This window comes from Devosia sp. Leaf420 (assembly GCF_001425445.1).
In the GTDB taxonomy this organism is placed as follows: Bacteria; Pseudomonadota; Alphaproteobacteria; order Rhizobiales; family Devosiaceae; genus Devosia.
The window spans coordinates 57,672-115,342 of the sequence record NZ_LMQU01000015.1 but is presented as its reverse complement, the minus strand read 5'-3'; the positions used below and the strand labels follow the sequence as shown (position 1 = coordinate 115,342).

Annotated in this window: 45 protein-coding genes, 1 pseudogene and 1 riboswitch (1 of these 47 only partly in view); of the genes and pseudogenes, 20 read left to right on the top strand and 26 right to left on the bottom strand. The window is 61.1% G+C overall.

Going from position 1 to position 57,671, the window contains the following annotated elements:
- On the top strand, positions 1-267 hold the final stretch of the coding sequence (locus ASG47_RS19385; protein WP_061911886.1) for an ABC transporter ATP-binding protein. The gene continues 747 nt to the left of window position 1, outside the view; only the last 267 of its 1,014 coding nucleotides appear in the window; the start codon falls outside the window, past its left edge; the stop codon is at positions 265-267.
- Here ASG47_RS19385 and ASG47_RS19380 read toward each other — a convergent pair.
- The 9 genes from ASG47_RS19380 to ASG47_RS19345 form a co-directional block, all read right to left on the bottom strand.
- The gene (locus ASG47_RS19380) at positions 264-947 is read right to left on the bottom strand and encodes a response regulator (protein WP_061911885.1); all 684 of its coding nucleotides are present in this window, start codon (positions 945-947) and stop codon (positions 264-266) included. The genes ASG47_RS19385 and ASG47_RS19380 overlap by 4 nt on opposite strands.
- Positions 944-3,604 carry a sensor histidine kinase gene (locus ASG47_RS19375; protein WP_061911884.1) on the bottom strand — a complete coding sequence of 887 codons (2,661 nt, stop codon included), beginning with the start codon at positions 3,602-3,604 and terminating at the stop codon, positions 944-946. The genes ASG47_RS19380 and ASG47_RS19375 overlap by 4 nt, the downstream gene beginning before the upstream one ends.
- A gap of 1 nt (position 3,605) precedes the next feature.
- Positions 3,606-4,172 (bottom strand): potassium-transporting ATPase subunit KdpC, encoded by a 567-nt coding sequence (gene kdpC, locus ASG47_RS19370; RefSeq protein WP_061911883.1) that lies wholly within the window; start codon positions 4,170-4,172, stop codon positions 3,606-3,608.
- Between the two features lie 9 nt (positions 4,173-4,181).
- Positions 4,182-6,239, bottom strand: coding sequence for a potassium-transporting ATPase subunit KdpB (gene kdpB / locus ASG47_RS19365; protein WP_061911882.1), 2,058 nt, complete (start codon positions 6,237-6,239; stop codon positions 4,182-4,184).
- Between the two features lie 11 nt (positions 6,240-6,250).
- On the bottom strand, positions 6,251-7,960 hold the full coding sequence (gene kdpA / locus ASG47_RS19360; RefSeq protein WP_061911881.1) for a potassium-transporting ATPase subunit KdpA: 1,710 nt from the start codon (positions 7,958-7,960) through the stop codon (positions 6,251-6,253).
- 18 nt (positions 7,961-7,978) lie between these two features.
- The gene (gene kdpF / locus ASG47_RS20900) at positions 7,979-8,092 is read right to left on the bottom strand and encodes a K(+)-transporting ATPase subunit F (RefSeq protein ID WP_162236055.1); all 114 of its coding nucleotides are present in this window, start codon (positions 8,090-8,092) and stop codon (positions 7,979-7,981) included.
- A 186-nt stretch (positions 8,093-8,278) separates the two neighbouring features.
- Positions 8,279-11,356, bottom strand: coding sequence for an efflux RND transporter permease subunit (locus ASG47_RS19355; RefSeq protein ID WP_061911880.1), 3,078 nt, complete (start codon positions 11,354-11,356; stop codon positions 8,279-8,281).
- Positions 11,357-12,430 carry an efflux RND transporter periplasmic adaptor subunit gene (locus ASG47_RS19350; protein ID WP_061911879.1) on the bottom strand — a complete coding sequence of 358 codons (1,074 nt, stop codon included), beginning with the start codon at positions 12,428-12,430 and terminating at the stop codon, positions 11,357-11,359.
- Positions 12,427-13,458 (bottom strand): efflux RND transporter periplasmic adaptor subunit, encoded by a 1,032-nt coding sequence (locus tag ASG47_RS19345; protein WP_061911878.1) that lies wholly within the window; start codon positions 13,456-13,458, stop codon positions 12,427-12,429. The genes ASG47_RS19350 and ASG47_RS19345 overlap by 4 nt, the downstream gene beginning before the upstream one ends.
- Positions 13,459-13,610: 152 nt before the next feature.
- Here ASG47_RS19345 and ASG47_RS19340 point away from each other — a divergent pair, with 152 nt between their 5' ends.
- Positions 13,611-14,177 carry a TetR/AcrR family transcriptional regulator gene (locus tag ASG47_RS19340; protein ID WP_061911877.1) on the top strand — a complete coding sequence of 189 codons (567 nt, stop codon included), beginning with the start codon at positions 13,611-13,613 and terminating at the stop codon, positions 14,175-14,177.
- A gap of 5 nt (positions 14,178-14,182) precedes the next feature.
- On the opposite strand, the gene ASG47_RS19335 is transcribed toward ASG47_RS19340, so the two are convergent.
- Genes ASG47_RS19335 through ASG47_RS19325 form a run of 3 tightly spaced genes read right to left on the bottom strand, consistent with a single transcriptional unit; the run spans position 14,183 to position 18,577 of the window.
- Positions 14,183-14,578, bottom strand: a complete 396-nt coding sequence (locus tag ASG47_RS19335) for a response regulator (protein ID WP_061911876.1) — start codon at positions 14,576-14,578, stop codon at positions 14,183-14,185.
- Positions 14,571-18,008, bottom strand: a complete 3,438-nt coding sequence (locus ASG47_RS19330; protein WP_244487142.1) for a chemotaxis protein CheB — start codon at positions 18,006-18,008, stop codon at positions 14,571-14,573. The genes ASG47_RS19335 and ASG47_RS19330 overlap by 8 nt, the downstream gene beginning before the upstream one ends.
- Positions 18,005-18,577, bottom strand: coding sequence for a PAS domain-containing protein (locus ASG47_RS19325; protein ID WP_061911875.1), 573 nt, complete (start codon positions 18,575-18,577; stop codon positions 18,005-18,007). Before ASG47_RS19325 ends, ASG47_RS19330 begins: the two co-directional genes overlap by 4 nt.
- A 413-nt stretch (positions 18,578-18,990) precedes the next feature.
- Between ASG47_RS19325 and treY the strand changes: the two genes are divergently transcribed.
- Positions 18,991-21,630, top strand: a complete 2,640-nt coding sequence (gene treY / locus ASG47_RS19320; RefSeq protein WP_061911874.1) for a malto-oligosyltrehalose synthase — start codon at positions 18,991-18,993, stop codon at positions 21,628-21,630.
- Between the two features lie 4 nt (positions 21,631-21,634).
- Here the strand turns inward: treY and ASG47_RS19315 are convergent, their stop codons facing one another.
- Together ASG47_RS19315 and ASG47_RS19310 are read right to left on the bottom strand one after the other, a co-directional pair.
- Positions 21,635-22,462, bottom strand: a complete 828-nt coding sequence (locus ASG47_RS19315) for a metallophosphoesterase family protein (protein ID WP_061911873.1) — start codon at positions 22,460-22,462, stop codon at positions 21,635-21,637.
- The gene (locus ASG47_RS19310; protein ID WP_061911872.1) at positions 22,459-23,391 is read right to left on the bottom strand and encodes a diacylglycerol/lipid kinase family protein; all 933 of its coding nucleotides are present in this window, start codon (positions 23,389-23,391) and stop codon (positions 22,459-22,461) included. The genes ASG47_RS19315 and ASG47_RS19310 overlap by 4 nt, the downstream gene beginning before the upstream one ends.
- A 78-nt stretch (positions 23,392-23,469) precedes the next feature.
- On the opposite strand from ASG47_RS19310, the gene ASG47_RS19305 reads away from it, so the two are divergent.
- The 8 genes and pseudogenes from ASG47_RS19305 to metH all read left to right on the top strand — a co-directional run.
- Positions 23,470-24,204 carry a phosphatase PAP2 family protein gene (locus tag ASG47_RS19305; RefSeq protein ID WP_061911871.1) on the top strand — a complete coding sequence of 245 codons (735 nt, stop codon included), beginning with the start codon at positions 23,470-23,472 and terminating at the stop codon, positions 24,202-24,204.
- 104 nt (positions 24,205-24,308) lie between these two features.
- Positions 24,309-25,061: a Crp/Fnr family transcriptional regulator gene (locus tag ASG47_RS19300; RefSeq protein WP_061911870.1), complete on the top strand. Its 753-nt coding sequence runs from the start codon at positions 24,309-24,311 to the stop codon at positions 25,059-25,061.
- 64 nt (positions 25,062-25,125) lie between these two features.
- On the top strand, positions 25,126-25,356 hold the full coding sequence (locus ASG47_RS19295) for a DUF6894 family protein (protein ID WP_061911869.1): 231 nt from the start codon (positions 25,126-25,128) through the stop codon (positions 25,354-25,356).
- Positions 25,357-25,533: 177 nt separating this feature from the next.
- On the top strand, positions 25,534-26,550 hold the full coding sequence (locus ASG47_RS19290; protein WP_200940977.1) for an iron ABC transporter permease: 1,017 nt from the start codon (positions 25,534-25,536) through the stop codon (positions 26,548-26,550).
- Positions 26,547-27,554 (top strand): ABC transporter ATP-binding protein, encoded by a 1,008-nt coding sequence (locus ASG47_RS19285; RefSeq protein ID WP_061911868.1) that lies wholly within the window; start codon positions 26,547-26,549, stop codon positions 27,552-27,554. The genes ASG47_RS19290 and ASG47_RS19285 overlap by 4 nt, the downstream gene beginning before the upstream one ends.
- On the top strand, positions 27,551-28,741 hold the full coding sequence (locus ASG47_RS19280; protein WP_061911867.1) for an ABC transporter substrate-binding protein: 1,191 nt from the start codon (positions 27,551-27,553) through the stop codon (positions 28,739-28,741). The genes ASG47_RS19285 and ASG47_RS19280 overlap by 4 nt, the downstream gene beginning before the upstream one ends.
- Positions 28,742-28,805: 64 nt before the next feature.
- Positions 28,806-28,998: riboswitch (cobalamin riboswitch) on the top strand.
- Positions 28,999-29,178: 180 nt separating this feature from the next.
- The gene (locus ASG47_RS19275) at positions 29,179-31,077 is read left to right on the top strand and encodes a TonB-dependent receptor plug domain-containing protein (protein WP_061911866.1); all 1,899 of its coding nucleotides are present in this window, start codon (positions 29,179-29,181) and stop codon (positions 31,075-31,077) included.
- 133 nt (positions 31,078-31,210) lie between these two features.
- Positions 31,211-34,905, top strand: a pseudogene (gene metH, locus ASG47_RS19265) (methionine synthase); the annotation flags it as partial.
- Here the strand turns inward: metH and ASG47_RS19260 are convergent.
- Genes ASG47_RS19260 through ASG47_RS19240 form a run of 5 tightly spaced genes read right to left on the bottom strand, consistent with a single transcriptional unit; the run spans position 34,886 to position 39,665 of the window.
- Positions 34,886-35,464 (bottom strand): cob(I)yrinic acid a,c-diamide adenosyltransferase, encoded by a 579-nt coding sequence (locus tag ASG47_RS19260; RefSeq protein WP_244483988.1) that lies wholly within the window; start codon positions 35,462-35,464, stop codon positions 34,886-34,888. The pseudogene metH and the gene ASG47_RS19260 overlap by 20 nt on opposite strands.
- A 26-nt stretch (positions 35,465-35,490) precedes the next feature.
- Positions 35,491-36,627, bottom strand: a complete 1,137-nt coding sequence (locus ASG47_RS19255) for an iron-containing alcohol dehydrogenase (RefSeq protein ID WP_061911863.1) — start codon at positions 36,625-36,627, stop codon at positions 35,491-35,493.
- Positions 36,620-37,549, bottom strand: coding sequence for a dihydrodipicolinate synthase family protein (locus ASG47_RS19250; RefSeq protein WP_061911862.1), 930 nt, complete (start codon positions 37,547-37,549; stop codon positions 36,620-36,622). Before ASG47_RS19250 ends, ASG47_RS19255 begins: the two co-directional genes overlap by 8 nt.
- On the bottom strand, positions 37,546-38,496 hold the full coding sequence (gene pdxA, locus ASG47_RS19245) for a 4-hydroxythreonine-4-phosphate dehydrogenase PdxA (RefSeq protein WP_061911861.1): 951 nt from the start codon (positions 38,494-38,496) through the stop codon (positions 37,546-37,548). Before pdxA ends, ASG47_RS19250 begins: the two co-directional genes overlap by 4 nt.
- Complete coding sequence (locus ASG47_RS19240; protein ID WP_061911943.1) at positions 38,493-39,665, bottom strand: sialidase family protein; 1,173 nt, start codon at positions 39,663-39,665, stop codon at positions 38,493-38,495. The genes pdxA and ASG47_RS19240 overlap by 4 nt, the downstream gene beginning before the upstream one ends.
- 301 nt (positions 39,666-39,966) lie before the next feature.
- Between ASG47_RS19240 and ASG47_RS19235 the strand changes: the two genes are divergently transcribed.
- From ASG47_RS19235 to ASG47_RS19205, 7 genes are all read left to right on the top strand, one after another.
- Positions 39,967-41,469, top strand: coding sequence for an ABC transporter substrate-binding protein (locus ASG47_RS19235; protein WP_061911942.1), 1,503 nt, complete (start codon positions 39,967-39,969; stop codon positions 41,467-41,469).
- 76 nt (positions 41,470-41,545) lie between these two features.
- Positions 41,546-42,460, top strand: coding sequence for an ABC transporter permease (locus ASG47_RS19230; protein ID WP_061911941.1), 915 nt, complete (start codon positions 41,546-41,548; stop codon positions 42,458-42,460).
- A 9-nt stretch (positions 42,461-42,469) separates the two neighbouring features.
- Entirely contained in the window at positions 42,470-43,390 is a 921-nt protein-coding gene (locus ASG47_RS19225) for an ABC transporter permease (RefSeq protein WP_061911860.1), read from the top strand.
- The gene (locus ASG47_RS19220; RefSeq protein ID WP_061911859.1) at positions 43,383-44,996 is read left to right on the top strand and encodes an ABC transporter ATP-binding protein; all 1,614 of its coding nucleotides are present in this window, start codon (positions 43,383-43,385) and stop codon (positions 44,994-44,996) included. Before ASG47_RS19225 ends, ASG47_RS19220 begins: the two co-directional genes overlap by 8 nt.
- Positions 44,989-46,032, top strand: coding sequence for a four-carbon acid sugar kinase family protein (locus ASG47_RS19215; RefSeq protein ID WP_061911858.1), 1,044 nt, complete (start codon positions 44,989-44,991; stop codon positions 46,030-46,032). The genes ASG47_RS19220 and ASG47_RS19215 overlap by 8 nt, the downstream gene beginning before the upstream one ends.
- Positions 46,022-46,720: a FadR/GntR family transcriptional regulator gene (locus ASG47_RS19210; protein ID WP_061911857.1), complete on the top strand. Its 699-nt coding sequence runs from the start codon at positions 46,022-46,024 to the stop codon at positions 46,718-46,720. Before ASG47_RS19215 ends, ASG47_RS19210 begins: the two co-directional genes overlap by 11 nt.
- 123 nt (positions 46,721-46,843) lie before the next feature.
- Positions 46,844-47,527, top strand: a complete 684-nt coding sequence (locus tag ASG47_RS19205) for a L,D-transpeptidase (protein ID WP_410494103.1) — start codon at positions 46,844-46,846, stop codon at positions 47,525-47,527.
- 34 nt (positions 47,528-47,561) lie between these two features.
- Here ASG47_RS19205 and ASG47_RS19200 read toward each other — a convergent pair whose 3' ends face one another.
- The 5 genes from ASG47_RS19200 to ASG47_RS19180 all read right to left on the bottom strand — a co-directional run bounded on the left by ASG47_RS19200 (position 47,562) and on the right by ASG47_RS19180 (position 54,682).
- On the bottom strand, positions 47,562-49,556 hold the full coding sequence (locus ASG47_RS19200; RefSeq protein WP_061911855.1) for a CocE/NonD family hydrolase: 1,995 nt from the start codon (positions 49,554-49,556) through the stop codon (positions 47,562-47,564).
- A gap of 182 nt (positions 49,557-49,738) precedes the next feature.
- Positions 49,739-51,343, bottom strand: a complete 1,605-nt coding sequence (locus ASG47_RS19195) for an ABC transporter ATP-binding protein (protein WP_061911854.1) — start codon at positions 51,341-51,343, stop codon at positions 49,739-49,741.
- The gene (locus tag ASG47_RS19190) at positions 51,340-52,167 is read right to left on the bottom strand and encodes an ABC transporter permease (RefSeq protein ID WP_061911853.1); all 828 of its coding nucleotides are present in this window, start codon (positions 52,165-52,167) and stop codon (positions 51,340-51,342) included. The genes ASG47_RS19195 and ASG47_RS19190 overlap by 4 nt, the downstream gene beginning before the upstream one ends.
- On the bottom strand, positions 52,164-53,111 hold the full coding sequence (locus ASG47_RS19185; RefSeq protein ID WP_061911852.1) for an ABC transporter permease: 948 nt from the start codon (positions 53,109-53,111) through the stop codon (positions 52,164-52,166). The genes ASG47_RS19190 and ASG47_RS19185 overlap by 4 nt, the downstream gene beginning before the upstream one ends.
- Positions 53,111-54,682, bottom strand: coding sequence for an ABC transporter substrate-binding protein (locus ASG47_RS19180; RefSeq protein ID WP_061911851.1), 1,572 nt, complete (start codon positions 54,680-54,682; stop codon positions 53,111-53,113). The genes ASG47_RS19185 and ASG47_RS19180 overlap by 1 nt, the downstream gene beginning before the upstream one ends.
- Positions 54,683-54,949: 267 nt before the next feature.
- On the opposite strand from ASG47_RS19180, the gene ASG47_RS19175 reads away from it, so the two are divergent.
- A complete protein-coding gene (locus tag ASG47_RS19175; RefSeq protein WP_061911940.1) occupies positions 54,950-55,264 on the top strand; it encodes a CBU_0592 family membrane protein in 315 nt (104 codons plus the stop codon).
- Here ASG47_RS19175 and ASG47_RS19170 read toward each other — a convergent pair.
- Entirely contained in the window at positions 55,261-56,151 is an 891-nt protein-coding gene (locus ASG47_RS19170) for a LysR substrate-binding domain-containing protein (RefSeq protein ID WP_061911850.1), read from the bottom strand. The genes ASG47_RS19175 and ASG47_RS19170 overlap by 4 nt on opposite strands.
- A 75-nt stretch (positions 56,152-56,226) precedes the next feature.
- Entirely contained in the window at positions 56,227-56,808 is a 582-nt protein-coding gene (locus ASG47_RS19165; RefSeq protein ID WP_061911849.1) for a TetR/AcrR family transcriptional regulator, read from the bottom strand.
- Positions 56,809-56,906: 98 nt separating this feature from the next.
- On the opposite strand from ASG47_RS19165, the gene ASG47_RS19160 reads away from it, so the two are divergent.
- The gene (locus ASG47_RS19160; protein WP_061911848.1) at positions 56,907-57,632 is read left to right on the top strand and encodes an SDR family oxidoreductase; all 726 of its coding nucleotides are present in this window, start codon (positions 56,907-56,909) and stop codon (positions 57,630-57,632) included.
- Positions 57,633-57,671 lie beyond the last annotated feature (39 nt).

Here is a 57,671-nt window from a genome sequence, read left to right as displayed (position 1 = left end):
CACACGCCTCTGGGCATGATCGCGGTCAACCATCCGGATCAGGGGCGTGCCGAGATTCTCGTGCGGCCAGAACATATAGTTTTGGGTCCCGACGGCGCGAAGGGTGTCATTACGCACCGCGCCTATCGTGGCGCGCAGTGGCGGCTTGAGATCAAGCCGGATGCGGATGTCCCTTCGATAATCGTCGATGTGCCCGCGACGGTGGAGCACCAGCCGGGTGACGTGGTTTTCCTGCAGGTCGCAGGAAAAGGTCACGTCTTCGCCTAGGCCTCCGAGGCCTCGCGCAGACGATAACCGACGCCGGTTTCGTTTTCGATGAGGCCCGTTCCGGCGCCAAGTTTTGCCCGCAACTGGCCGACGAGCACCCGCAGATATTGCGCATCGTCCTTGTGAGCGGGTCCCCAGAGCCGTTGCAACGCCATGGCATGGGTCACGACGCGCCCGGCGTTATCGGCCAACAGCACGAAGAGATCGTATTCCTTGGGCGTCAGGTGGATGGTGTCCCCTGCCCGGTGCACGAGCCGCTTGTCGCGATCGAGGACGATATCGCCGAAGGCTTGCGGCTTATGCGGTATCGTTGCGGGTTCGCGATGCCGGAGAGCGACCCGGAGGCGTGCGAGAAATTCGCCGATGCCGAACGGCTTTTCGATATAGTCGTCCGCTCCCGCGTCGAGCGCAGCGATCTTCTCGGCCTCCTGATCGCGGGCCGACAACACGATGATCGGCACGGTCGAAAAGGCGCGCACCGTCTGAATGACTTCCTTGCCATCCCCATCGGGAAGGCCTAGGTCGAGGACGATCAAGGCAGGCGAGCGTGTTGCGGCTAGGCGCTTTGCAGCGGCGACGGTTTCTGCGCTTTCGACTTCGAAATCGGTCGCTTCGAGTGCTGCGCGCAAGAAGCGCTGGATCTGGGGTTCATCATCGACAACGAGGATACGCGGCTTCACGAGGCTGCTCGCTCGCTGCGCGGCAGGCGGATGACAAAACGCGTGCCGCGGCGACGTATGGCAGGGCTTTCAGCCTTGATCGTTCCGCCCATGGCCATGATGAGCCCGCGCGCAATGGCAAGGCCAAGGCCCGTGCCCGCGGCGCGCCCATCGCCCTTGGTGCGGCGATAAAATTTTTCAAAGATGCGTTCCAGATCCGCCTCCGGGATGCCTTTGCCTTCGTCGGTCACGGCGAGCACAACTTCGCGGCCCTCGCCACGGGCATAGACCGAAATCGTCCCATCGCCACCATATTTGCGCGCATTATCGAGAAGATTGAAGAGAACCTGTTCCAAAAGCGGAGCATCGGCGGCGGCGGCGGGCAGATCATCGGCGAGACTGACGTCGAAATCGACGCCGGGATGAATGCGCCGGGCGCGGGACACTGCGGAGGCGATGACATCGCGAAGGTCGATGGGATCGCGACGCGCCTTGATCATTCCCGCTTCGATGCGGGTCATCTCGAAGAGATTGGCGACAAAGCGCGTCAAGCGCCCGGCTTCCTCTTCAATTGAGAGCAACAGATCGGAACGTGTTTCGACAGGCATTCTATCGCCGAGTTCGCGAAGGCTTGTAACGGCTCCGGTGATGCTGGCGAGCGGGGTCTTGAGATCATGCGAGAGCGAAGAGAGGAGCGCCGCTTGCACCTTTTCGCTTTCGCGGGCGACGGTCGCGCGGGCACTCTCGCGGGAAAGCCGGGCACGATCGAGCGCGATCGCGGATTGTTCAAGGAGCGCATCGAGCGTGCGTTGTTCGCTCTCGCGTGGAGCGCCATCCTCGTGCCGCATGGCAAAGCCGGCGACGGCGAGCACCCGTTGCCCGGCCATGACGGGCCGCAGGAGATAGGGCACTTGCGGCAGGGTGCCCGTGAGAAAGCCGGCAGGCTCGCGCTTGTCGAGCGCCCAGCGCGCCGCGATCATCGCGGTGGCATCAAACGTTTGGTCGGGTGGCCAAGCGGAAATGACATCGAGTTCGCCAGTTTCATCTGGCGCAAGGACGATGACGCCACGACCGAGCGCCGTGTGGAAATGGCTCGCCATGGTGTCGAGCACCTGATCACGGCCAAAGGTTCCAGTCATTTTCCGCGCGAAATCGAGAAGCGCTTGCGCCTGTCGGGCCTGTTGGGCGGTGCGGTCGACGCTGAGCCGCAGGCTCGCCGCGAGTTGGCCCGCCGCCAGCGCCACGGCGACGAAAATGGCAAGTGAGAGCAATTCTTCGGGTCGCGCGACGGTGAGGCGGCCCGTCGGATCGATGAAGAAAACATTGTAGGCGAAAAACGAAAGGAGCGACGCGATCAGCGCCGAGAGGCGACCCGCGACGACCGCCGAGATCAGCACCGCCGCAAGGTACAGCATCGAAAGGTTTTGAAGGGCCACCAGCGCGGACACGCCAAGCCCCAGAAGCGTCGTCGCACCCACCGCGAGGATCGGCACGCCGAGGGTCAACGCCCATTCGGGTGGCGTCTTGCGCCGAGAGAGACTGATCCGGCCTTTGTCCTTTCGCGTCGCCACAACATGAACGCTGATTTCTCCGCCGCGTGCGAGGAGCGCATCAGGAAGGGAGCGACGCCAGAAGGGCGCCTTGCTGCTACGGCCGATGACGATCTGAGTGATATTTTCGCGCCGGGCAATCCTGAGGATGGCGTCAACAAAATCGCGCGCACTTTCGCGGCGGGTTTCTGCGCCGAGACGCTCCGCCAGGCGCAGCGTTGCTTCAAGCGTGTCATTGGCGGCGCCACTCGGTGGCAGGCTATGCGGGCGGAAGACCGATAGCACGATCCACCGGGCATTGAGACCCGAGGCGAGCCGGCTGGCTTCACGCACCACCGTGTCGGACATGCCATCGGGCCCGACGCAGACAAGCAGCCGCTCACCTGTCGCCCAGGGGCCTTCGATGGCACTCTGGCGGAGGAAATCGATCATCTGATCGTCCACCCGATCGGCGGCACGTCGGAGACTGAGCTCGCGTAGCGCCGTAAGCGTCGATGGTTTGAAAAACCCATCGAGCGCCCGACCGGCATTGTCGGGCAGATAGATCTTTCCCGCCTTGAGGCGCTCGATCAGCTCGGCCGGTGGCAGATCGACGAGAATAACCTCATCGGCCCCCTTGAGGACGATATCGGGCACGGTCTCGCGCACGGGAACGCCCGCGATGCGGCCGACGAGTTCGGAGAGGCTTTCGAGGTGCTGGATGTTGAGCGCGGTCCAGACGTCGATCCCCGCGGCGATCAATTCTGCGATATCCTGGTAGCGCTTGGGATGCCGGGCGCCGTCGGGATTGGTGTGGGCGAGTTCATCGACGATCAGCAATTGCGGATGGCGCTTGAGGGCGGCGTCGATATCGAATTCACCATAGGCACCCTGCGCGTCCCGGCGCGGCAGGGTTTCGAGACCTTCAGCGAGGGCGCTGGTCTCCGAGCGGCCATGTGTTTCGACCAGCCCCACGACCACATCGACGCCGCGCTCCTTCAGCGCCTGAGCGCGTTCGAGCATGGCAAAGGTTTTGCCGACGCCCGGCGCCATGCCGAGAAAAATCGTAAGCTTGCCGCGCTTTTCACGCGCGGCAAGCTGCAAAAGAGCGTCCGGATCGGGCCGGTTCTGCTCGCTGCCTTGGCCCATTTTACCTCGCCTCGGGCGCCAATTCGTCGAGCGCCAGATTGAGGGCGAGAACGTTGACACGCGGTTCGCCGAATATACCCAAAACCGGCAATTGCGTCATGCTGGCAATGAGCTCTTCAAGACGCCCCGCTTCAATCCCGCGCGCCTGCGCCACCCGCGCCACCTGCATCTGTGCATTGGCCGGCGTGATATCGGGATCAAGGCCCGAAGCCGAGGTTGTGACGGCATCGGCAGGAATATTTTGGCCCCCCAGTTGCTGGCTTGCCTCAGCAACGCGGTCCACCAGCCGCTTGTCGGTCGGACCATAGTTGGACCCGCTCGATGCCGCAGCATTGTAGGGATCGGGACCAGTGGCCGATGGGCGCGGCCAGAAATAGGTCGGGCCGGTAAAATTCTGGCCGATCAGGGTCGAGCCGATGACGGTGCCATCGCGTTCGATGCGGCTGCCATTGGCCTGGTAGGGCAAAGCGGCCTGGCTGACCCCGGTAATGGCAAGCGGATAAGCGACGCCAAGAAGGAGGGTCAGCGTGACGGTCAGTACGAGGGCCGGGCGAATATGGTTGAGCATGGCAAACTCCTAGATAATGCCAAGGCCGGTGACGATCATGTCAACGAGCTTGATGCCGACGAAAGGCGCGACGAGACCGCCAAGGCCGTAGATCAGCAGATTACGCGAGAGCAGCGCGGCGGCGCCGACCGGGCGATATTTGACGCCGCGGAGAGCCAGCGGGATCAGGGCGACGATGATCAAGGCATTGAAGATGACGGCCGAGAGAATGGCCGATTGCGGCGAAGCGAGGCCCATGATGTTGAGCGCAGCAAGGCCGGGATAGGTCGCGACGAACAGCGCCGGGATGATGGCAAAATATTTCGCGACATCGTTGGCAATCGAGAACGTCGTCAGCGCCCCGCGCGTCATGAGGATTTGCTTCCCGATCTCGACGATCTCGATGAGCTTTGTGGGGCTAGAATCAAGATCGACCATGTTGCCGGCTTCGCGAGCGGCTTGCGTGCCCGACTGCATGGCAACACCGACATCTGCTTGGGCGAGGGCGGGCGCGTCATTGGTGCCATCGCCGCACATGGCGATCAACCGGCCGCCGGTCTGCTCCTTGCGGATGAAGTCGAGCTTCTGCTCGGGCGTCGCTTCGGCGAGGAAGTCGTCGACGCCAGCCTCAGAGGCGATGGCGGCGGCGGTGATGGGGTTATCGCCGGTGACCATGACCGTGCGGATGCCCATGGCGCGCAGCGCGGCGAAGCGCTCCTTGATGCCGGGCTTGACAACGTCCTTGAGATGGACGACGCCGAGCAGGCGATCGGCTTCGGCCACGGCCAGCGGCGTGCCGCCGGAACGGGCGATGGATTCAACCGCTTTGATGAACTCGGCACCGGCTTGATCGCGATCGAGACCCACGAAGCGGAGCACGGCGTCGACTGAACCCTTGCGGATGCGACGGCCTTCGACATCCACGCCCGAGAGGCGGGTCTGGGCGGAGAAGGGGATGAACGTCGTTGCTATAGCGGCGTGTGGGGGTTCGGTCACGCGATACTCGTCGCGGGCGAGAGCGACAATGGAGCGGCCTTCGGCTGTTTCGTCGGCGAGGCTTGAGAGCAGAACGGCTTCGGCCAGCGCCTTGTCGCTGACGCCACCGACCGGAATGAATTCCGAAGCCATGCGATTGCCGAAGGTGATGGTGCCGGTCTTGTCGAGGAGCAGCGTATCAACGTCGCCTGCAGCTTCCACGGCACGGCCCGAAGTGGCGATGACGTTGAAGCGGATCAGCCGATCCATGCCGGCAATGCCGATGGCCGAGAGTAGCCCGCCGATCGTGGTCGGGATCAGCGTCACGAGCAGCGCCGCCAGCACGACCGCCGAAAGATCGGTGCCGGAATAGGCGGCCAGGCCATAGAGCGTGACGACGGCAATCAGAAAGATCAGCGTCAGGCCCGACAGCAGGATCGAGAGGGCGATCTCGTTCGGCGTCTTCTGCCGCTTCGCACCTTCGATGAGGCCGATCATGCGATCGACGAAGCTTTCGCCGGGACGCGTCGTGATCCGGATTTTGAGCCAATCCGAGATCACCTGCGTGCCGCCGGTCACAGCCGACCGGTCACCGCCGGCTTCGCGGATCACGGGTGCTGATTCACCGGTAATGGCGCTTTCATTGACCGAGGCGACGCCTTCAATGACTTCGCCATCGCCTGGGATGAGGTCGTTGACCTCGACGATGACGACATCGCCGATCTTGAGGGCCGTCGATGGAATGACTTCGCTGGAACGGTCGCCGGGCTTGTCGGGGAAAAGCAGCTTTTTGGCGAAGAGATCGGTCTTCGCGCGGCGCAGACTTTCGGCCTGTGCCTTGCCGCGCCCTTCGGCGACGGCCTCGGCAAAGGTGGCGAATAGTACGGTGAACCAGAGCCAGAGCGCGATCTGGCCGGAAAAACCAGCGGTCGTGCTGCTGGTCAGAAGGTCCTGGATGAAGATGACCGTCACCACCACGGCGACAATCTCGGTGACAAAAATCACCGGATTGCGCACGAGCTGGCGCGGGTCGAGCTTTATCACGGCATCGTGCAGGGCCGGCACCAGGATGGCGGGGCTGAAGACAGATATGGATTTTGTCGTCGTGGACATTTGCGTTGGTCCTAAAAGCTTTGGCCGGCGAGCATGGCGAAGTGCTCGGCGATGGGGCCAAGAGCGAGAGCGGGGAAGAACTGCAGCCCGCCCATGATGAGGATGATGCCGATGATGAGGCCGACAAACAGCGGCCGGTCGGTCGGGAAAGTGCCCGAGGAGGCCGGAACGCGTGGCTTGGCGGCGAGCGATCCGGCAATGGCCAGAACCGGCACGATATAGGCGAAGCGGCCAAGCATCATGGCAATGCCGAGGGTCGTATTGTACCAGGGTGTATTGCCGGTGAGACCGCCGAAGGCCGAGCCATTATTGCCCGCAGCCGAGGTGAAGGCATAAAGGATTTCGCTGAGGCCATGCGGTCCAGGCGTCAGGATCGGGCTGACCCCGAATTCGGCGACGGCCGAAATGGCGGTGAACCCAAGGATCACGAAGGGCAGGATGAGAATGGCCAGCATGGCCAGCTTCATTTCCCGCGCCTCGATCTTCTTACCCATGAATTCCGGCGTACGGCCAACCATCAAGCCCGCGACGAAAACCGCGAGGATGGCAAAGACCAGCATGCCATAAAGCCCCGAACCCACACCGCCCGGCAAAACTTCGCCAAGTTGCATCAGGAACATTGGCACGAGCCCACCGAGCGGGGTGAGCGAAGAATGCATGGCATTGACGCCGCCATCGGAAAGACCCGTGGTGACCGCGGCATAAAGCGCGTTCATGGACTGGCCGAAGCGGACTTCCTTGCCCTCAAAATTGCCCATGGCGACATCGAGACCGGCGCCGTGCAGCAGCGGATTGCCCGCCGTTTCGGCCCAAAAGACGACGCCCGTGCCGACGACGAGCATGATGATTGTCACCGAAATCAGCGCCCAACCCTGGCGGCGATTGCCGACCATCTGGCCAAATGAATAGACCAGTGCCAGCGAGATCGAGAGCATGGCAATGATATTGAGATAGTTCGAGAAAGCGTTGGGGTTCTCGAACGGATGAGCAGCATTGACGTTGAAGAAGCCGCCGCCATTGGTGCCAAGTTGCTTGATGGCTTCCTGGCTCGCTACAGGCCCGGTCGCAATCGTCTGCTGCGCGCCTTCAAGCGTCGTTGCGACGAAATTGGCATCGAGATTTTGCGGTAGGCCCAGGGCAACAAAGGCCAGCGCCACGATGATGGCGAGGGGGAGCAGCACATAGAGCGTGGCGCGGGTCATATCGACCCAAAAGTTGCCCAGCGCCGAGGTTTTCGAGCGGATGAAGGCCCGCGTAACAGCCATGGCAACGGCGATACCAGTCGCAGCCGACAGGAAATTCTGCACCGTCAGCCCAGCCATCTGACTGAAATTGCTCAGCGTGCTTTCGCCGGCATAGTTCTGCCAGTTGGTATTGGTCACGAAACTGACCGCGGTGTTGAAGGCGAGGTCTGGCGCGACGGGCCCGAAGCCCTGCGGATTGAAAGGCAGCACGCCCTGCAGACGCAAGATGGCAAAGAGCGCCAGCAGACCCGCAAGGCTGAAGGCGAGCACCGAAAAGGTGTAGCTGAGACAGCCCTGTTCGTCTTCGCGCCGAACGCCGGCCAGTTTGTAGAAACCGGTTTCGACCGGCGACAGGACCGGCGAGAGCCATGTGCGCTCGCCCGAAAAAACGCGCGCCATATAGAGCCCGAGCGGCTTGGCAAGCAAAAGCGTTGCAATCAGCACAAGGCCGATCTGCACCCATCCGATGATGGTCATTTGAAAACTCCGATCCGGTCAGAACCGCTCGGGACGCAGCAGCGTCACCAGAAGATAGATGGCAAGCACCAGCGCGACGAGGAATGAGACAAGCAACATGGCAGGGCTAAAGCCGATCGAGCGCCAACGCATAGCCCGCGAGAGCGGCGAGCATGGCGGCACCAAGAAAGATGAAGAGAATATCGAGCATGGACAGAACTCCGACTGGAGCCTCTCCATTGCATCCGCGGCGCCTCAAGCTTCCATATGGATTGGATGGCGGCGGTATAAAGATTGCATAAAAGCGAAGGCCCGCATCATGTGCGGGCCTTCTCAAGATCACGCCTGGACTGGCGCGACGTCTTCGCGCGGCGGCTCTGGTTCGGGCTTGATCCTGAACCAGGTGACATAGAGTGCCGGCAGGAAAACCAGCGTCAGCATAGTGCCGACGAGGATGCCGCCGATCATGGCAAAGGCCATGGGGCTCCAGAACACTTCGGTTGCGATCGGGATCAGCCCAAGGCTTGCGGCCAACGCGGTGAGAAGGATCGGGCGGACGCGATGCTCGGTGGCTTCCACCACCGCTTTCCAGGCTGCCATGCCTTCGCTCCGCAAATGCTCGATCTGGACGATCAGGATAACCGAATTGCGCACGAGAATGCCGATCAGCGCCAGAATGCCGAGAATGGCGACAAAGCCAAGCGGCTTGCCCGACGGCAGCAGCGCAGCGACGACACCGATCAAAGCAAGCGGCGCCACGGCGACGACGAGGAAGAGCCGCGAAAAGCTCTGCAATTGCAGCATCAACACGGTCGCCATGACGAAGAGCATGAGGGGAACGACAGCGATGATCGGTGCCGTGGATTCGGCGCTGCTCTCGACTGTGCCGCCTACGGCAATCGAATAGCCGGCGGGCAGCGTCTCGCTGAAAGCATCGACTGCAGGCTTCAGACCGGCAGCAACGGTTGCCGGCTGGAGATGGCCGAGCACGTCGGCACTGACGGTGAGCGTCGGGACGCGATTGCGCCGGACGATCATCGGATGCTCCTGAGTATAGGAAAGCGTTGCGACCGACGAGAGCGGAATGGCACGGCCGTCACCCGTCGAGAGCTGCAGGTTCTGCAGCGTTTCGAGCGAGTCGCGTTCGGCCGCTTCCGCCCGGCCTACAACCGTGACGAGGTAAATGCTATCGCGGATCTGGGTGATCGGTTGGCCGCTCGAAATACCGTTGAGACCATTGGCGATATCGGCATTGGTGATGCCTAATTGCCGCGCCTTGTCCTGAAGCACATCAACTTCGACGACCCGCATGGTCTCCATCCAATCATAGCGAACGAGCCCGAGATTAGGATTTTCGCTGATCTTGGCCGAGAGCTGCTGGGAAAGCGTGCGGACGGTTTCGATATCGGGACCACTGACGCGGTACTGGATCGGGCGGGATACCGGTGGGCCAAGCGAGAGCGTGCCGACATAGGTATCGGTGCCGGGGAAAGTCGTGCGGAGATAGGCTTCGATCTCCTCCTTCACCTGATCGCGGACCTCGATGCTCTTGGTGACGATCACGGTCTGGCCCAGCGAGGGCCGGCCGGCGGGAACGTCGAGCGTCAGGACGAAGCGCGGCGCGCCCTCCCCGACATGGCTCGAGAAGTGGTCGATATTGGCATTGCCGATCAGCGCTTCGCTCTCGAACTTGGCGATCTGCGCCTGGGTTTCGGCGATCGACGCATTCTGCGGCAGGTGCCAATCGACGATCAGTTCGGGCCGGTCCGAGGACGGGAAGAATTGCTGCTGCACATGGGTGAGCCCATAGACCGAGACACCGAAGAGCGCGACGGTGAAGGCTATGGTCAGCCATTTGAGCCGCATGGCGCCTTCGATGAGATTGGAAAAGCCCGTCATCAGGCGGCCCTTGCCATGCCCCTTGTGCTTCATCTGCTTGGGCAGAATGGTGACACCAAGCAGAGGCGTAAACAGCACTGCAACGACCCAGGACACGATCAGCGAAATCGCGAGGACCACGAAGAGGGTATAGGTGAATTCACCGGCTTGGCTCGGATTGAGGCCGATCGGGATAAAGCCCGCGACGGTCACGAGCGTCCCGGTCAGCATCGGGAAGGCGGTCGAGGTATAGACGGCCGTCGCCGCGTTGCGGAGGCTCTCTCCCGCTTCGAGCTTTGAGACCATCATCTCGACCGCAATCATCGCGTCGTCGACGAGGAGGCCCAGCGCAATGATCAGCGCACCAAGCGAAACACGCTGGAGCGAGATGCCGAGATAGGACATCGCGAGGAAGGTGATCGCCAAGACGAGCGGGATCGATAGGGCCACAACCATGCCCGCTCGGAGGCCAAGGCTGACAAAGCTGACGATCAGGACGATGGCGACGGCTTCAAAGAGCGCCTTGGTGAAGCCGTTGACGGCTTCTTCGACCACATGCGGCTGGTCGGAAACGCGATGGATTTCGACGCCATAGGGCAGTTCCGCGACGATCCGGTCAACCTCATGTTCGAGGCCTTCGCCGAATTCGAGCAAATTGCCCCCTGCCCTCATGCCGATGGCGAGGCCGATAGCCGGCTGGCCATTATAGCGGAACAGCGCGGTCGGGGGATCGGTGTAGCCCCGGCTGATGGTGGCTACGTCAACGAGGCGGAAGAAGCGCTCGCCGAGCCGGAGATTGATGTTCTTGAGGCTCTCGTCGGAGGTAAACTGCCCACCGACGCGAACAACGACGCGCTGTGACCCGGCCTGAACGACGCCGGACGAGGTGATCGCGTTTTGATCTTGCAGCGTCGCGATAACCTCGGCCTCGCTGATGCCGAGGGCGGCAAGCTGGCGGGTCGAAAATTCGAGGAAGACCTTTTCATCCTGCGCGCCGACGAGTTCGACGCTGCCGGCTTCGGGGAGCGTCAGAATTTTCGAGCGGGCGTCTTCGACATAATCGCGCAATTGGCGCTGGGTCAGCCCATCGCCGGTGAACGCGAAGATATTGCCATAGACGTCGCCAAACCGGTCGTTGAAGAACGGGCCCTGCACGCCTTGGGGGAAGGTGTAGGCGATGTCGCCAATCATCGAGCGCACTTCTTCCCACACCGAACGGACGGTAGCGGCAGGGGTCTCATTGCGCAGCGTGACATAGACTGTCGTCTTGCCGGCAACTGTCACCGAGCGGCTATAATCGAGCGTCTGCAAATCCTGGAGTTCGCGCTCGATCCGTTCGGTGACCTGATCGGTCACTTCCTCGGCCGACGCGCCCGGCCATTGGGCAACGATGACCATGGTGCGGATTGTGAAGGCCGGATCTTCCTCGCGGCCGAGATGGAGATAGGAAAAGACGCCGGCGACCAGAGCTACGGCCATGAAATACCAGACGAGCGAGCGATGCTGGAGCGCCCAATCGGAGAGGTTAAAGCCCTTCATTTACTTGCTCTCCTGCTCGAGCTTGATCTTCTGGCCATCGGCAAGGCTATTGACCCCGGCAATGACGACCCGCTCCCCTGACTCCAAGCCGGATTGGATAGTCACGAAGCCGTTGGCGGCCGGCGCAACGGTGACGTTGCGTTGGCTGACGGTCGCATCAGTTTCGTTGACGACGAAAATGCTGGTCGCGCCATCGACGGTCTTGATGGCCACCTGGGGGAGTTCGATCGCCCCGCTCACGCCACCTTGCGGAACAGCGCTTGCGGTGGTGCCGAGCCAGAAATCCTGCGATGGATTTTCAAGGCCGATGCGGAGGCGCCAAGTGCGGGTCACGGGATCGGCCTGCGGCGCGATTTCGCGCAGTGTCCCATCGGCAGCGACATCGGCTGCGAGCTGCGGCACGACCGTGAACCGATCGCCCAGCGAGAGGCCCTGCACCACTTCTTCGGGCACATCGATGACGAGATCGCGATCCTGCGGCTGGGCAATGGTGACCACGGCCTGGCCGGCAGCGACAACCGCGCCGGGCTCGGCACCAATGGCGGTCACGACGCCGTCGATCGAGGCTTTGAGGCCAGTATAGGCCAATTGCTCCTCGGCCTGTTTGACGCGGGATTGGGCCTGGACGAGACCAGCACGGGCGGCTTCCGTCTGTTGCTCGGATTCTTCAAGATTGGACGTCGAAATGACATCACTCTGGTTGAGCGTGCGCAGCCGGCCTTCGCTGGCGGCGGCATTGTCATATTGCGCCTGAGCGGTCTGGAGATTGGCGCGCGCCGTTTCGAGCGAAAGATCGTAGGTGGTGGCGTCGAGCGTTGCGATGGGGTCGCCGATGCTGACGGTATCGCCGACTTCGGCTGTGCGGGTCACGAGCGTGCCCCCAACACGGAAGGATTGGTCCACCGAGACTTGCGGCTCGATGACCCCGACAAAGCCAGCGACCGCGGCGCTGTTGGGCCCGGCGACAATGGAGAGCACCGGGCGGATCGGCGCTTCTGGTGGCGCCTCGGAACTGCAGGCAGCCAAGGTGCTGGCGAGCACCAGGGTAAGGGCGATGGAATAAAACTTGTTCATGCGCCGAGGTCCTGAACATCGACTTTTTGCTGGGGTGAAAGGAATTGCGTGCCGGAGACGACGACGCGATCACCGGGCTCGAGGCCGCTGCTGATCACCACATCGTCGGTGCCGTAGGATTCGATTTCGACGGGCTTGAGCGCGACGATGTTCTGCGCGTCCACCACCCAGACCTGTGCCACCTCGCCCGTCTGCCAAAGGGCGCTCGCGGGGAGATCGATGCGGGTTTCCGCAGGCCAGGACAGCACCGCCGTTACCGCTGATCCCAAAGGCATTTTCGAGCCGTCGTCGAGCGTCACCTTGACCTGAACCGTGCCGGTCGCATCGAGTGAGGGAGCTACTTCTGTTACCGTTCCGGTCGTCGAGATCGCAGGATTGGAGACCAGCGACACCTGCACCGGCCTCGACCTGTCCCAACGCGCAATCGCAGTTTCCTGCACATTGAGCGCCGCCTTGCGCGGGCCGTTTTCAGCGATGACGTAAACCGGGGAGCCGGCCTGGACCACCTCGTCGATCTCGTACAGTCGACGGATGATGACGCCATCGGCCGGTGCCTTGAGTTCGGTATAGCCGGCGCTTTCCTGCGCCAGATCAAGCTGGGCCTGGGCGCTGTCACGGGAATTGCTGGCGGTTTCCAATGCGGTCTGCGCACCATCGAAGGCGCTCTTCGTGGTCAGCCCTTGGTCGAACAGCGATTTCTGACGATCGAGCGTCGCGTTGGCCTGCTTCAGCCGCACTTCGGCGGCCTGAAGGCCGGCAGCGGCCGCTTCGACGTCCGCTTCCTGCTCCTGCGAGGAGAGGCGCGCGAGAACCTGGCCTTTGGTCACAGCCTCGCCGATCTTGGCGCCAAGCTCGGTCAGTTGCCCCGCGGTCAAAAACGCGACCGGCGTCTCGGCACGCGATTGAACGGCTCCGGTGATCTTGAGCGACTTGGCAACATCGGAAAGTGCAACAGACTGAACCTGCACCAGCGCCAGCGGCTTTTCCGGCGGGGTGGCGCTGGAAAAGCACGCGGAAAGGGACGCCATGACCGCGACTACCGTGGCGGATCGAAGGATTGATGATGAACGGGACCGCATATGCGAGCTCTCCGACTGGCTGCGGCCATACTGCCGCCTATTTGACAGATGTAAAATTACGGCATAGATTTACGATTGTAAAGTAGGTTATGCAAGGACCCATGGACGCTCGTCTCGAACGATCCCGCGGCGCCATTTTAGACGCTGTCATTGAACTGCTGGACGCAGGACCTCTGTCCGGCCTCTCTATTACGCAGGTCGCAACAAAAGCTGCCGTCACGCGCCCCACATTCTACCAGCATTTTCCAGATCTCGCCGCCGCAGCGCGCGCGGCTGCCTTCATGCGCCTTGATGAGGCTCTGGCGCATTCAGAGGAAAATGAGGAATTGGCGGGCGAGGCGCTACGGGCGCATATCGAAAAGGCGGCGCTGGAAATTTTCGCCTATCTCGCACAACACCGCACTTTCTTTGTGCGGGTCATGGAAGAGGCCGGAAATGCGAGCTTTTTCGATGACCTGGTTTCGCTGACGGGAACGCGCCTCGTGCCCAGCCATATCGCACCTTCGGAAGCGAGCCCGGTCTACGCCCAGACAGTGAACCGCTTCTTTGCGGGCGGACTAAGCTGGCTCGCCATCAACTGGCTCAGAACCGAACCTGTGGAGCCAGCAGAAAAACTGGCTCAACGGATTGCGACACTGGTTTCAACGCTCAGTTTTGAGGGGCGCTAACGCGATCAAGTGGCGCGGACGGCCTGCAACTCGTCTAGACTGCCACGCACGCGATCGATGGCCTGCTCGACAGCTTGGGCAAGCATTTGCGGCAAAGCCGGCTTGTCGCAAAACGAGGCATCAGGATAGCGCGACGAGAGTTGGTCGTGGCTGGCATGGCCGGAGTGAAAAACAATCGGGACGCCCGCCTCTGCCAGCACATCTGCGGCAGGCAGGACTTCCCCGTCTTCAAGACGCACGTCGAGAACCGCGCATAGCGGCAAATTGTTCTCGAGATAACGAAGGGTATTGCGAACGCTGGAGAACGGACCGTCTACATCCCAGCCCGCTTCACGCAGAGTGTCTTCAACGTCCATCGCTGTAAGAAGCTCATCTTCGACCAGCAAGATCTTGTTATTCATCTAACTCAATTACCGAAGTCGGCACGCTTAACTCGTGTTTCAGGCGATTGTCATCCACTGTGGTGATCAGTTCGCCCGCCAATTGTCGCGCCGAGGTCTCCATAAGGATCGTTCCGAAACCGGAACTCTCAATGTGCGGTACAGCGGTCACCCGCTGCTCTGTCCATTCTAGGGACAGCCGGTGGTCATGAACAGACCATTCCACCAAAAGGTTCCCCGGCTCGGGCCCGAGGACGCCATATTTGACGGAATTGGTGGCCCATTCGTGGATGATGAGGGCAAAGGACGAGATGGCCGATGCCTTGACCTCCAGCACTGGCCCTGACGAATGGATCTGCGCATGCCCCTCATAGGGGGCAAGCGTCGCCAGAATGAGGTCCTTGATATTGGCCGACTGCTCGCCCTGCGCGCTGGTCGACAGGGAGTGGGCCCGGCCAAGCGCGGCGATACGCGAGCCGATGTCCTCGGCCATGTCGCCAACCTTCTCGTACCGGCGCGACGCGATGCGGATCATCCCCGCGATGAGCGCGAAGAGGTTTTTTACGCGGTGGTTCATTTCGCGCAGCATCACGTCGCGCGTTTCGGCCAATTGGTGCTCCGGCGTGACGTCGATGGTGACACCAATCAGGCGACGTTCACCATTATCATCGATCAGGCGGCCAAAGGCGCGGACCCAGCGAAGACCAGCGGTCGCCGATTGAAGACGGAAGGTCGCTTCGAAATCACCGCGGCCGAGCGAGGCGTCGTGGAGCTTTTCCTTCACCACCCTGCGGTCGGCGGGGAAAACGTAGTTGATCAGGTCATCGACCGCGCCATCGCGCTCATAGATGCCGAAATTCGCCAATTCGAAATTGTCTAGAATAGCTCGCCCCGTTAGCGGGCTATATTCCCAGACGCCAATTCCGGCGGTGCGGACCGCCATATCAAGGCGCTCACGGCCCTGCTCGAGCTCGCGCTCCATGGAGAGGAGATCTGTCAGTTCGGTGAGAACCAGCATGGCCCCATCGATCTCATTGGATGCGAGGCGATAGGGGCGGATCTTGAGCGCGAAGGTCCGACGACCGTCCTGGCTTAGCACGCGACGTTGGATGGACTCGCCCGTTTCCGCGACACGCTGAGCATCGTCCAAGTAGTCGGGCGAGGCCAGACGGCTTGCGACTTCGGAGAGCGAACGGCCACGGTCGCCGGCTTGCAGCGGGAAGACTGTCGTTGCGGCATTGGTGAAACTACGGACCCGCAGGTCACGATCGAGAACGATAACGGCGAGATCGGTTGAATCCAGGAAATTTCGGAGGTCGGCGTTGACGACGGAAATCTGATCGACCTTGGTCTTGAGCTCGTCGTTGACGGTCGAGAGCTCTTCATTGGTCGATTGAAGCTCCTCGTTCATCGACATCATTTCTTCGTTGGAGCTCTTGAGCTCCTCATTGGCCGTTTCGAGCTCTTCCACGGCGGAGCGGAGCCGATGACGGGTCAGACGCAGTTCGCTCTCGATGGCTTCGAGATGTTCATCGCCATCGCTTTCAGCCAGCGTGTCGCCATCGGTAAACATGGCAAAGGGCGCGGATTCCTGGAACACGAAGAGGAAGGTGCCATCAGCCAATGGATCGCAAACGACCTCAGCTGTCACCGTGCCGAAGTCGGACTGCACCTTGACGTCGCGGCTGACGACACGGCGCTTGGCTTCTTTGGCCTGGCGCAGCAGCGGAGTAATGGTGTTGCGAAGACCGGGACGTGCCAAAGACGTCGCGCTCGCCGTATCCATCGGGGTGACGGGAAAATCGAAGAAGCGGCCTAACCGGCCATAGGCAGCAACGATTAGCCCTTCGCCATCGACAACAAGGCTTGCTGGAACATAGCGCTCCATCAGCCGCGATTTGGCGAGGCCACCTTCCTTGACCACCCGTGTCACTTCGCTTGTGTCACGATCTGCACGACGCGGAGCGGCCTCACCGCGTCCGCCAGGCAGCTCCATGGGATAGCTCGGTGACGCGTTCGAGCGCTTGAAGATGCGTGCCTGGGCGTTGACGGCTGGGAAGAGATTGTCGAAGCGGCCGACGGTCTCGGACGGACCAAGCACCAGAAAACCACCGGGCTTCAATGCATAGTGCAGCAGCGGCAGGACCGACTGCTGCAGCTTGTCGTTGAAATAGATCAGCAGGTTTCGGCACGACACGAGATCGATGCGCGAGAATGGCGGATCCTTGACGACGCTATGATTGGAAAAGCGAATGAGATCGCGAATGTGCGAGGCGATCGTAAAGTGGTCTTTGTGGGGGACCGTGTATTTTTCGCGCAATCGAGCCGGAATGTCCGCCATGGCCGAATTGGGATAGGAGCCATCCCGCGCGATCTGAAGCATTTGCTCGTCGATATCGGTGGCGATGATCTGCACCGTCAACGGCCGGTTGAGGGTTTCCGCAGCCTCGGCAAAGAGCATGGCATAGGAATAGGCTTCTTCGCCCGACGAGCATCCCGGGATCCAGACCCTGATACCATCCTCGTCGGCATCGGCTGAGACAAGGGGCTTGATAGCCTCTTCGGCAACCTGCCGGAAAATGGCCTCATCGCGGAAAAAGCGCGTAACATTGATCAGAAGGTCGCGGAACAATGCCTCGCATTCGGCGCGGTCGGTGCGCGTCCGATCAAGATAATCCCGGCCTTTGGCTATGCCGAGGACATGCATGCGCCGTTCGACGCGACGCACGAGGGTCGAACGCTTGTAACCGGAAAAATCGTGTCCGACAGCAGTCCTCAAGACGCGGCAGAGTTCATCGACATGATCGGCGACAACTTCGGCCTGATCGTGTTTGTCGACTTTATGGCGATTGAAGAAAGACTGGAGCCGGCCAACGATCTCGGCGGGTGCGGCAACGAAATCGACCAGGCCCGTTCCCACGGCCGAAAGCGGCATGCCATCATATTTCGCGGTGCCGGGCTCCTGGACAACACTGATGCCGCCATGCTCCTTGATGGCGCGCAGACCCGTGGTGCCGTCGGCACCCGTGCCTGAGAGGATGACGCAGGCCGCGTTGGTCGTCTGGTCGAGCGCAAGCGAAATGAAGAAGTCATCGATCGGCCGCCGAAGGCCACGCGGCTGCTCGAAATCGGTCAGGGTCAGGTGACCATCCATAATGGCAAGGCCGTGGCCTGGCGGAATGATGTAGACCGTATCTGCCTCGACCTTTTCACCGCCCTCGCATTGCTTGACGATCAGCTCGGTGTGCCGATCGATCAACTGAGCCATCATGCTTTCGTGGTTGGGGTCGAGATGCTGCACCACGACAAAGCACATGCCCGGTGATGTGCCTGCTGCTGCAAACATGTCGCGGAGCGCTTCCAACCCGCCCGCTGATGCACCGATGCCGATAACCGGCACAGTGGCGTCTTCCTCGATGTCTGTCGTCACCGCCGGTTGGTTGAGGGTCACGAGTTGGACGCCTCCAACTGGGAAAGGATCATCTTGGCCTGAGCGATCATGGCGGCGGAATTGGCGATGGTTGCGAGCGAACCTTCGATGATCATGCCGCTTTCCTGCAGCACGGGTGAGAGACCCGAAATGGCTTGCGACAATTGCAGATCATAGCTGTCGAGCATGGAGAGATGCGACCGGCTCACATCGAACTGCGAGGCAAATATGTAGCGCGTCGTTCCGCTCGGTCCCTTGAGTTTTGACATGAAAAGCAAATTGACAAAGGGCTTGTCGTCCTTGGTGAAGTTGACGATGGGTGTACGCACCGTCTGGACGTCTGGTTCAGAGAGGAAACGGTGGATGTCGGTCAACGCGTCGACATTTTCGGATTTACCCCGCGACCGCGACACCTGAAGGAAGCGGCAATTCTGCCCGACGACTTCGTCGCTGCCATAGCCCGTCAGATCACAGAAAGCCGTATTGACCATGACCAGACGATGGTCGTCGTTGACATCGGCGAGAGCCAGGGCGACCCGGGCGCTGCTGATATAATTGGCCAATTCCGGAGTGATCTGCTGATCTGCCACGAGAGTCTCCAATGTTGGATCATGGACCGGGCCAGATCGAGTAAGACGGTTCTGCCAGAGAATGCACATCAAGGGCCAGAGGTTCTTATCCCTTTGCCCGACACGTGTCGCGAGAAACGACGGATTGGGGCAGGAATTGCGGACCACCCGAGGCAATGAACTTCGGGCGGATAGATTTTGTCCAAACAAATTAAGGCGATAACCGGTCCGTCCGCTCAGTTATCAGGATTATTAGTGCGGCGCCGATGGGCTTTCCGAGACGCGCTGCCCCTCCCATGCACATGACCGGAACCCGGCTCCTTCGATTGCCATTGTCGTATGCTGCCTGTCGCAGCCTGTCGTTTATGCGCATGACGCTCTTGCGGACGAGACTTCTCGCTTCCGTAGGCACATGCGTTAGCCAAGGTTTTGCAATGCCTGTTTACGCCTCTGACCGGGACGAGCGTCCCGTCCCCCGCGCCAGCTATCGTCTGCAGCTTAACAAGGATTTTGGATTTTCAGACGCCGAGAAACTGGCGCCGTACCTTGGCCGGCTAGGCATCAGCCACGCCTATCTCTCGCCAATTCTCAAAGCGCGGCCCGGCAGCATGCATGGCTATGACACGGTCGACCATACGCTCGTCAACCCAGAACTCGGCACGCTCGACGGCCTCAGGCAAATGGCGGCGGCGTTTCGGCGCGAGGGAATTGGCATCATCCTCGATATCGTGCCCAACCACATGGGCATTGGCGGGGCGGAAAACCCCTATTGGCTCAACGTGCTCGAATGGGGGCGCGATAGCCGCTATGCCTATTGGTTCGACATAAACTGGGCGCCGTCTGAACCATCGCTGCAGGATAAGGTTCTCATGCCATTCCTCGGCTCTGCGCTGGGCGAGGCAATTGAAACGGGACGCATGTCCCTCAAGTTTGATGATGCCACAGGTAGCTTTGCGATCTGGGCTGAAGACACGCACAAATTGCCGATCGACCCACGGCACTACGGGGAAATCCTCAAACATGCAGGCGACATAGACGAGGCCCTGCTCTCCGGCTGGGGCGTCGATCAGGATGTCGCAGCACAGCTCAAGACGCGGTTGGCAGAGGCTCGCGCCCCGGGCATCGAGATGGCAGTTCAGCACTTCAACAGCGAAGCGGGGCGGCAGGATCTCGCGGAGCTGATCGCCAAGCAGAACTGGCGCGCGGCGCGCTACTCCGTCGGTGCGGACGAAATCAATTATCGTCGCTTCTTCATCGTCTCCGATCTCGCGGCGATCCGTATCGAGCGGCAGGAGGTCTTCGACCATGCCCACAAGCTGATATTCCAGCTTGTCGAAGAGGGCTTGGTCGAGGGCTTGCGCATCGACCATATCGATGGCCTCTACGACCCCAAGCAATATACGTTGCGGCTGCGGCAAGCTTGCCCACGACCGATCTATCTCGTCGTCGAAAAAATCCTCGCGCCCGGCGAGGCCCTGCGGGCGGATTGGGATATCGACGGCACAACGGGCTATGAATTTGCCAATGTGACGGCTCAATTGCTCGTCGACCCAGCGGCAGAAAAAACGCTGACCGAATTTTATCGCGATTTTACCGGCGAAACGGGCACGCTCGACGCGCTGGAGCGGGAAGCCAAGCTCGAAATCATCGACTATGAAATGTCGGCCGAGCTTGACGCCCTGACGACCCGGCTTACTGCGATTGCTGGAAGCCACTGGACATCGGCAGACCTGACGCGCAACGGCATCCGTAACGCTCTGCGGCATTTCCTGTCCTGCCTTTCGGTCTATCGGACCTATGTCGACGGCGACACGACGGCGAGCGACCGAAATTATATCGAAGAGGCGCTGGCCGAAGCGCAGACGATGGCCCCGACGCTGGATGGGGCCCTGTTTGATTTCCTCAGGGATGTCGCGCTCCTCAATATCGAGGGAGACGACGTGCTCGAAACCGCGATGCGCCTGCAGCAATTTACCGGCCCGGCCATGGCCAAGGGTCTCGAGGATACGGCGCTCTATCGCTACAATCGCCTCATTGCCTTGTCGGATGTTGGCGAGCGGCCGGACCAGTTCTCGGCCAGTCCCGATCAGTTCCACGCATTCAACCGCGATCGCGCCGCAAATTTCCCCGGCGGCATGCTGACGAGTTCGAGCCACGACACCAAGCGCGGTGAAGATGTCCGCGCCCGGATCGCCGCGCTGTCGCTGCTACCGGATGAATGGATAGCAAAGGTCACCGAATGGCGCGCCCATTTCGGCGAGGATATCGACGCCAACGACCTTTATTATTTCTTCCAGCAATTGCTTGGCGCCTGGCCGGCGGAATTTGCGCGCTCCGGCGCGATCGACCCAGACAAACTGGAAACATTCCGCGAGCGCACAAGAGACGCCATGACCAAGGCTGTTCGCGAAGCGCGGCGGCATACGACTTGGACGGCAAACTCGGAGGACTACGAAGGCGCACTGATGGCGGTGGTCGATCAGACACTTGATCCAGATGGCGAGTTCCTGGCCGATTTCCGCGCCTTTGCGGACGAGATTGGGCCGCTTGGCGCGCGGAACAGCATCATCGCCGCGACGCTAAAGCTGACCGTGCCGGGCATGCCCGACATCTATCAAGGCGCCGAGCTCTATGAGCAGAGCATGGTCGACCCTGACAACCGTCGCCCAGTCGATTTTGCCGAGCGCACGGCACTGCTGAACGCGCTGCCCAATGATCTCAGCGAGACCATGGCCGATTGGACCAGCGGCAAGACCAAGCTTGGCGTGATCAGCCGGCTCTTGGCTCTTCGCAAGGAGATCCCAAACCTCTTTGCCAAGGGCCGTTACGAGCCGATCGCTTTCGACGAGGAAAATTCGCGCGCGGTCGGCTTCCTGCGGCGCGATGGCGATGCGACCATTCTGGTTCTGGCGTGGCTGGGGCTGCCGGAAGATACACCGGATCTAAAGGTGCAATTGCCAAGCGAGCTGGCGGCGGCAGACTGGACGAATGTATTCACTAGCCGCGAGGTCGACAGTGGTTCGCTCGACGAAATCCTGGGCGAGATGCCAGCCGCAGTGTTGCGGCTGGCCTGAGGGGTCAGACAGGTTCGGTGGCGCGGTCGCGGGTATGCCATTCCCCATCACGCCACTCGCGCACCGTCACGGTGATCAGCTCATTGCTGATGTCGATGAGGTTATAGGCATTGGGCTCACCACGGAGGCGCGTGGAGATCGCCGAGGACGCCTGGGCAATCAGGATCGGCGCAACGACAGACTTGCTGAGGCCCATCGGCTGTCCCTCGCGCTTCTTGTCGGTCTGTTCGTGTTTGCGCACGTAAGACAGATGAAAGTGACCCGACAGAACAAGGCGTACGCCGAGGCTCGCAAACGTTTCGAGCGCATCGTCCGCCCGCTTAACCCGCTTGGTCTTCTGGATCATCGGCTCAGTGGGAAAGAGCAAAGGATGATGGGCGACAATGACGCGCACCGCATTGGGCGAAGCCTTGGCAAAACGTTCATCTAGATCCTCGAGCTGGCCGCGCGAGATGGATCCATGCCCCCAGTTCCATTCGAGCCGTGCCCGACGTGACGTGCGCATGCCGACAATGGCAACGCCGTCCATTTCGAGAAACGGCTCGAGATCTGGCGAGATGTACTTTTTGTAGAACCCATAGGGATTGAAGAAACGACGCAGGATGTTGACGGCCGGCACGTCGTGATTGCCGGGAACGGCAAAGACAGGGGCGGTCAGCTTGTCAAGAAACTCACGCGCTTGCTCGAACTCTTCCTTGGTGCCGATCTGCGTGAAATCGCCGCTCGCCACGATCAGGTCGGGCTTCTGGGCGTTTATATCATCGGCAAATCCCTCTGCAAGCTTGGGATCGTGATGGCCGAAATGCAGGTCGGAGATATGCAGTATCTTCATGCGGCTTCCACATTAGGCTGGGTGGCGACTTCGGTCGGGACGATGACTGAAAGCGCCCGCGGTCGGATCGAGAAATTGAGCGGGCTCTGCAGCGCCTGGACTTCGCCGTCCAGCATGACTTTGACGAGCCCTTTTTTGGTCGTGATGACGACGCCATTGATGCTTTCCATCGACAGCGCCTCATCGCTACGCCAGCGACCCAGCAGCATATTGGTCGAAAGGCGGAAAAAATCGCCGGCATTGAGGTGCCGAAGGACATAAAGCGTCAGCACGCCGCGATCGAGACTGCCACGCGAGAAGAATTGCCCAAGCCCCTCGTCGTAGGAATTACTGGCCACCGCGATCGCCTGCACACGCTCAAGCCGCCGCTCGCCTTCGAGCGGCTCGATGGCTATGGCAAGGCGCTTGGCACGCGAGAGGCGACGGAAGAAATAGCGCACGAAGCCGATCTTGGCTGAGAATGTCTGCTTGCCGCGGATATGCTCGCGCCCGGCAGCAAGTCCGGGAATAAGCCCAATGACAACCTTGTGGAGAAAGATCTGACCATTGACCTCGCCGACATCGATGCGGTGCTCGACGCCAGTGGCCAACGCCGCAATCGCCGCAGGCAAGTTCAGCGGAACATGAAGATCCTTGGCGAGCGCATTGACTGTGCCAAGCGGAAGGATAGCCAGAGATTTTTCAGACCCAACAAGGGCGGACGCGACGGCCGTAATCGTACCATCGCCACCGGCGGCGACAATGACGGACGCATCACTTGCCATGGCATCGGCAAGCCGAGACGTGAATGTCACGTCGGTTCGTGCATCGACGGTTGCATGCAATTCGTGCGAGGCGAAGAGATCCTTGATGGACTCGGCAGAAACTCCCGTTGCGATGGCAGTTCCGGCATTGGCATTAAAAAGAACATAATAAGTTTTCTTGGTCACGGTGCCTGGCCCCGGTAAGACATTGGCATGGGAACGTGCGGGCAGCCCATGCGTTGCCAATGGCGCCGAAGGAAATCCATGTTCGACACACTCAGCCGTTCAAAGCACTACCGCCGCGTCCATAGCTTCGTGACCAAGGAAGCCAAACTCCTGACCGGGATAGCCCTGGTTTCGGGACTGATTCTGGCATTCCTCAAAATTGCCGACGAGATGATCGAAGGCGAAATGGAAGCCTTCGATCATGCTATCCTGATGGTCTTCCGCGACCCGACCAATGTTGATCAAATCATAGGACCGGCATGGGTCCATGAGATGGTGCGGGACCTCACCGCGCTCGGAAGCTTTGCCATCCTCGGGCTTATGGTGCTTGGTGTTTGCAGTTACCTCCTCCTCGCGCGCATGCGTGCAGAAGCACTGATGATCGTCGTCTCCGTGCTCGGTGGAACGCTTCTGAGTACTTTTCTTAAGATGTCGTATAACCGCCCGCGGCCGGACCTTGTCGCGATGTCGACCCAGTTCACCGCCAGTTTCCCCAGTGGACATGCCATGCTTTCTGCAGTGACGTTCTTGACGATCGGCGCTCTGCTCGCGCGGCTTGCACCAACGCGACCCCTGCGCATTTTCAGCATCAGCGCCGCGATCGTCCTGACCGTTATTGTGGGCATCAGCCGGCTCTACATGGGTGTGCACTATCCCAGCGACGTGCTTGCCGGCTGGTGTCTTGGTGCGGCGTGGGCGCTGTTTTGCGTCATGTGCGCCACCATCTTGCAGCGGCGCGGAACCATTCAGCAAGGCTTGCCTGAAGACGCTTGAGACTTGCCCTCGTAGGAAACAATCAAGATGATGCGCTCATTGCACTTGAGGCCGACTCGCCGTTTGCGCGTTTAGGTCCATGGTGACGGGAAAACCAGAAAGCTATGAACAGCGCTATTGACCCCTTGCTCCACCGTCTTGAGACGATCGGCACACTCACCGATGCCGACCGCGAGGAGCTGCGCCGCCTACCATTACGCGAGAGCGATCTCGCCAAGGGGAGCGAAATCGTCGCTGATGGCGAGGTGTCTTCGAGCTGCTGTCTTGTGGTGAGTGGCTACCTCTGCCGATCTAAAACGCTCCCGAACGGCAATCGCCAAATCTTTTCGCTACACACCGCGGGCGACATTCCTGACCTTCACAGTCTCCATCTAAACATGATGGATCACAGTCTGAGCGCGATCAGCGATTGCCGTATAGCGCGCATCCCGCATGACGCGGTCTATGAGGCACTTGACCGATCCCCAACGCTGAATGCCCTACTTTGGCGCGACACGTTGATCGATTCAGCGGCGTTTCGCGCTTGGATGCTCATGCTTGGCCAAGCCGAGGCGGTTTCGCGCATGGCGCACTTCTTCTGCGAGCTGTTTACTCGTGCCGCCATGGCTGGGCTGACCGAGAATAACACCTTTGCCCTGCCCCTGACGCAGGCCGACCTCGGCGATATATTGGGAATCTCGATGGTGCACGCCAATAGGACCCTTCAGGACCTGCGTGGACGGGGCGTGATGGATTTCGATCAGCAGATCGTCTCTATTCTGCGTTGGCAAGAGCTGCGCAAACTTGGGCAGTTTGACCCCTCCTATCTGCACTATCTCGACGGCCGAGTCGGCCGGGATAATCCAGCAAAACTCTAGCCAAGGATTTTTGAAGGAACCCAAGCCACTAGAGTGCGCTTCTCACTGCCGAGGAGTTCGCTCGATGCCACGGTTTTACTTCGATTTCGCGTCCAACGATGATGTCAGTGTCGACACGATCGGCCAGGAGCTGGAAAACGAAGATATGGCGCATAAGGAAGCAGTGAAGGCACTAGCCGAGATCGCTGCCGAGGAAATTCCAAGGGATGGCGAATTGGTCCTGACCGTCACCGTTACAGATGCCGAACGGCAAACCTTGTTCACGGCTCAAATGACATTTCGGCCGACGATTTAGTCCATCGCGCTGTGCCTGACGAACTTATCCGCACAAAATTGCAGCCAAGCCCTCGGCCCCTCTGCTAGAACTCGCCGCTGTCGATGTGACGTCTTGTGAGACCCGGTTTTGGCTTCGGAACGCAGCACTATTCTTGGCGATCTGGGTCACTCCGCTCGGCTCCGCCACAGGTTTCTATTGGCCGTAATATCAGTCCTCTTGCTGATCGCGTTCATTTTGGCGATCTGCCTCGGCTCCACTTCCATACCGCTCCAGTCAGTAGTCTCAGTTCTGACCGGGCAGACAAGCACCGCCGCGGGTGACGCAGACATCATCCTCTCCATACGCCTGCCCCGCGCCTTGACGGCAGGCCTTGCCGGAGCCGCGCTGAGCGTTGCCGGGCTCCAGATGCAGACGATGATGCGCAATCCACTGGCCGATCCCTTCGTTCTCGGCATTACCTCGGGCGCAAGCCTTGGCGTCGCGCTCGTAGTGCTCGCCTCAGGCAGCGCCATCGGCGTGTTCTTGACGGGCGGCTTGGGCATCGGGAGCGGCTTTGCGCTCGTCATTGCGGCCACGCTGGGCGGCTTGCTGGTTTTGCTGCCGACGCTGGCTGTTGCATCGCGCCTCCAAAACCCAACCACTGTTCTGGTTTTTGGTTTGATGACGGGCTACGCCGTTTCCGCCTTTGTGACGCTCCTCGTCGCGGGGGCGGCGCCGGATCAATTAGCGCGTTGGGTAGCCTGGGGGTTTGGATCGTTCAGCGCGGTGACCTGGACGCAATTACAGGTGCTAGCGCCGGTGGTCATCATCGGCCTCCTGATTGCGTGCCTCAGCATCAAACAACTCAACGCTCTGCTCCTCGGAGAGACCTACGCGCAATCAATGGGGTTGAACACCAAGGCGATGCATCTTGTGACCATGGGGACAGCGTCCATGCTCGCCGGCGCGGTGACCGCTTTTTGCGGACCAATCGGCTTTCTCGGCGTGGCAGTGCCCCACATCGCACGCTCTCTGCTCAAATCCTCCGACCACCGCGTTCTGGTACCAGCCTCGATCATGCTTGGCGCTCTCCTCGCCCTTCTCGCGCAATTGATTTCGCTGCTGCCCAGCCAATTCGGCGTCTTGCCACTCAATGCAGTGACGGCGCTGATCGGCGCGCCGGTCGTCGTTCTCGTGATCCTCCGCGCCCGAAACGGGGGCTTTGTCGGATGACGGCGCTGCTTGAGGCAAGGGATCTCGCGGTCGGCTATGGCCGTCGGCGCGACAAGCGCACGGTTCTGACCGGGCTCAACCTGACCGTCCAACCTAGCGAGATGGTTTGTCTATTGGGCCCCAACGGAGTGGGAAAATCGACACTGATGCGGACCCTGGCGCGGGCCCTGCGGCCGCTCTCCGGAACCGTTGCTATCGCGGGCAGTGATACCGCCCGAATGTCACCTGCCGAGCTGGCCCGGCACGTTGGGGTCGTGCTCACAGAGCGCATCAACATCGGCGCCATGCCCGCTTTTCGGCTGGTCGAGCTTGGCCGATACCCACACGTGAATTGGGCAGGACAGTTGGGCGAGGCGGATCGAGAGATTGTACGGGAGGCCATTGTCTCCGTCGGTGCAGCGCATCTGGCGCATCGCGATATCAGCGAGTTGTCAGACGGCGAACGCCAGCGCTTCATGATCGCGCGGGCTCTCGCACAAAAGCCATCCGTTCTGTTGCTCGATGAACCATCGGCATTTCTTGACGTTTCAGGACGTGTCGAGATGGTCGCCATGCTCCGCCATTTGGCGCGCGATCAAAATATTGCGGTCATTCTCTCAAGCCATGATCTGGACCTGTCGCTGCGCACCGCCGACACGATCTGGCTGATCGATGGCAAGCGCCACCTCCACATCGGTGCGCCGGAAGACCTGCTTGCCGATGACACATTTGCGGCGGTGTTTTCGGGGCCAAACGTTACCTTTTCGGTAACCGATCGAAGCTTCAGGATCAGAACGCATCCTCGCGGTCGCGCCTTCGTTTCCGGTTTTGCAGGCCGAGTAGATTTTGCGCGTTCAGTTCTCGAACGGGAGGGATTTGCGCCCTCAGATTCGCCCATGGCCGAGTTGCTGGTGACCGTTGGCGAACACGGGTGGACGGCCAACGGAAACGGCACGCAGGCGGAGGGGCAAAGCTTTGCAGACCTCGCCCGCTTTGCCCGGCGAACGGGAGAAGGCGTCCAGTGATTTCCTATCGAGTTTTTATCGGCCTTCTCCTAGCCCTCTTCAGCGTGTCGCCATCGGTGGCGGCGCCGGCGCTCGACGCGAAGGGCTGCGCCACCGCTTACGAGGCGGGGCAGGACTATTTTGCAGCCAAGTCGAGCATCGAATTCTCGGACAATTTCTCCGTCACGTATTTTGGGAATTACAAAATCGTCACCGTCGACCGGCCCTATCTGGGCGGCCAACCCGAGCACTATGTGCTGGTGCAATGTGGCACGCCGAGCCCGGACCTCGGACCCGACATGGCCAGCGCGCCGCGGATTGCCGTGCCGGTTCAGTCGTTGTTTTCCGGCAGCACGGCACAGGCCCCCGCCCTTGTTGCCGTCGGCGGATTGAAGGCGCTGACCGGAGTGGCCCGGCGAGATTTCATCGCGACGCCGGAAGTGATTGCGCAGATGGCAACGGCCCAGGTGATCGAATACGAAACCTCTGGTGTCGTCGATATCGAGGCCGTGGTCGCGGCGCGGCCCGACGTGTTCATGGCGGGCGGGGGTGGCGAGGCCGAAATCCAGCGGCTCGCAGCGGCAGGCATTGCCGTCGTCAACTTTGCCGATTGGCAGGACACATCGCCGCTCGGCCGAGCCGAATGGGTCAAGTTCATCGGGCTTTTCTTCAATGCCGAGGCCAAGGCCGAAGAGAGCTTTGCAGAGGTCGCAAAGCGATATGCAGCAGCGGAGGCATTGGTCTCAGGAGTTGCGGAAGACGATAAGCCGTTTGTCCTTAGCGGACAGGCGTTCGGTGGCGTGTTCTTTGCGGCGGGCGGCAAGTCATTCATTGCGCAGCTCATTGCCGATGCAGGCGGACGCTATATCTTTGCTGATAATACCAGCACCGGTAGCTTCGAAATCCATGACCTCGAACAGCTGGTGACCCGCGCGCGGGAGGCAAGTGTCTGGATCCAGGCGGCAATGACCTATCGCAGCCTTGCCGATATCGCGGCAGAAAATCCCCGCCTCGCCGCGCTGCCCGCGGCCCAGGCAGGAGAGGTATGGATACCCGATGCATTGAAGGGGCCGAATGGCGGCGTGCAGTTCTACGAACTGGGCACCATGCGCCCCGATCTGGTGCTGCTGGATCTGATCTCGATCCTCTATCCAGAAAAACTGCCGGGCTACCAGCGCGTGTTCAATCGCGCGATCACGATCGATTAAGGCGACACTGTGGATAGCCCCTCGCGAACGGTCTTACGCCGTTGACTTGAATTAAGGCTTTGTTCATTTTCGGCCCGTCCATGGTCCTCGCAAGGGGATAATAGGGAAGCCGGTCAAGGAGCGATCCCCAGTCCGACGCTGCCCCCGCAACTGTAAGCGGAGACGACGTTTCAGTGTCCACTGGCTTTTGGGCTGGGAAGGCGAAACGTCGGCTTGATCCGCGAGCCAGGAGACCTGCCATGGAAGCGGAATCCATTTCAGGCTGATCGGGCGGATCGGGCGGAGGACAAGACAGACGATGAGCGATCGTCCCCCGATGCCGTCGCGCCGCTAATCCGGCCGCACGCCCCACCTCATTTCAATCTCTGTGCGCCTCATGCGCGGGAAGCATTCACGCTTCCGCCTGAGCCGTCGCGCCACCTCGAAAGCCACGCCCTATGCGTTTCAAGTCGCTCACCTCGTCCATCGCCCTGCTGACTGCCACTCTGGCGATAGCCCTTCCCGTTACGGCTCAGGAAACGATCCTCCCCAAGCTCGTCATCAATGCCGGTGGCCTGACCCCGTTTGAAGAGAATGAAATCGGGCGGTCCTATACCGTGATCGATGGGGATCAGATTGCATTGAGCGGCACGCCCTATATCGCGGACGTGCTGCGTCAGGTGCCCGGATTTGCGGTGTCTCGCACGGGCTCCTTCGGCAACAAGACGCAGATCCGCGTCCGTGGCGCCGAAGCCAATCATGTACTCGTGCTGATCGATGGCGTGCCGGTCAGCGAAAACTCGGACGGTGAATTCGACTTTGCGCGTTTGGCGATGACCAATGTCGAACGCATCGAAATTCTGCGCGGTCCGCAAAGCGCCTTCTGGGGCGCCAATGCCATGGCAGGCGTTATCAATATCGTGACCAAATCGGTATCCGAGGACGGTTTGCACGGCACTCTGGCGGGTGAAACGGGCACAGACGGCACGAAGATGACCAGCGGGTCGCTGGCCTATGGCCAGAACAATTTCGACATTTCTGGTTCGCTGACCATGCGGCACACCGACGGCTTCAATATCTCCTCGTTTGGCACCGAGCTCGACGGAGCCAATCACATCGATGCCAATGGTCGATTTGCCGCCGATATCACGCCGCAGCTTACCCTTGATGGCAGCATCCGTTATGCGCGCATCGATGCGGACGCTGATGGCCAGGATTTTTCCGGGATCGTTCAGGACACCCCGGACACCGCCACCATCAAGGAGCTTTCGGGCGCTCTTGGTCTTGGCTGGGTGAGCGAAGATGGCCTTTGGTTTCAAAATGCCCGCGTGAGCGCCGGGACGATCGAGCGCGGCGCCAACGATCAGTTTGGTGCGTCGCTCAATACCAACGATCGCTACAAGGCGTCCTATCAGGTCGGCCGCAACTTCGACACGCCCGATTTCCTCGACAGCACGCATACCGTTACGCTCGGCTATGACGTCGTCTACGAAACCTTCCAGCAACTCGTGCCGACCAAGCTCGATGTGCAGAAGCGCGTTACCAATTCGCTCGCCGGGGAATATCGCGGCACATATTTCGATCAGGTTTTCCTGACTGCAGCCCTGCGCCACGATTTCAACGAAGGCTTTGCCGACGTCACCACCTATAGCCTCAGCGGCGCATGGCAGGTTCCGGATACCGGAACGCGCCTCCACGCTTCGCTCGGGACCGGTTCGACCAATCCGACCTTCTACGAGCAGTTCGGCTTCAATCCCGCCCTGTTCATTCCCAATCCCGGTCTGGTGCCGGAATCGAGTTTTGGCTGGGATATTGGGGTCGAGCAGAGCCTGCTTGACGGTGTGGTGGTTCTCGACGCGACCTATTTCAACCAGACTCTCGAAAACCAGATCCAGACGCAGGGTTTTGCACCCAGCACGGTCGTCAATCTGCTCGGCACCAGCACTCGCCAAGGCGTCGAGCTATCCGCACGCGTCAACATCGTCGAAGGTCTGACGGCTGGGGTGACCTACACCTATCTCGACGCTCGCCAGCCGAATGGTGCACGAGAGATCCGTCGTCCTGAGCACTCTGGCGCGATCGACATCGCCTATACGCTGCCGGAAATTCCGTTGACGCTGCATAGCGAGGTGGTTTTGAGCGGCCCGAACCTCGATACCGATTTTTCTCAGTTCCCAGCCGTCAACGTGACGCTTCCGGCCTACACCGTTGTCAACGCGGGGCTCAACTACAAGATCAATGATCAGGTAGAGGTCTATGGCCGCGTGCAGAACCTATTTGACACCAAGTACCAGGAGGTTCTGGGCTACAACACGCAGGGCCGGACTTTCTATGCGGGCGCCAAGGCAAGCTTCTAAGGCGACTGCGCCTTCACATCTGCCGGCATGAGCACCACATCGGGCTTGGCTTTCTTTTCCGAAAAACCCTCGGTAAAAGGCCAGGAAAGACGAGGTCATCATGCCGGCAAACCCATCCCCCAGCCGTAAGCTCCTGGAAAAATTGGCGCGTGAGCGCATCCTTGTTCTGGATGGCGCCATGGGCACGCAAATCCAAGGATTGGGGCTTTCCGAGGATGACTTCGTGGGCCACGGGTCTGGCCACGCCTGCCGGCATCACTCCGAACATCCGCAGAAGGGCAATAACGACCTGCTCATTCTGACCCAGCCCGAAGCGATCGAAGAGATCCACTTCAAATACGCCATGGCTGGTGCCGATATCGTCGAAACCAACACGTTCTCAGCCACGACGATTGCGCAGGCCGATTACGGCATGGAATCGGCGGTGCACGATCTAAATGTGGAGGGTGCGCGTGTCGTGCGCCGCGCGCTTGATCGCGCGACCGCTATCGACGGCAAGCCGCGCTTTGTGGCCGGCGCCGTTGGACCAACCAACCGCACGGCATCAATCAGCCCCGATGTAAACAATCCCGGCTTTCGCGCGGTGACGTTCGAAGACCTGCGCAAGGCCTATTCGCAGCAGGTCAACGGCCTCATCGCGGGCGGCGCAGACGTCATCCTGATCGAAACGATCTTCGATACACTCAATGCCAAGGCGGCGATCTTTGCCTGCATGGAAGCTTTCGAAGCGACCGGCGTGGCGCTGCCGATGATGATCTCGGGTACGATTACCGATGCCTCGGGGCGGACGCTGACCGGGCAGACGCCGACTGCCTTCTGGCATTCGGTCAAACATTCGCGCCCCTTCACCATCGGGCTAAACTGTGCGCTAGGAGCCGAGGCAATGCGCCCGCACATGACCGAAATTTCGGGCGTCGCCGACACCTTTACCTGCGCCTACCCCAATGCCGGCCTGCCTAACGCCTTCGGCCAATATGATGAAGGCCCAGAGGACACCGCCAAACAGGTGGGCGAGTTCGCGCGCGAAGGCATTGTCAATGTGGTGGGCGGCTGCTGTGGTACGACGCCGGACCATATCCGCGCCATCGCTGATGCCGTTGCAGGCGTTGCGCCGAGGGTCGTCCATTGAGCCGCTATCTCCGCCTTTCCGGCCTCGAGCCTTTCGTCCTCACGCCCGATATTCCCTTCGTCAATATCGGCGAGCGGACCAATGTCACGGGCAGTGCGCGCTTTCGCAAGCTGATCACGGCGCGGGATTATACGGCGGCGCTCGCTGTGGCGCGCGATCAGGTCGAGAATGGCGCGCAGGTCATCGACATCAACATGGACGAGGGGCTGATCGACTCCAAGGCCGCCATGGTCGAGTTCCTCAACCTCATCGCTTCGGAGCCGGAAATCGCCCGCGTTCCGGTGATGATCGACTCTTCCAAATGGGAGGTGATCGAGGCGGGCCTCCAATGCGTGCAGGGCAAGCCGATCGTCAATTCCATCTCGCTCAAGGAAGGCGAAGAGCAGTTCCGGCACTATGCTGGTCTCTGCATGGCCTATGGTGCCGCCGTCGTCGTCATGGCCTTTGACGAACAGGGCCAAGCCGATACCTATCAGCGCAAGATCGACATTTGCGCGCGTGCCTATAAAATCCTAGTCGAAGAAATGGGCTTTCCGCCCGAAGACATCATCTTCGACCCCAATGTTTTCGCCGTTGCCACCGGCATCGAAGAGCACGACAATTACGGCGTCGACTTCATCGAGGCGACGGCCTGGATCCGCCAGAACCTGCCCTATGCCCATATTTCGGGCGGCGTTTCCAATCTCTCATTCAGCTTCCGCGGCAATGAGCCGGTGCGCGAAGCGATGCATGCCGTGTTCCTTTACCACGCCATCAAGGCGGGCATGGACATGGGCATCGTCAATGCCGGGCAGCTTGCCGTCTATGACCAGATCGACCCGGAACTGCGCGAAGCGTGCGAGGATGTCGTCCTCAACCGCAAGCCGAAAACCGGCGGTACGGCGACCGAGCGAATGCTTGAAATTGCCGATCGCTTCAAGGGCGGCGCGCGTGAAGAAAAGGTCCGTGACCTTGCCTGGCGCGAATGGCCTATCGACAAGCGGATCGAGCATGCGCTCGTCAATGGCATCACCGAATTCATTGAGGCCGATACCGAAGAAGCGCGCCAGAATGCCGAGCGCCCGCTGCATGTGATCGAAGGCCCGTTGATGGCCGGCATGAACGTCGTCGGCGACCTCTTTGGCGCGGGGAAAATGTTCCTGCCGCAGGTGGTGAAATCGGCCCGCGTGATGAAGCAGGCCGTGGCGGTGCTCCTCCCCTATATGGAAGAGGAAAAAGCCCTGACCGGCGGCGATCAGCGGCAATCGGCCGGCAAGATTCTGATGGCGACGGTCAAGGGCGACGTCCACGATATCGGCAAGAACATCGTCGGCGTCGTGCTCGCCTGCAACAATTACGAGATCGTCGACCTCGGCGTCATGGTGCCGCCGCAGAAGATTTTGGAAACGGCGCGGGCAGAGAAGGTCGATGTTATCGGTCTCTCGGGTCTTATCACGCCTTCGCTCGATGAAATGGTGCATCTTGCCTCGGAAATGGAGCGCGAGGGTTTTGATATTCCGCTGCTGATCGGCGGCGCCACGACGTCGCGCGTGCACACAGCTGTGAAAATCGCGCCACGCTATACGAAGGGCCAGGCCATTTATGTGACCGATGCCAGCCGCGCCGTGGGTGTGGTTGGCCAGTTGCTCTCTGAGACGATGAAGCCGGATTATGTCGCCGGCATTCGCGCCGAATATGTCGAGGTTGCTGAAAAGCACGAGCGCGCGGAATTGGCCAAGCAGCGCCTGCCGCTGACCTCGGCGCGCGCCAACCATTTCAAGATCGACTGGACCGACTACAAGGTCAACGCGCCTCAGTTTTTCGGCACGCGGGTCATCGAGGATTGGGATCTCGCCGAGATTGCGCGGTACATTGATTGGACGCCGTTCTTCCAGACCTGGGAACTGAAGGGCGTCTATCCGCGCATTCTCGATGATGAAAAGCAAGGCGAAGTGGCGCGTCAGCTGTTCGCCGATGCGCAGGATATGCTCAAGCGCATCATCGCCGAAAACTGGTTTAAGCCGCGGGCGGTTGTTGGCTTCTGGCCCGCCAATGCCGTCGGCGACGACATCAAACTTTTTGCCGACAAGGACCGCAATGCGGAACTCGCGACGCTCTATACGCTGCGACAGCAGACCTCGAAGCGCGGCGATAGCCCCAATGTGGCGCTGGCCGATTTCGTCGCACCGATCGGCACCCATGACTATCTCGGCGGTTTCGTCGTTACGGCGGGTCCCGAAGAAAACGAGATTGCCGAACGCTTCAAAAGAGCAAACGACGATTTCGGGTCGATCATGGTCAAGGCCCTGGCCGATCGTTATGCCGAAGCCATGGCCGAGATGTTGCACCAGCGCGTGCGCAAGGAATTCTGGGGCTATGCCGAAGACGAGACCTTTGCGCCCAATGAACTGGTCGGCGAGCCCTATCGCGGGATCCGCCCTGCCCCGGGCTATCCCGCCCAGCCGGACCATACCGAAAAGGTGACGCTGTTCCGCCTGCTCGATGCAGAAGCCAATACCGGCGTGCAACTGACCGAGAGCATGGCCATGTGGCCGGGTTCATCGGTGTCCGGCATTTATATCGGCCATCCCGATGCTTATTACTTCGGCGTCGCCAAGGTCGAGCGTGATCAAGTGCTTGATTATGCAAGCCGAAAGGGCATGGAAATCGCCGAAGTGGAACGCTGGCTGGCGCCCGTGCTCAACTACGTGCCGGCCTAGGTTTCCAATAGCGCTCATTGCCGCCCGACGCGACGCGGGCGGCGATGAACAACAGGTCTGAGAGGCGATTGAGATAGACCCGCCCTTGGGTTGTCCGCTCTTCGTCGAGCGATAGCAGGCGGCGTTCGGCACGTCGGCAGACCGTGCGCGCGACGTGCAGCGACGCGACGGCGGCAGAACCGCCGGGCAGGATGAATTCCTTAAGCGGCGGCAGATCGGCGTTCCAGTCCGCGACGATCTGATCCAACGCTTCGATATGGGCTTCGGTCAGCACCGGGTGACCGGGCATGGAGAGCGCACCACCGAGATCGAAGAGGTCGTGCTGGATGTCGATCAGCACCTCGATAATGGCGGCGTCGGTCTGCTGACTCTCGGCAAAGCCTATGGTGCTGTTGAGTTCATCGACCGTGCCCATAGCCTCGATCAGCGGCGCGTCCTTACGAAGGCGCGAGCCGTCAGTGAGGCCCGTTGTGCCATTGTCGCCGGTGCGGGTGACGATTTTCGACAGACGATTTCCCAAAACAACCTCCAGCACAGCGACCATGCCTGTGGTGAGCATGGGTCGCTGCGCTGTCAAGGACGTCGTTAGAACGCGCTTTGGTAGATCGCCAAGATATCGGCCTCGGCAAGGGGGCGCGGATTGTTGTCGATCAGCCGCTTGATGGCGAAGGCTTCTGCAGCCCAGAGCGGAAGGTCGGCTTCATCCGCGCCGTGGCTTTTGAGGCTCATATTGACGCCGAGGGCGCTGCAATAATCCTGCGCACCAGCGAGAACGATGCGCTCGTCGGCATGGGCGGGCAGGCCGAGGGCGGTCAGCACCGCGGCGGTCTTTTCCGGGCGTGCCGACGCGTTGAAGGCGAGGACGTGCGGGAAGATGATCGCATTGGCGAGGCCATGCGGCAGTTTGAGGCGCGTGCCTAGAGGGTAGGCCAGAGCGTGGCCGCCAGCGGTGTTGACGGGTCCGAGGCAGACGCCGCCGTAATACGAGGCGAGCATCATGCCGGCGCGGGCTTCGGTATCGGAGCAGTTGGCGACGGCGCGGGCGAGGTATTTTCCGACGAGTTCGATGCCCAAGGTGGCGTAGCCGTCGATCAGCGGGTGTGACTTGATATTGGTGAAGGCTTCGACGCAGTGCGCCAGCGCATCGATGCCGGTGGCGGCGGTGACGGCGGCGGGCACAGAATAGGTGAGTTCGGGATCAAGGACGGCGATATCGGCCAGCATGTGCCGGCTTTCGATCGCGAGTTTGGCGAGGGTTTCGGGATTGGTGACGAGCGAGCGGATGCCGGCTTCGGAGCCGGTGCCGGAAGTGGTGGGCACCTGGGCAAGGGCGGTGCGGCGGCCGAGGACCTTGTTTGGGCCAACGACATCGAGAATGGATTGCTCGCTGTCCCAAATAACGGCGACGAGTTTTGCAACGTCCATGACCGAACCACCGCCGAGACCGATGACTAGATCGGGCTTGAAGGCGCGAGCAGCGGCGAGGACGGCTTCCACCGCCGGCAGATCGGGCTCGGGCGGAATGTCGGTGAAAGTTTCGACAGCACCCTTGAGGCCGATGCGATCGACAAAACCAACGGTTGGAGCCATGGCGACGACGAAGATGCGATTGTAGCTTTCGGCCCACTCGGCGAGGCGCGAAACGGCGCCAGCGCCGATTTCGAGGCGGGACGGCTGCACCAGCGTGATCTGGCGGGCCATGGAGAGGATGGCGTCAGACATTTTCCTGCGCCTCCAGCTCGGCCATCTTGGCCCAGACGGTGTCGAGCTCGGCCGGGGTCAGATCGACCAGCGGCGGGCGGACGCGGGTCCAGCCGGCGTGGTTACGACGCTTGGCCAGCATGGCCTTGATGGTGGGGAGTTGCACGTAGGCGTTGGAAAGATCGCGCCAGGCATTGATGCGGGCCTGGGCGGCATCGACCTTATCGTTCTGCGCGGGATCGAACCAATTGTCGAAGACGACGCGCAGATGCTTGCCGATGAGATTGGAGCTGGAGGTGATGCACCCTGCCCCGCCCGAGCGCAGCAGCGGCAGCATGAAGGGGTCGGCGCCGGCAAGGACAGAAAAATTCTCGAATGCCCCAGCGAAGGCCTGCATGCTCTCGATTTTGCCTGAAGAATCCTTCACGCCGACGATGACGCCGGGAAAAGCTTCGCGGAGGCGCGCGGTGAGGTCGAGCGAGATGCCGATCTGGGCGATGGGCGGGATGTGGTAGAGGATGACGCGCAGATCGTTGCTGCCGACGCCTTCGATCAGTTCGGCATAGAAGCGGAAGAGGCCTTCGTCGCTGACGCCCTTGTAATAGAAGGGCGGGAGGACGACGCAGGCTTTTACACCCGCTTCGACCGCGTGTTTTACGAGCGTAATGCTGTCGGGAACGTTGGTTTGCGAGGTGCCGGGGAGCAGGCGCTGTGGAGCGAGGCCCGCGTCGATGACCTTTTCGAGCAATTCTTGACGTTGGGCGATACTGAAGGAATTGGCTTCGCCGGTGGTGCCGAGGAGCGCGACACCGTCGCAGCCCTCTTCGATCAGGGCCTTACAATGGGCGGCGAAGGCGGCGTGGTCGGGTGCACCGTTTTCAAGGACGGGCGTGGCGGAGGCGCAGAAGACGCCGGAGACGGGGAGATTTTTAGCCGGATTCATCGCTTCTTCCCCGAAACGAGTCGCCGCGCATAGGCGATGGCGGACTGCATATTGGTGTGGTTGGCCTTGCCGGTGCCGGCAATGTCGAAGGCAGTGCCGTGATCGACCGAGGTGCGGTCGATGGGAAGGCCGAGCGAAACGTTGACGGCAGTATCGAAGGCGACGAGCTTGATCGGGATGTGACCCTGATCGTGATATTGGGCAACGACGAGATCGAAGGCGCCGGTATAGGCGCGGTGGTAGACAGTATCGGCCGAGATCGGGCCGACGACATTGATGCCTTCGGCCTTGGCCATGGCGACGGCAGGGACAACCTGCAGGTCGTCTTCATTGCCGAAAAGGCTGCTCTCGCCGCAATGCGGATTGATGCCGGCGACGGCGATGCGCGGATTGTCGTAGCCGATGCGCTTGAGGTGTTCGTTGCCGGTGCGAATGGTCGCAAGGATACGTTCGGGCGTGGCGCGATCGATGGCGGTTTTCAGCGACACGTGGGTCGACACGTGGATGACTTTTAGGCGCTCGGAGCCGAGGAGCATCCAGGCCGTCTTCTGGCCAGTCAGGTGCGCCAGCATGCCGGTGTGGCCGTCGTAGTGATGGCCGGCAAGGTTCAGCGCTTCCTTGTTGATCGGGGCAGTAACGATGCAGCCGATATTGCCGGCTTCGGAATCGCGAACGGCTTTTTCGATGAAGCGGAAGGCGGCGTCGCCACCGCGTGGATCGAGCTTGCCCCACGGGAGCGGCCCGCCTTCGATAGGGAGGTCAACGACCACGCCGTCGAGATCGAGATCTACGCCGAGGGCCGTGCGTGCTTTGTCCAGAGTTTCGCGATTGCCATAGATGCGGGTGCGGGCGCGTTCGTCGGCGCTCATTTCCGCCACGGCTTTCACCGAAATCTCGGGGCCGACGCCAGCCGGGTCGCCCATGGTAATGCCGATGATGTCGCTCACGAGTTTTCTCCGTCGATCCATCCCGCGGGGAGACGGACATATTTGATGGCGCGCCGGAAATAGGTGTAGGCGACGTGCAATGCGCCGTCTTCGCCTTCCAGCAGATAGGGATAGGATAGTTCCTTGTTCCGTCCATCGACGGAATTGTTGGAAAGGCAGGTGCCGGGGCTGTCGTCGACAATGCGACGCAGCGGCCAGGTTTTTCCGCCATCGCTCGACACGCAAAGTGTCATCGGCGCGCGTGGCACGCCCCAGATTGGGGCGCAGCCGCCGGAGGCGTCGGGGCGATCATCGCCCTCTTCGATTTCATCATAGAGCGAGACGCGACGGTCCGACGAGGTGGCGGCCGAAGTCGGATTGCACAGCATGGCCAGACGCCCATCGGCGAGACGGATGACATTGATCGAAGAATTGTTGTTCGGCACATCGGTCGGCGCGGGGGCGGACCAGGTCAGGCCGCCATCGAGACTCTCCGAGCGATGGACGAAGTCGGACTGGCGGCGGCGATAGAAGGCGACCATGTGATCGCCATCGAGCGGCACGATGGTCATGTGAACAGAGCCGATCGAGCCGGGCACTTCTGACATGGCCCAGGTCTGGCCATCGTCCGTACTGACGGCGACGGCGGCGGTGTCGTGGCTGCCGTTCCAGCGCTGGCCGGGGCGGGAGATGCAGCGGAACACCGGCATCATCCAGGCGCCATCATTGCGACGGACAAAACGGCTGCGAATGAAGCTGCCGAGGGGCAAGTCGATGGTGCGCGGCTCTTCGCCGGTCAGGGTGCCACCGGAGACGGAAATGGTGCGGGCGCGCAGCAGGCACTCGTCCTGATTGCCCGAGGGCTGGGCCGTGTGAAAAAGCTGCCACTGGCCGGCACCATTGCGCCAGAGCACCGGGTTCTGCTCGGAGCGATCGGGATCGTGGCTGAACCGCACCGACGGCGTCCAGCTTTCGGCCCCTGCGCTGAGCGTCGTGCCATAGATGGAAATGTCGGATTTGCCCTCGAGCGTACCGCCGAACCAGAGGCAGGCCAGCGAGCCATCGTCCAAGCGCTCGATGAAGGCGGCGTGATTTTGCACCATGGGCGACGGCAGAAATGCCTCAAGCCGCCCATCGGCACCAGAAACCAGACGACCATCCATACGGGCCGCAATTTCCTCCGGCGACATAGCTCTCCCCTTCACTTTGGTTGGGTCAAATTTCACATTCGCAGACATGTTGTCAATCTTGAGTTTCTTAAAATTTGCAATCATTGCCAGAGCCGTATCTCGTTTTATTATGCCTTTTCAATGTCTTAAAGACGCACAAAGTATGAAGTTGTAATGTCGATAATTTTTGGTTTGACAACATAGGTCCGAATGGAATTAGCTCAACCACAAGGAAGGACCTCGTCCGTCCTCGGAGGAATATGCATGAGCGCCCCGCAGCGACGCTCATGGCACCGTCAAGCTGCGATGGGAGGTTACCTTGTTGCTAAAGCCGATTCTGGTCGGCGCCCTTTTGGCGTCCACGACCATTGCCCCTGCCCTGGCGCAGGCCAATACCGATATCACCGTTGTGCTGAGCGAAGAGCTTGATCTGGTCGAGCCCTGCATGGCGACCCGCTCCAATATCGGCCGCGTTATTCTGCAGAATATCAGCGAAACGCTGACCGAACTCGACGTGCGTGGCGACAAGGGTCTCACCTCGCGCCTGGCTGAAAGCTGGGAAGACCAGGGCGACGGCGTGTGGCAGTTCAAGCTGCGCCCGGACGTAAAGTTCTCGGACGGTTCGGCTTTTGATGCTGCTGACGTCAAGCACTCGTTCGACCGGGTTTTCTCCGACCAGATCACCTGCGAGAGCAAGCGTTACTTCGCTGACACCGCGCTGACCTTCGATGTGGTCGACGACCTGACCATCAACGTCAAGGCCGAGCCCGCCCAGCCGGTGCTGCCGCTACTGATGAGCCTTGTGACCATCGTTCCGTCGGAAACCCCGATGGAATTCGTCCGCGACCCCATCGGCACCGGCCCTTACAAGCTGACCGAATGGACCGCCGGCCAGCAGATCGTGCTCGAACGCCGCGACGACTATTGGGGTGAGGCCCCGGCCGTGACCAAGGCAACTTATGTATTCCGCTCGGAGCCAGCCGTTCGCGCTGCCATGGTGGAAGCCGGTGAAGCCGATATCGCGCCGCAGATCACCGCCGAAGTTGCCAACAACCCGGCAACCGACTTCAGCTACCTCAATTCGGAAACCGTCTATCTCCGCGTCGACAACCAGGATGCGCCAACCAGCGACATCCGCGTTCGCAAGGCGCTGAATGCCGCGATCGACCGCGAAGCCTTTATCGGCACCGTTCTGCCTGAAGGCACTGAACTCGCCGTCGCCATGGTGCCGCCGACGACGCTCGGTTGGAATCCGGACGTCAAGGTCCCGGCCTATGATCCAGAACAGGCCAAGAAGTGGCTTGAAGAAGCCAAGGCTGACGGCGTCGATACGAGCCTACCCATCGAGATCATTGCCCGTACCGAAAACTTCCCCAATGTTACGGAAGTCGCTGAAGCGATCACCGACATGCTCAAGGACGTCGGCTTTAACGCCACCGTGCGCATGGTGGAAGTGGCCGAGCACGAGCAGTTCTACTCCAAGCCCTACCCCGAAAGCGAAGGCACGCGTCTGGTTCTTGCCCAGCACGACAATAGCCGCGGCGACCCGGTCTTCTCGATGTTCTTCAAGTATGACAGCGAAGGTACCCAGTCCGGCGTCAACGATCCCAAGGTCGACGACCTGATCGCCCGCGCCTCGGCCGCAACCGGCGACGAACGTGCCGGCCTCTGGTCCGAGCTCTTCGCCTACCTCCACGACGAAGTTGTTGCCGACGTCCTGCTGTTCCACATGGTTGGCCTCAGCCGCGTCAGCGAACGCCTCGACTTCACGCCGACCATCGCGACCAACCAGCAGCTGCAGCTGAGCGAAATCGGCTTCAAGTAAGACCTGTCCCAGGGTCTGATTGCGAGGTGCCGGGACTTTCCCGGCACCTCAAATTTTCAAAATACGGGTGACCGGCATGACCAAAATGATTGGACAGCGAGCGATCGCCAGCCTTCTCTCCCTTCTGGGGTTGATGATCCTGGTGTTCTTCCTTTCGCGCTTGACCGGCGACCCGGCAGTTCTCTTCCTGCCCATCGACGCGACCGAGGAGATGAAGCAGCAGTTCCGCGCGCTCCATGGGCTCGATCTGCCGCTCATCGAGCAGTTTGGCCGCTATGTGCTCGATCTCCTGCAGCTCGATTTCGGCGAGAGCCTGCGCAAGGCGCGGCCGGCCATCGATGTTGTGCTCGAGGCCTATGCCTGGACGCTGCCGCTGGCGCTGATCACTATGGGCCTAGTCGTCACTTCGGCGATCATTCTCGGCTCGCTGGCCGCCTTTAATGTCGGCGGGTTCTTTGACCGGCTGGTGTCGATCGTCTCGCTGATCGGCGCTTCGGCTCCCGATTTCTGGATCGCCATCGTCGCGATCGTCGTCTTCTCCATTGGCCTTGGCTGGGTGCCCACCTCCGGCGTCGGCACGCCGATGCACTGGGTGCTGCCGATCGCCGTACTGTTCATTCGACCCTTTGGGCTCGTGGTGCAGGTGGTGCGCGGCTCGATGATTTCGGCCCTCGGCGCGCCCTATGTGAAGACCGCCCGCGCCAAGGGCGTCAAAAACCTGCCGCTGATTTTCGTCCATACGCTGCGCAATGGCATGCTGCCGGTGATTACCGTCATCGGCGACCAGGCTGCGGCCTTGCTCAACGGCGCCGTCATCGTCGAGACCATTTTTGGCTTCCCCGGAGTCGGCAAGCTGATGATCGACTCCATCCTGCAGCGCGATTTCAACGTGGTGCTGGCGGCCATCATGGTCACCGCCGTGGCCATTTTCATCATGAACATCCTGATCGATCTCGCCTATGGCCTGCTCGATCCGCGAATTCGTAACTAGGAGGCGATGATGGCAGACCTGTCGCTCGCCAAAACCTCTGCGCCAACTGCGCACGGCCCCTCGCTGCTCTCGATGCTGTGGCGGGACAAGCTGGCCTTTATCTCAGCCGTGGTGCTGCTGATCATCGTCCTCTTTGCGCTGCTTGGTCCGACCTTGCTCGGCGAACTCGCGGGCGATCAAAACCTGCGTGGCCGCAATTTCCCGCCGTTCAGCTTTGATCGCGGCTGGGCCTTCTTCCTCGGTGGTGATTCGCTGGGCCGCCCTATGCTGGCACGTCTCGTTGTTGCGGCGCACTCGACCATGTTGATCGCGGCCGGCACCGTGGTTGCCGCGTTGACGATCGGCGCCGGACTCGGCCTTGTCGCCGGCTATATGGGCAAGAACACCTCGCAGGTGATCATGCGCCTCGCCGACGTGATCATGTCCTTCCCCTCGCTGCTGATCGCCGTGGTCGTGCTTTATGTGTTGGGGCCATCGATCCCCAACATGATCCTCGTGCTCGCCATCACCCGCATTCCGATCTATCTGCGCACCACCCGCGCCGAAGTGCTTGAAGTGCGCGAGCGCATGTTCGTGCAGGCGGCGACGGTGATGGGCGCAAGCCATGCGCGCATCATCCTGCGCCATATCCTGCCCGTGGTGGCGCCGACGCTCGTGACCATCGCAACGCTCGATTTCGCCTTCGTCATGCTGGCCGAGTCTTCGCTGTCCTTCCTCGGCATCGGCGTGCAGCCGCCCGATATCACCTGGGGTCTCATGGTGGCGCAGGGCCGGCCATATCTGAACACCGCCTGGTGGCTGGCCTTCTGGCCGGGCCTGATGATTGTCATCACCGCCCTATCGCTGAACCTACTGTCGAACTGGATGCGCATTGCGCTCGACCCGGCCCAGCGTTGGCGCCTCGAAGCAAGGAAGACCAAGAATGTCTGAACCCCTGCTCACGGTAAAAAACCTCTCGGTCGATTTTCACACCGCCCGCGGCACCGTCAATGCGGTGAAGAACGTCTCTTGGTCCGTCGGGCGCGGCGAAACGCTGGCGATCCTCGGGGAAAGCGGCTCAGGCAAGTCTGTGTCGGCCAATGCGGTGATGAATCTTCTCGACATTCCGCCGGCCGAGATCGTTTCGGGCGAGATCTTTTACGAGGGCGAAGACCTTCTGAAGGTCTCCTACGAAAAGCACCGGGCGCTGAACGGCAAGAAGATCGCCATGATCTTTCAGGACCCGCTCGGCCATCTCAACCCGGTCTATACCGTTGGCTGGCAGATCATCGAGATGATGACCGCGCATGGCCGCCCGGCCGACATGGCGCGGGCAAGGGCGCTGGAACTGGTGACACGCGTCGGCATCCCTGAGCCTGAAAAGGCGATGCACAAATATCCGCATCAGTTTTCCGGTGGCCAGCGCCAGCGCCTGATGATCGCCATGGCGCTGATGCTAAAACCCGACATCCTGATTGCCGACGAGCCGACCACCGCGCTCGACGTGACCATTCAGGCCGAAGTGCTGGCGCTGCTCAAGGAATTGCAGGCCGAAACCGGCATGGCGCTGGTGCTGATTACCCACGACCTCGGGGTCGTCGCCGAAATCGCCGATCGCGTCGTGGTCATGAACAAAGGTGAGATCGTCGAGGAAGGTGTCACCCGCGATGTCTATCACAATGCCCAGCATCCCTACACGCGAAAGCTGATCGACGCGGCGCCCGGCAAGGGCGAGATCAAACTACTCGATAAGGCGGCGCCGCTGCTGCTCGACGCCAAAAAACTCTGCAAAACCTATGGCAAGTTTGCCGCGCTCAAAGACGTGTCGCTGACACTGGCGCGCGGCCAGAGCCTTGCCGTTGTCGGCGAAAGCGGCTCGGGTAAATCGACCTTGGCGCGCACCCTGCTCCGGCTTGAAGAAGCCGATAGCGGGGAAGCGCTGTGGAAGGGTCGCGATCTCATCACCATGGGCCGCAGCGAACTCCTGGGCGTGCGCCGGCAGATCCAGATGGTGTTTCAGGATCCGACGCAATCGCTTAATCCGCGCATGTCGGTCTATCAGCTCATTGCCGAAGGGTGGGACATCCACAAGCTGATGCCCGATCGGAGCAAACGCCGGGCGCGGGTGATCGAGCTGCTCGAACAGGTCGGCCTCTCGCCAGAACATGTCGACCGCTATCCGCACCAGTTTTCCGGTGGTCAGCGGCAGCGCATCGCCATTGCCCGGGCGCTGGCGCTCGAGCCGGAATTGATCATCTGCGACGAAGCGGTGTCAGCCCTCGACGTGTCCATTCAGGCGCAGGTGATCGCTCTACTCGATGGCCTGCGCCAGCGGCTCGGGATTTCATTCCTGTTCATCGCGCATGATCTCGGCGTTGTCAGAGACTTTGCCGATACCGTCATCGTCATGAAATCGGGCGAGATCGTCGAGTACGGCCCGACTGCGCAGATTTTTGACGCACCGCAGCAGCCCTATACCCAGCGCCTGCTGGCTGCCAACCTCGATCCCGATCCCGATGTACAGGCCCAAAGGCGAGCAGCTCTGATCCATGCTTGAACGGGCGATCATAGCCGACGATCTGACCGGCGCATTGGACGCAGCCGCGCCCTTTGCCATGCGCGGCATTTCAACGGCCGTGGCGCTCAATGTGGCGGCCCTACCCCAAGCAATCGCCACAGGCGCGCGCATCGTCAGCGTCTCGACCGATAGCCGCGAAATCTCGCCGCAAGCGGCAAACGCCGCTGTACGCGATGCGCTTGCCGCACTCCCGACTGGGACGCCACTATTCAAGAAAGTCGACTCCCGCCTAAAGGGGAACATCGAAGCCGAGCTCGATGCCATCCCGCATCAGAGGAGTCTTGTCATCCCTGCGATCCCGGCCTTTGGGCGCTTGGTGAAAGATGGCGCGATCCGAGGTTTTGGCGTCCCCGAACCTATCATCGTTGCCGACCGTCTCGGCCGCCACGCGCTCGCTTCCGTGGTTCCCGATATCGCCGAGCAGGTGGACATCGACCAGGCGCTTAACAGAGCATTCGACCTGCCCATTGGCGCCCGTGGGCTCGCCGAGGCGATGGCGAAAGCCATGGCACCAGATGCTGCCGAGCCGAGGATCACCTTTCCCAAAGGCCCGGCCTATTGTGTCATCGGCTCGACCGATCCGATCACTCTCGCCCAGCTCGATCGCCTGCGCGCCGCTGACCAAAAAATCAGCTATATCGACGCGCCAAACGGGCACGGCGCGCCGCTGGTCGGCGCCTCAAAACTCACCATCATCCAGGCAACGCCAGGCACGTCGCCGGCCGATGGAAAGGCCGTGGCCACCACCCTTGGCAAAACCCTGGCCGCACTTTCTCCGCCGCCGGGCTCACTGCTGGTTCTCTCGGGCGGCGCCACGGCACAGGTCATTCTCGAGCAACTCGGCATCGCCGTGCTCGAACTCCTGGGGGAAGCCTTGCCTGGACTGCCCAATGCCCGGGCCGGAGACTTGACTGTCATCACCAAATCGGGCGGTTTTGGCGATCCGGACACCTTGTTCACCCTACTCGCCCCATATCTCAGCGCCGGGAGCCCAGTGCATAGCCATGTCGGATAGTCTCACCGGGCGGCGCAACCTCGCGGATACGGTTTTCGACCGCATCCAGCGCTCGATCAAATCCGGCGCTTACGCAGTCGACGAACGCCTGCCGACCGAGCATGCCCTCGCCGCCGAATTTCAGGTTTCTCGTCCCGTTGTCCGCGACGCGCTCCAGCGCCTCCGCGACCAGGGCATGATCTATTCCCGCCGTGGTGCCGGCAGCTTTGTGCGCGAGCAAGGCATCCGCGAGCCACTTGGCTTTGGCCAGATGGAGAACCTGTCGGACCTGCAGCATTGCTATGATTTCCGGCTGACTATCGAGCCAGAAGCCGCAGCGATGGCGGCCCAGCGACGCAGCCCCGAGGCGCTTGGCAAGATCAAGACGGCGCTGAACCTTTTGCGAGACGCGACCAATCGCCAGGCGCACCGGGCCGATGCGGATTTCATGTTTCATCTCAGCATCGCCCAAGCCTCGGTGAACCCCTATTTTGTGACGGCGATGCAGGCGCTCGAAGAGCACATCGCGGTCGGCATGCGGTTGCATGGTCTGTCGCTGCGGCGGACCAGCGACGGGTTGAGCCATGTCCTCGTCGAACACACAGCCATCTTCGAGGCGATCTCGACCAGCGACGGCGATACGGCACGAACCCTGATGCGCAACCATCTGATGGGCTCGCGCGATCGGCTTTTTGCGCCCAAGCAATAGGCCGACTGTTGCCCAAAGTCCCTTGCCAAGCCTTGGCTTTGGGACCAATCTCGCCGCTGCCAGCCTGGGAGAGGCAGAGACCTCGGGTCGGGCGGCAGGGAGAATTCAAGCATGAGCGCTGATATGACCGATGCGGTGAAGAGCATGGCCGGTGGCCTTGGGGCCAGTTCGATGAGCCGGCGCATGTTTCTCGTGGGGTCTGCGAGCCTTGCAGTCCTCGGCATGGCGGGATGCGCCTCGACCGGCACGGGCATGAGCACGGCTGAAGCTGAGCGGATCTATGGCCCTCTGCCCAATGAGCGGTTCCCGGTTCCAGCGGTCAACCTCAACAAGCTCAACCCAAAATATATGCGCCGCACAGTGCGTTACGACAGTAAGGAAGCCGTCGGGACGATCATTGTCGACCCCAAGAATTACTATGTCTACCGTATCGAAGGCGACGGGATGGCGACACGCTATGGCGCCAATATCGGCCGCGCCGGTTTCCTTTGGAGCGGCGAAGCCTATATCGGGCGCAAGGCGGAATGGCCGACCTGGACGCCGCCGAAGGAGATGATCGCGCGGCAGCCTGAGGTCGCCAAATATGCGGGTGGCATGCCGCCGGGCCTTGGAAATCCGTTAGGCGCCAGAACGCTTTACCTCTATCAGGACGGCCGCTACACGCTGTTCACGATCTATAGCACCATCATGCCGGAAACGATCGGCAAGGGCGTGACGAGCGGCTGTGTTGGCCTTCTGACCCAAGATATGATGGACCTCTATGCCAAGACCCCGGTTGATACCAAGGTCATCGTGCTAAAGGCTTGAAATGATTGAGCCCGCCAAGTTGGCGGGCTCTTTTTTACATGAGATCGCGGGGGAAGGATTGGCTCCATTCCCGCGTTTTGACCACCGTGCCATTCTCGCTGACCGAGAGGGTTCCGGTGAGATAGAACGTGTCCTTGTCCGCGCGCATTTCGGTCGTGCTGTCGATGCCGATGCGCCAACCGTCGCGGCCCATCTGGTACGATTGCGTTAGCAGATAGTTAGCACTGAGCGGCTCGTAGTCCGAAATCGTTAAATTGCGCTTCAGCGAGTGGCTGAGCTCCGTGCCGATATCATCGAAGCGCAAAATGCCCTCGCCGAAGAGACCTCCGATGCCTTCGGTGACATAGGTGGTCGTGCCTGCGACATGGTCCTGGCTCGACCAGCGGCGGACGGTGCCGGGATCGAGTTGGGTGGTCGTGGTCGCGGGACCGTGGGCCGGCGGCGGGAGGACGACCGACGCGTCGTTCGACGAGCGGACGGGCAGCGAGAGCGTGCTGCTCGATGTGTCGATGGTGAGGGTCGCGAGTTCTGGCGATGGCCAGACCATGGGCCAATAGGATGTGCCGATGGCGACGCGGATCGCGTGGCCGGCGGCGAAGCGGTGGCCGCAGTCGTTGAGTTTTACCGTGACGTCGTAGAACTGGCCGGGGACGAGCGCTTCGGGGTTCTCGTGGCTGTCGCGATGGGTGAGGTTCAGGACCTGATAGCTGATCCGGGTGACGGTGCCGTCGGGGCGGATGTCGGAGAGACGGACCGAGACCTGGGCGACCGGCTTGTCGGAGGCCACGCGGAGCTTGAGCAGCGGAGCGCCGAGGACGTCGAAGCTTTCGGTCAGGGCCGGCGTGTCGAAGACAAGGGCGGCGCCATCGTCGAGGCGCTGGTCAGTCGGGTGTTCGCCGACGCAGCCGGTGCCCATCCATTCGCCGCCGGCTTTGCCGTGGCTTTGGGGGGAGCAGATGGTCAGCGTGCCGGCAGGAGCCGTGCCGGTGTGAAGGGCATGGTCGCTGCCAAGGGTGAAGGTCTTGGGCGCGATAGATGGCGACGGCCAATTGGCTTCGCCGACCCAGCGACCGGGCGCGTCGGTGCGGGTACCGGTGGGGGCGACGCTGTCATTGATATAGGCGCGAAGATCGGGCTCGTTCATGACGCCCGTGTCGCGGCCCTTGAGCCAGTGATCCCACCAGCGCACGGCTTCCTCGAGGAAACCGATGGCCGGACCGGGGACGCCGTCCTGCGGATAGATATGGCCCCAAGGCCCGATGATCGCCTTACGCGGAGTTTTGAGACCTTCGAGGAGGCGCGGCACGGCATTGGTGTAGCTGTCGGCCCAGCCGCCGATGGCGAGGACCGGGACTTCGATATCGGAAAAATCCTCGCAGACCGAGCCGTGCTTCCAATAGTCGTCATAGCGCTGGTGTTCGAGCCAGAGCGCGGGGAAGAAGGGCAGGTCTTCGACGCGCTTCAGCCAGGCGTCGCGCCAGCCTTCGCCGACGATTTCGGGGTCGAGCGGGCGGGCTTGGTAGGCCAACATGATCGTGCCCCACCAGAGATTATCGTTGAGCAGCAAGCCGCCCATATAGTGGATATCGTCGGTATAGCGATTGTCGGTCGAATAGGCCGTGATGATGGCTTTCAGAGCCGGCGGCCGCCTTGAGGCAACCTGAAGGCCGTTGAAACCGCCCCAGCTCTTGCCCATCATGCCGACATTGCCGTCGCACCAAGGCTGGGCGGCGATCCAGGCGATGACTTCGAGCGCATCGTCCTGTTCTTGCTTGAGATATTCGTCGGCCATGTGGCCGTCGCTTTCGCCCGAACCGCGCATGTCGACGCGGATCGCGGCATAGCCGTTTTGCGCGAAAAAGCCATGCATAGGCTCGTCGCGGCCACGGGTGCCGTCGCGCTTGCGATAGGGAATGTATTCAAGGATAGTCGGGACCTTGGCATCATCTTCCGGGAGCCAGAGGCGCGCGCCGAGGCGCGTGCCGTCGCTGAGGGGGATGCAGATGTGTTCGGTGATGCGGATGGTCATGGGGTGGTCCGAGTGTTTTTTGGGGGCGTGGGCTCGCCCATTTGCGGTTGTCACCCCGGCGAAGGCTGGGGCCCATCTTGAGATCTCAGGATGGATCCCCGCTTTCGCGGGGATGACGGCCGGTGTGGGTGATGCCCCCCGCTCAAGGCCGGGGTGACATCGAGAGTGAGGATAACTTGGAGCTAAACCGCCACCTTGCGCTTGGCGAGAACGTCGTCCAGCCAGTCGCGGCGGAGTTCGGGGACGGAGATGACGAGCTCTTCGGTATAGGGGTGGAAGGGCGGCTGGAAGATTTCGGCCGTTGCCCCCTGCTCCACGATCTTGCCGCGTTGCATGACGAGCGTGCGGTCGGCAAGGCGGCGGACGACGCCGAGATCGTGGGTGATGAAGAGATAGGAAAGGCCAAGCTCGGACTGGAGGCTCTTGAGGAGTTTTAGAATTTCCTCGGCCACCAGCGGATCGAGGGCCGATGTGACCTCGTCGCAAATGATGAGATCGGGCTTGGCCGCCAGCGCGCGGGCGATGCAAACGCGTTGCTTCTGGCCGCCGGAAAGCGCGCCGGGGAGACGCGTGGCGAACTCCTGTGGCAGGCCGATGAGATCGAGCATGCGCGCGACCTCCTTCTCCCGCGGCACGTCATGCATACCGAAGTAGAATTTCATCGGGCGGCCGATGATCTCGCCGACGGTCTGGCGCGGATTGAGCGCCACGTCGGGGAGTTGATAGACGAGCTGGATGCGCCGCAGTTCTTCTTTCGAGCGCTTCTTGTAGGAGCGTTCAAGCCGGTTCTTGTCGAAACTGATCATGCCAGACGAGGTCGGCAGGAGCCCCGCGATGCAGCGCGCCAGGGTCGATTTGCCTGAGCCGGATTCCCCGACGACAGCGAGGGTTTCGCCGCGGCGGAGCTGGCAGGAGATGTTCTCGAGGACGGCGGTCTTGCCATAATAGGCGTCGATCGCCTTTACGTCGAGCAGCACCTCGCCAATCGGATGGTCGGTCACGGCATTGGAGAGATTTCCCTGCCGCTCGGCGACGAGCATACGGGTGTAATCCTCGCGCGGGGCTTCGAGCACCTGTTCGGCGGTGCCCTCTTCCACGAGCTTGCCGTGGCGCAGCACCATGATGCGATTGGCAATCTGGGCGACGACGGCGAGGTCATGGGTGATGTAGAGGGCCGAGGTCTTGTAGCGCTGGATCAGGCTACGAAGCAGCGCCAGCACTTCGATCTGCGTCGTTACGTCGAGGGCCGTGGTGGGTTCATCGAGGACGAGCACATGGGGGCGGCAGGACATGGCCATGGCGACCATGGCGCGCTGCAACTGACCGCCCGAGACCTGATGGGGATAGCGATCGCCAAAAGTTTCGGGATTGGGCAATTGCAGGGTTTTGAGAAGCTCGAGCTTCCAGGCTTCCGCTTCCGGCCTTGTCATCTTGGCGTGGTAGAGCGCGCCTTCGACGATCTGTTCGCCAATGCGGATGGCCGGGTTAAAAGCCGCCGCTGCCGACTGGGCGACATAGGCGATGCGGGCGCCACGCATTTTTTCGCGGGTGGCGCGCGAGCCGTCCATCAGCGAGGTTTCGCCAATGGTGATGCTGCCGCCGACAATGCGGCAGCCACCACGGCCATAACCCATGGCGGCAAGGCCGATGGTGGACTTGCCGGCGCCGGATTCACCGATCAGCCCCAAGACTTCGCCGGGGGCGAGATCGAGGTCGATGCCATCGACGAGGATGGCGCCGTTAGGAGCCGCGACCTTCAGGCCACGAATAGTCAGGATATTGCTCAACGATCGGCTCCCTGAACTGCGGCGCCGGAATTGAGCAGCCAATCGACCACGAGATTGACCCCGATGGTGAGAAGCGCAATGGCGGCGGCCGGGAAGAGCGGCGCGTAGAGGCCGTACAAAATGGCCTGCTGATTATCCTTCACCATGCCACCCCAATCCGCGAAGGGCGGCTGGATACCGAGGCCGAGGAAAGAAAGGCCGGCGACGAAGAGGAAGGTGAAGCAGAAGCGCATGCCGAATTCGGCGATGAGCGGCGGCAGGGCATTGGGCAGGATTTCGCGAGTGATCAGCCAGAAAAGGCTTTCACCGCGGAGACGCGCAGTTTCGGCATATTCGAGGACTGAAATGCCCTGGGCGACGACACGGGCGAGACGGAACACGCGGGTGCTGTCGAGCAGCGCGATGGTGAAGATCAGCACCGGCACGGATGAGCCGAGCGCCTGCAACACCACCAGAGCCGAGATCAGCACCGGAATGCACATGACGGTATCGACGATGCGCGACAGCACCGTATCGACCCAGCCGCCGAAAAGCGCGGCGATGAAGCCGAGCGGTATCCCGATCGAAAAGGAGATCAGCGAGGCGGCGAGCGAAACGCCGATGGACATCTGCGCGCCGGCCAGAAGCCGAGAGAACATGTCGCGGCCGTTTTGATCGAGACCGAACCAGAACTGGGCCGATGGTGGATCGAATGGCGCGCCGACGATTTCGTTCTGCCCATAGGGCGCGAGGATCGGCCCAAGGATGAAGACGAGGAGGTTGAGCGTCACGATGGCGAGGCCCAGCCAGGCGGAGATGGGGATTGCCTTGAGTTTGGCTGTCATCGTGGATGCCTCAGACGCGGATTGAGGGCGATGGCGGCGATATCGGCAATGGAATTGAGGATGACATAGGCCGCCCCAAAAACCATGGCCGCAGCCTGCACCAGCGGCAGATCGCGCTTGGCGACGGCATCGACCATGAAGCGCCCGAGCCCGTTATAATTGAAGATCGCTTCGACGAGCACGACGCCGGTGATGAGGTAGGCGATGTTGAACGCCACCACATTGACGATGGGCGCGGCGGCATTGGGCAGTGCGTGCCGAAGGACGACCCGCTTGGTGCGGAGGCCCTTGAGGAATGCAGTTTCCACATAGGCCTGATCCATGACCGAGAGCACGGCGGTACGCGTCATGCGCATCATCTGTGCCACGGTGACCAGAACCAGCGTCAGGGCCGGCAGGGTCGTGGCGCGAAGCCAATCGGGAAAGCTCATGCCCGCATAGGTATCGGCAAGGCTCGGCAAGAGGTTGAACTGCACCGACAGGAAGAGAATGAGCAACAGGCCCAAGAAGTATTCGGGCAGCGACACGAAGGCGAGCGCGACGATGTTGATGCCGCGATCGAAAATGCCGCCGCGGCGGACCGCAGCGGCAAGACCGAGAAGGACGGCAATCGGCACCGAGACAATGGCAGCATAGGCGGCAAGCGCCATGGTATTGCCAAAGCGGGGCCAGAGGAGATCGGCGACGGGCTGGCGATTGGCCAGCGACATGCCGAGATCGCCCGTGGCGAAGCCCTGGAGCCAGGTGAGGTAACGCTGCCACGCAGGCAGATCGAGGCCGAGGTCCTGTCGGAGCGCCGCAAGCGATTGCGGCGTTGCATTCTGTCCGAGAATTGCCGAGGCGACGTCACCCGGCAGGAGCTGGGTGCCCGCGAAAATCAACGCGGACACCAGCAGAAGCGTCAGGATCCCCAGCGCGACACGCTTAAGGATGAGTTCGATCATTATGCTTCGAGCCAAACCTTTTCAGCGAGGCGCGCGCCCATGAAGTTGAACATCGGGTGAGTGGTGACGCCGCCGAGCTTGGTGGAGACGGCATCGAGATAATCGCCGAACATCGGGATCATCGCGCCACCATCGTCTGAGATCAGCTGCTGGAGCTCAGCGTAGATTTCCTTGCGCTTCGCATTGTCGAGAAGCGCGCGGGCTTCGACGAGCTTGGCGTCGAACGTCTCGTTCTTCCAATGCGTGTCGTTCTGCGCGGAGGTCGAGGAGTAAGCGATAGTGAGCATCTGGTCCGCCGTCGGACGGCCGCCCCAATATCCCATCGAGAACGGCGCCTTCATCCAGACATTGGACCAGTAGCCATCGCTTGGCTCACGCTTGATCGAGAGATTGATGCCCGAGGCCGCAGCCGAAGACTGGAAGATCGCAGCCGCATCGACGGCGCCGGAGAAGGCAGCATCAGAGGCGGAGAGCTCGATATCGAGGGAATCGAGGCCCGCTTCCTTGAGATAAAATTTCGACTTTTCCGGATCGTAAGCGCGCTGCGGCAGGTCGGCGGCATAGAACGGATCGGTGACTGGGATCGGGTGATCGTTGCCGAGCTTGCCATAACCACGAAGGGCGGTGGTGAGGAGCTGCTCGCGATCGATGGCGTATTTGATCGCCATGCGGACATTGTTGTCCGTATAGGGGCCCTGGGTGCAATCCATGAGGAAAGTGAAGTGCTGGCCGCCGGCGGACTGCACGACTTCAAGGTTGGGATTGCGCTTCAAAAGATCAACGGTCTTGAAGTCGAGCTGGTTGATGGCGTGGACCTGGCCGCTCATCATCGCATTGGTGCGGGCCGCGATATCGTTGATGACGATGACTTCGACGGCATCGACCCAGGCGGTGTTGGGCTTCCAGTAGCTTTCATTGCGCGTGAAGCGGGCTCGCACGCCGGGCTCATAGCTTTCGAGCTTGAAGGGGCCGGTGCCGATCGGCTTGGTCCAGTCTTCAAAGCCCTCGGGGACGATCAGGAAGTGATAATCCGACAGGATATAGGGCAGATCGGCATTGCCGCTATCGAGGACGATCTTGATCTCGGTATCCGAAACCTTGACCACATCGGCGAACTGGCCGGCGGTGGAACGGGCCGCGGAGGTCGAGGCTTCGCCGCGATGGAGGTTCAGCGAATAGAGGATATCTTCGGCGGTGAGCGTCTTGCCATCATGGAAGGTGACGCCCTGGCGGATCTTGAAGGTCCACTCTTTCGCATCGGCCGAGGGCTCCCAGCTTTCGAAGAGCTCGGGCTGGACCTGGTTGTCCTTGTCGATTTCGACGAGGCCGTTGAAGGTCATATAGGCCTGGTTGACCGGCACCCAATCATTGAGCACGCGAATGTCGAACGTGTCGGTGGTCGAGCCGCCGCCGATGCCCAGTTTCAGGACGCCACCGCGCTTGGGGGTTGCTTCCTGCGCAAAGGCCTGCGGCACGATGAGACCGCTGGCCAGAGTGGTGAGACCGAGCCCGGCGGCGCCGGCCATGAACTGGCGGCGGCTCAGCGCGAACGGCGACTGGTTGTTCGACATATTCCTACCTTGTTGTTGTTTGACTTCCGCCGTTCTGCCAGGGCAGCAGAGGCGTCCCCATGGCCGGAATACTAGTGGGCAAATGATGGCGCCCGGCATGATATAAAATCATACCCCTATCAGAATCCGGCGTGCATGGTTTGGTCGGGTTCGAGGCTAAATGCCCCTCTGTTTGGGGAGGATGGCGCAGCGCAAAACGGCGCCTATCGTCCCGGATTCATGATCAGCACTGCAGCGCCGCCCCTGGCGCATTTTGGAGCATTTGAGATGGAGCTTGCGACTGCCGTAGGGCTCGTTGGCGCAGTAGCCTACCTGGCAGGCTATGCGTTGATCCAGATGCGCGTGCTCTCGATCGATGACGGCCGCTATGCGGCGCTCAACGTCCTCGGGGGCGTGGCCCTGATATACTCGCTGATCTGGAATTTCAACCTTGGCTCGCTTTTGACCCAGGTCGCCTGGCTGATTTTCACCGTCGTCGGCTATCTCCACAGCCGCCATCAGCGCCGGAAAAGCGCGAAGCCCGCGACCATTCAGGCGCCGGCCAATGACGAGACGCTGCCGCCGACCGAGGTCGCAGCTTAAGCCTCGTTATTGACGTTATTGGCGATGAGCCAATCGGCGACTTCGCGGGTGATGCGACGTTGATGCCGATCGGCGGGGCGCATGAGATAGAAGCGCCCTTCCGATTTCATCGTGTGCTCATGCATGGGCACGAGCGTGCCGGCTTCTAGCTGCTCACGGATGAGCCAGGTCCAGCCAAGCACATATCCCCCACCCTGCATGGCGGCGGCGACGCAGAGGCCATAATCGCCAAGGAGCCAGCGGCGTTGATCCGTGGGCGCGGTGAGGCCGGCGCTGCGCCACCAATGTGGCCAATCCTGCCATTCGCGCAGGGTTTCCTCGATGCCGATGATGACGGGATCGGGCACATCCATCAGCGGGAGAAAGCCAGGCGCTGCGACGGGGACGATTTCTTCGCGGCCGAGGACGATCGTGTTGACCCCAAGCGGCTTTTCACTGCGGTAAAAGACGGCGAGATCGAACTCGTCGAGCCGCAGGTGCATGATGTCGTCGGTGACTTTGAGGCGCAGTTCGAGCCCGGGAATATCGTGCTGCAGTCGCGTGAGGCGCGGCATGAACCACTGATCGGCAATGCCGCGCGAACAGGCGACAGTGATCTGGCGAGCGCCCGTCCAGGTACGCACGCCATCGGTGACGGCGGCAACTTCACCCAATACCCGCGAAATGTCGGCCGCATAGGCCTCGCCGACCGGGGTCAGACGGACGCCGTGGACGGCACGGGCAAAAAGCTTTGAGCCGATAAAAGCTTCGAGCTTGCCGATCTGGCGGCTGACGGCGCTCTGGGTCAGACCAAGCTCAAGACCGGCCCGGGAAAAGCTGCCAAGCCGCGAGGCGGCTTCGAAAACGACCAGGGCATTGAGCGGCGGCAATTTGCCGAGCTTGGACATCGGGAATGGGTTCGCGCTTCGGGGTGTTGTACCTCCGATTAGCACAGGCAGGCGCGGCGCCGAAAGAGAGCCGCGTCAAGACTGCTTTCCGCAAATGCCCGCGATGGCGATGAGGACGCGGCGGCGCGCGGTTTCGGCATTGTCGCCGTAACGGTCGATGGCCCAGGAGAGCGCTAGGATCAGTTCATAGATCTCGTCAGCCGTGACATTTTCCGCAGCTTGTCCGGCCGCCAAGGCGAGTTGAAGCAGGCGATCCGTTTCGTCGATCAGCGGCTGGTTCGACGCACTGAGCGAGCCGCCGGGCTCGGCATGGGCGGAGGCGAGGCAATAGGGCAGATCGTGCCAGATGCGCAATTGCCAGGCGAGGCTGACCAGCCACGCGCTGAGTGCTTGACCGGGCGGTAGCGTTTCGGAAAGCACCCTGCCCTCTGCCAACGCCGTCTCGAAACTCGATTGAATGATCTCGACGAGCAGATCGTCGCGCGTCGGAAAATTGCGATAGAGCGTGGCATTGCCTACGCCGGCCAGCGCGGCGATGCCGTCGAGCGGGGCCATGACACCCTCCGCCTCGAATGTCTGTCGCGCCGCCGCCAGAATCGCATCGCGGTTTTTGAGCGCATCGGCGCGGGGTTTCCGGGCCTTTTCCGTGCTCGCCAAGTCAGCCTCTTAAAAATAACGCCACACCACCTTGCTTAAGTGGGTAGTGTCCCCATTTAATTTTCGGGGATCGTCCCCACTTCATATAGAGAGCTCACATGGAAAAGTCACTTGATGGTCGCACGGTGTTTGTAACGGGCGCCAATGGCGGTTTAGGCGAGCAGTTCGTTCTGCAGGCGCTGGAACGCGGTGCGCGAAAAGTCTATGCCGCCGCACGGAAACCGCGAAACTGGGAAGATGCACGTATCCAGCCTTTCGCGCTCGACATAAACGATCCGCAGGCCGTGACCGACGCTGCGACGGTTGCTGCCGACGTCGATCTTCTCGTCAACAATGCTGCCATCGCGCCGGAAAACGACTCGCTGGCGGGTCCCGAAGAAAGCCTCCGGCGCATTCTCGAAACCAATCTGTTCGGCAATCTGCGCGTCGCCAACGCTTTTGCGCCTGTGCTCGCGACGCATGGCGGCGGCACCATTTTGAACGTACTATCGGCCGCATCCTGGATCGGGCTTGGCACCGGCTATTCCGTTTCGAAGGCCGCCATGTGGTCAGCGACCAACGGTCTGCGCTTCCAGTTGCAGGACCAGAAGACGCAGGTGATTGGCCTATTGGTCGGCATGATCGACACGGCCATGTCCGCGCGTTGGGATGTGCCCAAGGTCAGCGCGGCAAGCGTCGTGTCGCAGGGCTATGACGGCGTTGCCAATGGCGCACTCGAAGTTTTGGCCGACGACGACACCCGGGGCTTAAAATCCATGCTGAACATGAAGGCCGAGGAGCTTTATCCGATGTTGCATGCGCAGCTTGCCGGCTTCAAGGCCTAGGACGGACGGTTGCAGCTCATCGTTCCGGCTTCGGCCGGG

Excerpts from the sequence above, each read along its gene's own strand:
- kdpF (WP_162236055.1), bottom strand. The coding sequence starts at position 8,092 with ATGCGTTGGCGCTCGATCGGCTTTAGCCCTGCCATGTTGCTTGTCTCA.
- ASG47_RS19340 (WP_061911877.1), top strand. The coding sequence starts at position 13,611 with ATGGACGCTCGTCTCGAACGATCCCGCGGCGCCATTTTAGACGCTGTC.
- ASG47_RS19180 (WP_061911851.1), bottom strand. The coding sequence starts at position 54,682 with ATGTCGAACAACCAGTCGCCGTTCGCGCTGAGCCGCCGCCAGTTCATG.
- ASG47_RS19315 (WP_061911873.1), bottom strand. The coding sequence starts at position 22,462 with ATGAAGATACTGCATATCTCCGACCTGCATTTCGGCCATCACGATCCC.
- ASG47_RS19375 (WP_061911884.1), bottom strand. The coding sequence starts at position 3,604 with ATGGGCCAAGGCAGCGAGCAGAACCGGCCCGATCCGGACGCTCTTTTG.
- kdpC (WP_061911883.1), bottom strand. The coding sequence starts at position 4,172 with ATGCTCAACCATATTCGCCCGGCCCTCGTACTGACCGTCACGCTGACC.
- ASG47_RS19215 (WP_061911858.1), top strand. The coding sequence starts at position 44,989 with ATGCTTGAACGGGCGATCATAGCCGACGATCTGACCGGCGCATTGGAC.
- kdpA (WP_061911881.1), bottom strand. The coding sequence starts at position 7,960 with ATGACCATCATCGGATGGGTGCAGATCGGCCTTGTGCTGATTGCAACG.
- ASG47_RS19200 (WP_061911855.1), bottom strand. The coding sequence starts at position 49,556 with ATGACCATCCGCATCACCGAACACATCTGCATCCCCCTCAGCGACGGC.
- ASG47_RS19220 (WP_061911859.1), top strand. The coding sequence starts at position 43,383 with ATGTCTGAACCCCTGCTCACGGTAAAAAACCTCTCGGTCGATTTTCAC.
- ASG47_RS19230 (WP_061911941.1), top strand. The coding sequence starts at position 41,546 with ATGACCAAAATGATTGGACAGCGAGCGATCGCCAGCCTTCTCTCCCTT.
- ASG47_RS19355 (WP_061911880.1), bottom strand. The coding sequence starts at position 11,356 with ATGAAGGGCTTTAACCTCTCCGATTGGGCGCTCCAGCATCGCTCGCTC.
- ASG47_RS19345 (WP_061911878.1), bottom strand. The coding sequence starts at position 13,458 with ATGGCGTCCCTTTCCGCGTGCTTTTCCAGCGCCACCCCGCCGGAAAAG.
- ASG47_RS19250 (WP_061911862.1), bottom strand. The coding sequence starts at position 37,549 with ATGAATCCGGCTAAAAATCTCCCCGTCTCCGGCGTCTTCTGCGCCTCC.
- ASG47_RS19295 (WP_061911869.1), top strand. The coding sequence starts at position 25,126 with ATGCCACGGTTTTACTTCGATTTCGCGTCCAACGATGATGTCAGTGTC.
- ASG47_RS19225 (WP_061911860.1), top strand. The coding sequence starts at position 42,470 with ATGGCAGACCTGTCGCTCGCCAAAACCTCTGCGCCAACTGCGCACGGC.
- ASG47_RS19305 (WP_061911871.1), top strand. The coding sequence starts at position 23,470 with ATGTTCGACACACTCAGCCGTTCAAAGCACTACCGCCGCGTCCATAGC.
- ASG47_RS19350 (WP_061911879.1), bottom strand. The coding sequence starts at position 12,430 with ATGAACAAGTTTTATTCCATCGCCCTTACCCTGGTGCTCGCCAGCACC.
- ASG47_RS19260 (WP_244483988.1), bottom strand. The coding sequence starts at position 35,464 with ATGCTCACCACAGGCATGGTCGCTGTGCTGGAGGTTGTTTTGGGAAAT.
- ASG47_RS19190 (WP_061911853.1), bottom strand. The coding sequence starts at position 52,167 with ATGACAGCCAAACTCAAGGCAATCCCCATCTCCGCCTGGCTGGGCCTC.
- ASG47_RS19335 (WP_061911876.1), bottom strand. The coding sequence starts at position 14,578 with ATGAATAACAAGATCTTGCTGGTCGAAGATGAGCTTCTTACAGCGATG.
- ASG47_RS19300 (WP_061911870.1), top strand. The coding sequence starts at position 24,309 with ATGAACAGCGCTATTGACCCCTTGCTCCACCGTCTTGAGACGATCGGC.
- ASG47_RS19240 (WP_061911943.1), bottom strand. The coding sequence starts at position 39,665 with ATGTCGCCGGAGGAAATTGCGGCCCGTATGGATGGTCGTCTGGTTTCT.
- ASG47_RS19275 (WP_061911866.1), top strand. The coding sequence starts at position 29,179 with ATGCGTTTCAAGTCGCTCACCTCGTCCATCGCCCTGCTGACTGCCACT.
- ASG47_RS19205 (WP_410494103.1), top strand. The coding sequence starts at position 46,844 with ATGACCGATGCGGTGAAGAGCATGGCCGGTGGCCTTGGGGCCAGTTCG.
- kdpB (WP_061911882.1), bottom strand. The coding sequence starts at position 6,239 with ATGTCCACGACGACAAAATCCATATCTGTCTTCAGCCCCGCCATCCTG.
- ASG47_RS19255 (WP_061911863.1), bottom strand. The coding sequence starts at position 36,627 with ATGTCTGACGCCATCCTCTCCATGGCCCGCCAGATCACGCTGGTGCAG.
- ASG47_RS19285 (WP_061911868.1), top strand. The coding sequence starts at position 26,547 with ATGACGGCGCTGCTTGAGGCAAGGGATCTCGCGGTCGGCTATGGCCGT.
- ASG47_RS19170 (WP_061911850.1), bottom strand. The coding sequence starts at position 56,151 with ATGTCCAAGCTCGGCAAATTGCCGCCGCTCAATGCCCTGGTCGTTTTC.
- treY (WP_061911874.1), top strand. The coding sequence starts at position 18,991 with ATGCCTGTTTACGCCTCTGACCGGGACGAGCGTCCCGTCCCCCGCGCC.
- ASG47_RS19185 (WP_061911852.1), bottom strand. The coding sequence starts at position 53,111 with ATGATCGAACTCATCCTTAAGCGTGTCGCGCTGGGGATCCTGACGCTT.
- ASG47_RS19210 (WP_061911857.1), top strand. The coding sequence starts at position 46,022 with ATGTCGGATAGTCTCACCGGGCGGCGCAACCTCGCGGATACGGTTTTC.
- ASG47_RS19160 (WP_061911848.1), top strand. The coding sequence starts at position 56,907 with ATGGAAAAGTCACTTGATGGTCGCACGGTGTTTGTAACGGGCGCCAAT.
- ASG47_RS19175 (WP_061911940.1), top strand. The coding sequence starts at position 54,950 with ATGGAGCTTGCGACTGCCGTAGGGCTCGTTGGCGCAGTAGCCTACCTG.